Origin of the sequence: Streptomyces sp. NPDC096136 (assembly GCF_044763325.1) — a bacterium.
Lineage (GTDB): Bacteria > Actinomycetota > Actinomycetes > Streptomycetales > Streptomycetaceae > Streptomyces.
In genome coordinates, this window is the sequence record NZ_JBIWFZ010000034.1 from 1 (window position 1) to 54,169 (window position 54,169).

The window sequence follows — 54,169 nt, forward strand, 5'->3', positions numbered from 1 at the left end:
GCTGGGCTTGGTGTGCCTCGGCGAGCTCGCGGCGGGCTTCGGCGAGCTGGCCGCGCAGTTCGCCTGCGGTGTGCCGTGCCTCCTCGGCGGTGTGCCGTGCCTCCTCGGCGAGCTGCACCGCGACGGCACGGCCCCCCTCGGCCTGCCCCCGCGCCAGGGCCTCGGCCTGGTGTGCCGCCTGCTCGTTGGTGAGCTGCTGGCGAAGGGCCGTCACCTCCTCGATGGCGACCGTGACTCGCTCGCGCGCGTGGTCGGCCTCAACCTGCGCCGCCTCCGCAGCGGCCTCGGCCCGCTGTGCTTCGGAACGGGCCTCCATCGCGTCTCGGCGTGCCGCTGCCGCGTCCTGCTGTGCCATCTGGATGGCGGCGCTGGTGTCCAGCGCGAGCCGTACGCGGTCGCCAGCCGAGGCGAGGCGTTCGGTCAACTCCTCTTCGCGCGGGGCCGGCACGCTCGCGAGTGTCGGCGGGACGGATCCGCGGCCACCTTCAGCTCCTGGTGTGGTGGTCCTGGTGCTCATCGCTCCCCCTGGGTCTGGGACGGCACAGCGGGGTGTGCCGCTGGGGCCGGCGTGCGGCTCTGGTGTGCCGCACGCCGGGTGGTCTTGTGCGTCACGCGTCGACCAGTTCGCGGCTGTCGGCCTCGGCCTGGTCGTCGTCCTGCTGGGTGGGCCGCAGCGGGCCGATGTACCGGTTGGCCGGTGCTCGGTCCAAGCTGATGCCGTGCTCGGCGAGCTCGGCCCGCAGCACCTCGGCGATTGCGTTCGTCGTCCGAGGGTCGTTGGGCTTGATCCGGTGGTGATACAGAGCCTCAAGGGCGGCGCGCTTCGTCGGGTAGCTCAGCAGGTCCCTCAGCGGTGACGCCGGCTCCTCCTCCTGTGCCTTGCCCTCCTGCGGCACCCGGGCCGTGATGACCCCGGGTGTGCCACCGTGTGCCGCTGCTGCCTTGGGCTGCTGAACGGGCTTCGCGTCGCTGTCGTCGACGCAATCCGCCGGCTCCTCGTCTGCCTCTGGCTCGGTTTCCGGTGCGACCTCGGCACGCGGTCCCGGCACGGGTGTGCCGCCCTGTGCCGCCGGGGGTGTGCCGAGCATGCCGATCTGTGCCCGTAGGGCCGCCTCGGCATCGGTGGCCACGTCTTCCATGTGCCGAGCCTCGCCCTCCAGCGTGTCCAGGGCACGCGCCTGAACCTGTGCCGCGCTCGGTCGGTGCCACGGCGACTCGGCGTCGCTGATGTTCAGCTGCGTGGCGCACTGACGCTGTGCCACGCGGGACCGGTACAGGTCGCACTGTGCCTCGTCCGTGGCGAGCCCGGCACGGTCCTGCCAGACGGCCAGGCGCCTGGCGATCCGCCTTCCCGTGCGCCCGGTCTTCTTGTCGTCCGCCAGGCGCCTGTACCGGTCGTCAAGGTCGACGGCCTTGTCGAGCGCGCGATCTCGGGTGATCTCCGCAGCGGAGCGGCTCCGGTGGGCCAGGCCGAGACGGGCCATCAGCCGCTCGCGCAGGTCTCGCATGATCTGGGCCATGGCAGTCTGCGACTCTTCGCCAGTCCGGTGCCTCAGCTCAAGGCCGAGGGCCGAGTGTGCGGCCAGGGCAGAACCGAATGAGCCGATGATGATTCGGACCATCGTGGCCGGCGTGAAGCCCGAGCCCTCGACGTAGGCGGGCACGGCCGACAGAGCCGCAAAGATCCACACGGCGGAGCCGTACCAACCACCGCTCCGGCTGTCGGTGTCGGCCATGCGCTCGCGGGCGCCGAGTACGCACATGGCCATGAGCGACTCGAACGCGGCGCAGGCTAGCAGCCGCTCCGGGTCGCTGGACATCGCCAGCCCCTTGGGGTCGCCCGTGAACCGGTACGAGGTGTTCAGGCTGACGCTGGTGCAGATGATGAAGGCGCCGACGGCCGCAAGCGTGCCGGCGCTGAACTTCCGTCGGCTCGCCTTGTCCTCGGGGGCCAGGCCGCGGGCCTTCATCGCCCGCCGCTTCAGCCCTACGGCGATCACGACTGCCGCCAGGGTCGACGCGGAGACAACGACTGCGAGCTGAGACTCTGCCCATGCCGTGAGCTGCGTAAAGGCGGTCATCGGGTTACCCCCCGCCCGCTTCCGGCCATGCTGGTTGGTGTGGTCGTCAGCTGGCGTCGACTGGCCTTAACGTGGTGGTGGTGCATGGGGACCTTGCTCCTCATTCCCTATTGACCCTGGGGACGCGCTTCGTGGTAGTCGGGCGTCTCCAGGGCTCTTCTTCCCCTGGTTGCTAGCTAGCTAGCTCGCTCCCGAGCGTTCTAGCTCCCTCGCGCGCTCGCTTCCTTGCGCGCTTTGGAGCGTGCTAGCTACCTCGCTCGCTCGCTTCCTTGCGCGCTTTCAGTTCCTTGAACTCGGCCGCGTAGGCCTTCTTCAGCGCGTGCTCGACGGTCTCGCGCTTGCTCCACCCCTGCTTGTCTCCGACGAAGGCCACCAGCTCGTCCACGTCCGGATCAACGCGGGTGTTGAGCTGCACCGTCGCGGCAGGGCCCCTCCGCCTCCGAATCGCTACGGCCGGCGGGGGCGCCCCCGTGTCCTCGCCCCGGGGCACTGCGGGGTCCGGCTCGTCGGCGGCCGCCCTCGGCCGGGCGGGGGGGCGCTCACGTTCGCTCATCAAAGAATCCTGTTCAGCAACAGTTCGCGATACGCCGCGAACACCTTGTCTCCGCCTGCCTTGCCGCCGTACTCGGCGTAGAACTCCCCCGCAGCGCGGCACTCCTTCACGATCACTCGCTGCTCTACATACGGCGTCAGCAGCATCCCGGGGGAAGTCCTCTTGAACTCCTCCTCAGCCCTCCTCGCGTCCCGAGTCCAGACAGCGCCGTTCCACGCGGCGCCGAGAATGATCCCCACCTCTTGAGGGGCCTTGGGTAGCCCTGCTTCCTCGCGGTACGTGTGGAATTTGCGGACCGTCAGCTTGGCTCCGTCCACACCGTCCAACCCGTCTTCATCGGGCTTGGCCGCATAGACGATCTTCGTGCATGCGGTCAGTCCGTTCTGAGTGAGGACACCGCCCTGCCGATTCGGAAAGTCGATCACCACGAACCCGGCCTTGGTCCCGGTCAGGCTCCGCCTGAGCCGGCGCTCGGCGTGATCGTCCGGAGTCTTCTCTTGCGCAGCCAACCGGCGCGAGCTCGGGATGACTCGGAGATTCGGCGGCCAGCCCTTTGCCGTGTCGAGCGGGACGGCGATTGCGTCCGCCCACCCCTCGACGTCATCAGCGGCCAGGATGGCGCTCATTTCGAGTGGGCGCCCATTGTCGTCCGCCGCGGCGACCGCGCCGGTCCACTTGGTCGCCCCGGCCCGGGGGTCAAGGTCGCCAAGGATCACGTCCTGGTCGGGAAACTCCCGTGCGTATGCGACGGCCAGGGACACAGCAGTGGCTGTTTTGGTGATGCCCCCGGTCTCCGAGTAGCTGCCGACTACTTGAGGTCCAGTCATGTCCGGCATGCTAGCTCCAAAGCTCGCGCTCTCGCTTTCTAACACGCTCCCTAGCGTGCTAGCTAGCAAGCAAGAAAGCAAGTACAGTCGGGACCAAGAGAGGGGCCGGGCTTCCGACGGCCCGGCCCCTCAGTTCGGCGTGGCCGCAGTTCGGAGTTGCTGGCCATGCCCTGATCCTGCAAGGAGGATCTCCCGTGACTGTAGTACCTGACTTGGGTGAACGGTTGGTGGGCCGCACCACGCTTCTGGCAGCTGCGAAAGCGGCCTCGCGACGCCGGCTGATGGAGCTGTCTCCGGAGACGATCTCAGATCTCGCGGCCCCCTTGGTGGTGGGTGATCCGCTGGTGCAGCTGGCGGCCGCGATGCTGGGGGACCGGTACGTGGACCGGTACGCGGCGGCTCGGATGCTGGGGGAGGACCTCGGAGCGTGAAGCAGCGGAGCGGCGGTCCCCACTGGGTGGGGGCCGCCGCTCTGCTGTTGGGCTGTCAGGAGCGGGCTGCCTGGGCGGCTACGAGCCTCTCCATGTACCGCGCGGCCTGGCGGTAGGCGCGGGCGTCCTCGCCGGGGATCTGGGTGCGCATGCGGATGACGGCCTGTCCGGCGGTGATCGCCTGGTCGGGGTCGGCGATCCTGAGCCAGAGGGAATGGGCGCGGCACGCCGCCTGCTCGGCCTCGTGGTGGAGGCCCTTGTGCCACCAGCGTTCGGCCACGTCGCGGTAGAGGTGGATGGCGCCTGCGGTGTCCCCGCCTTCCGCGGCGATGTGGGCCAGGACCTCGCGGGCCTTGAGCGCTTCGTGGTGGCTGGGGCCGTGTGCGCGGCTCATAGCGTCATCGAGGGCGGCGGCGAGTGAGCGGGCGTCATCGAGGCGTCCGGCCTCGGCCAGGTGTCTGATCCGGGTGTAGGTGGCGGCTGCGGAGTCGTCCGGTTGCTGGCTCGCGGCGGCGGGGGCGGCCGGTGGTGCCGGCGGGGGCGTCTGCGATGCCTCCGGGCCGGGGGAGTGGGCATCGTTGGCGGACGGGTGGGGCTGCGGCGTCTCGGCGTGCTGGCGGGGGTCGGGCACGAGACGCTGTGGCGTGCGGGGCTCCAGGGCGGGGACGTTCATGGCCGCCGGTGGGTCGTCGTGCGCCGGGCCCTGTGGCGGGGGCTGGTGTGCGGAGACTGCGGCGGTCTTCTTCTTGCGGCGGCGGCCGGCGTTGGGCTGACGCGCGGGTCCGGCCTCGATGGCCTCGCCGTCGGGGTCGATGATGAGCGGCCATACGGTGCCGTCGGGGTCGATGGCCTCGGCCCGGACGGCGCGCGGGGGCTTCAGGTGAGTGCTGGCGATCCGGGCGACGGCCTCGATGGCTTCCCTCCGCCCGGGGTGGGTGCCGTCACGGATCACGGGGCCGGTGAGGGTGACGGTGCCATCGTCGGCGGCCCGGAGCTCGTACAGGGGCCAGGCAGGTACCTGGTCGGGGCTGGCCATGTCCTGCTCTCTTTCAGACGATGCGGATGGAGTTGAGCCGCCAGGGCTGGGCGGGGGTGGCCCGGGTGAGCTCGGCGTAGACGGTGCGGACCTCGGGCGGGCCGCTCCATCCGTCGCGGCCGGTGGGGGTGACGGTGACGGTCCACTGGCGGTAGGCGGTGGTCAGGCTGTCCAGGGGGCGGCCGGCGTCCTCGGTCTGCTGCAACGTGACTTTGGTGTAGGCCTTGTGCTGTGCCCATTCGGCCCAGACGGCGCCGGGCACTGCGTGGCTGGCGGCCTCGTTGAGCTGGGAGGCGTAGGCCTCCGTGCACCATCCGGCGGCGGCTGTGCGGCGGCCGGCGTCGTTGCGGCTCGTATCGAGGGTGGTGTCATAGGTGTGCAGTGCGGTCAGGGCACCGCGGCTCACCGCGCTCGCGTCGCTCTGGTCCACGTTGGCGGGGGACGGGATGCCCCCTTGAGGCTGGCCCTGGGCGCCGGGGGACAGTACCGGCGCTGGCATGGGCCAGGACGGTGGGGGATAGGCGCCGGTGCCGGAGGGAACCGGCCTGGTCGGTGCGGGCGGTGCCGCATCGTCCGAGCCCTTGCCGTCATCGAGGAGGCCGCAGCCGGACAGCAATGCCGCCAGGGCGGCGGCCACGGCCAGGGACTCAAGCTGACGCCTGCGAATCATCACCCGAACCTCCGGATCTTCATCGGCCTGCTGCTGTAGTAGCTGTCGCCGAGCGAGGAGATCTTGACCACGTCGCCGGTTTTGGGGGCGTGGACAAACTGCCCGTCGCCCACGTAGATGCCGATGTGGTCGAAATCGTCACCCCCATGCAGGGCGAATCCGATGACGTCTCCGGGTCGGATGCTCGCGCGGTCGACGCCCTCACCCGCGGTCACCTGGATCTGGCTGGTACGCGGTATGAGTAGCTTGCCGTCTGAGGCATGGTAAACCGCGTATTGGACCAAGGATGAGCAGTCGAAACCGCGGGTATCCGCTCCCTGGGCAAAGCCGTATCCGGGGCCGTCGGGGCCGCCCCCGCCCCAGCTGTAGGGGGTGCCGAGCCACTTTTTCGCGTTGGCCACCACTCGCTGCCCGAACTCGGTTGCAGGACCACCGTCCTCCATGGCCGCGCTGTATTTCGGGATCAGGCTCATGATGGCGGCCACGTAGCTTTGGGTCTCGGAGATGGCGGGGACGGCGCGCGCACGGCGGACGGTATCGGGGCCCGCGTTGTACGCGGCCAGCATGAGCCGCGTCATGTCGCCCTCTATCCCATAGCCCTTGATCTCGCCGACCAGCCAACAGTCATACCGGGCCTGCGTCATGATCGCGTCCGCCGGGGTGAACACGTTCGCCCTGCCGTCTCCGTCGGCGTCGACACCCCAGGTTGCCCAGGTCTCCGGGATGAACTGGCTGATTCCCTGGGCGATGACGGCCCCAGTCCGCGGATCGTGTGACTCCGCGTCCGGCCGCCAATTCGACTCACTCTCGATCTGAGCGGCGATCAGGGGTGCGGACACCTCGGGGCACTGCTGACCGGCAGCGATCACCCACCGGCGATACGCCTCTGGTACCGCCCTATTGTTGAGGGAGTAGCGGCCCAGACCCCTCCCCGACTTCTCGTCGTCCTCGGTGCCGCCTATCACGGCCAGGCCGAGCACGAGCGAGCCGCAGATCACGCCGATGCCGGCGACCACGGCCAGGCCTCCGCCGCGCACACCGCTCATTCGGGCCTCACGAGGCGGGCGGCCCGTCCTCCGCCGCGGGCACCCCGCGCGCCTCCATCAGCTGGGCGAGCTTCTGCCGCGGAAAGCGCCAGGGGGCAACGGTTCCCGATCCGACCTTGAAGGCGGGCAGGTCGCCGTCCTTGGCCATGGTCGCGGTTCGGCCGGAACTGATCCGCAACAGTGCAGCCACTTCTGCCGTTGTCAGTACCTCCGGATACCGCGCCAGCACCGTGGAGGCACTCGGGGGCTCGGCGTCCCCTGACATCAACGCAACTATCCGCGCCTTCAGGAAGCGCCACTGCGCCCGCTCGCCTGACCCCACCTTGAAGGCTCCGGGGATCTCCCCCCGGTTGGCCATGGCGGCCATGGCCTCGGGCGCCATGCGCAGGATCCGGGCCGCTTCGCCAGTGGTCAGAACGTCGGGGTACTGGGCAAGCGGCTCGGGCTCGTGATCGGTCATGGTGGCGCATCCTAGCCACAGATCCCCCCTGTGCCTCAACAGTCCGCAACATCTCTCAGCATCCGTCAGATTAGCTACAGGTGTGCTGAGTTACTACAAGATAACGTCTTGCAGCGACACATAGTGTGAGGTCTAGACTGCTGGGGCTACTCAAGCGGTGTGAGGGGGGTCGGTGGTGGCAGTGGTGAATCCGTGGGTTGCCCGGGAAGAGCCTGCGGGCGGTGAATCCGAGGTGCCGGATGCGCCTGTTGTGCGGCATGAGTTCGCGCGGGTGCATCCGCAGCCCAAGTCTGTGCCGCGGCCGTCGGGAGGCCTGCCCTACTCGCCCGGTCCGATCGACGGCCGGGGCGGCTGGTGGTGGCTGGGCTGCCACGGCGGCGCCGGGGTGACCTCCCTCGGCCAGGCCGTGCCGGGCGGCCACGATGCCGGACGTGTGTGGCCTGTGCCCCGCGCCGGTCACAGTCACCCGGTCGTGCTGGTGGCCCGTTGCGACTACGGCGGCCTGACGGCCGTCCAGACGGCGGCTTCCCAGTGGGCATCGGGCGCGGTGCCCGGTGTCGACCTGCTCGGCGTGGTCCTCACGCCCTACTCTGCCGAGCGCCGCTTGCCCCGCCCCCTGCGCGATCTGCGCCGGCTGGTGTCCGGCGGGGTGCCCCGCACCTGGGTCCTGCCCTGGGTGGAGGGCTGGCGCCTGGGTGAGCCGCCCGCCGCCCGTCCGTCCCGCGAACTCGTCGCACTCGGCGGCGAGCTGTCCCGCCTCACGTCCTCAACGGGGAGTCAACATGTCTGAGCTTCTTACCTGGGCAAGCGCCGCGCACCCCTTCGCGGTGCTCGCGGACGTCCCCGCGCCCTCCTCCGTGGCCCCACCCGGAGTCGTCCAGAGCAAGTTCACCCTGATTCTCGGCTGGGTGATGTGGGTCGTCAGCGGCCTGGCCGTCATCGGAATTTTCGTAGTCGCGGGAAAGATGTTCACGTCTTTCCGCACGGGTGAGGGCTCCGAGCACATGAATATGCTCGGAAAAGTCCTGGCGGGCTGCATTCTCGCTGCCAGTGCGGCACCGATCGTCAACGCCATTCTTTAGGGCACGTCGGCGCACCTGACCACACTTCTCCAAGGGGGCATGAAATGGCGGATTCCCAGCGGGATTCGCGGTCCGGGACCGAGAACCCGGGTCCTTTCTCAAGTAAGGCATTCATCGCATCGGCCGCGTTTGTGGCGGGTATCGCCCTGCTGGGCGCGGTCATCGCGGTGACGGGAGGACCCGACGAGAGCAAGCGGGCCACGGCGGCGCCGTCTGCCAGCGCACCCCCTCCCGCTGCCCCCGCCCCGGGGCAGGGGCTGCCCGCAGGGAGCCCCTGCCCGGCCACGGGCGAAACCAACGACCGCATCCCCCTCGATCCTCCACCCGCCGTTACCTGGTCGATTACGGACGGGTTCGCCCTTCCTGCGTCACGCACGGCCGGCCCTGTGCAGATTAATGGGGATGTCGCTCGCTGCTACGCGCACAACCCGGTCGGCGCCTTGCTCGCAGCCGTGAACATCACGGCGCGTGCGATGTCGGCGAAGGATTGGCGGGCCATCGCCGATCAGCAGATGGTGGGTGACGGAAAAATGAACTACATCACCACGAGGGAGAACTACGAGAAAAGCCAGGGGACTTCGGCAGCTCTCCGCGCAGGAGAACACGGCCAGCTCGCCGGGTTCAAATACATCACCTACGGCACCGATACAGCCGTGGTCGATCTGGTGTGGCGGTCGCCGTCCGGAACTCTCGCTGCCGGACCGGCCACGCTGCGATGGAGCGGCGGCGACTGGAAAAATGAGGTCACCATTTCCGCACCCCCTGGCAAAGCACTCGACAATCTCGCCGGCTACATCGAATGGAGCGGGATCTAATGGCTTGCACTATCGCAGGGATCATCAGCCCTGCCGCTGGCGCCATGTGCGTCGCGGCCGACTGGACTGCGAAAAAGGCAGGCGAGTCCGCATTCGACTCCATTGCAAAGAGTTTTGCAGATGGGGCCGGCTGGATGCTGAAGGAAATGACTGCGGGGTGGCTCCAATTGCCGAGCCCTCAAATGGACCAGACCGGGCAGAGCGGACCCATCTGGTTCCTCCGTGAAAGCACCGAATGGGTAACCGCGTGGGTGGCCGTTCTGGCCTTGCTCATCGCTTCCGGACGCATGATCTGGGAGCGGAGATCCGAACCGGCCAAGACTGCTGCCGCAGGCATCCTGCGCCTGGTGCTGGTCTCGGGCGCCAGTATCGCGGGCTTCAATCTGCTGATGGCCGGGGGCGATTCATTCTCCGTCTGGATCGTCAACCGCTCCACCGGATGTTCTGAGGCCGATCAGGCGGCACAGCACTGCGTCGACATGTTCGGGCAAAGAGTCCTCGCATTCACCGCATTCAACGCCACCAACACGGCCGGCAGCGGCGTCATCATAATTCTCGCGCTCCTCATCCTCATCGCATCAATCATTCAGATCGCATTCATTCTGGCCAGAAACGCAATGCTGATCATCCTCGTCGGAACACTGCCTTTGACGGCCGCCGCCAGCACCACAGAGGCAGGAAAAGAAGGATTCCGTAAGGCATTCGCCTGGAGTCTGGGCCTTTGGCTGTACAAGCCTGCCGCGGCGATCGTCTATGCGGCCGCTTTCTCCGCGATCGGCCAGTCCAAGACATCCGATATTTTCACGCAGATCAGCGGCGCCGTCCTGCTGTTCCTCGCAGCTTTCACACTCCCCGCAATGATGAAATTCACGACTTCGCTGGTGCAGGTGACAGCAGGGGGCAACTCCCGCGGCGCCGGATCCGTCATCGGGGGCGCGGGCTCAGCCGTGGCCTCCGGAGCAATCGCCCTCAAGACAGGCGGCGCGAGCAAGGCGGCGGGAGCTGCGGGCAAGGGCGCTCAGGCCACCGGCGCCGGCCAGGGATTCGGCCGGGGCGTCCCGGGTCCTGTCGGCGGACAAAACCGCCCGCCGGCTCCGTCGGGCGACGCAAAGCCCCTAGGCAGCGATCCGCAGAAGTCACGCACTACCACGCCGAGCACCGGTTCGGGAGCCCCCAACTCGGCACCCGGCACGCCGCCGCGTCCGCGCCGCCCGGAAGAGGAGGACCCCAGTGGTAGCAAGTAGCGCCCCCCGTCAGCAGCGTACCTACGGCAACTGGCGGCGGCCCCAGACTGCGGGCATCGGCGCCCTCGGCCTGGTCGGCACCGTGGCAATGATGGCCGGGCTGGTCCTAGTGGTGCTGGCCATGCTGTCGTCACTGTGGGTGGGTCTGGCGCTGGCTGCCCTGCTGGGGGTGGTGCTGGCGCCCATGGCGATCCGGGACCGTGACGGCCGGTCGCTCCTGGTCCGCATCGGCGGCGCGCTGGGCTGGCGGATGACGGTCAACGCGGGAGCCCACCTCTACCGGGCCGGCCCGCTGGGCCGCACGGGATACGGCACCTGCACCCTGCCGGGCCTGGCGGCCGCCTCCACGGTGACAGAGGCTCAGGACGCCTACGGCCGGCCTTTCGCCATGATCAGCTACCCGACCAATCACCATGCGGTCGTCCTCAGCTGCGACGCCGACGGCGCGGGGCTGGTCGACCAGGACCAGGTGGACATCTGGGTGGCCCACTGGGGGCAGTGGCTGACCAGTCTCGCCACCGAGCCGGGCCTGATCGGCGCGAGCGTGACCGTGGAGACGGCTCCGGACACCGGCATCCGTCTGGCTGAGGAAGTGCACGGCAACCTCTCGCCCAATGCGCCCGCCCTGGCCAAGGCCATGCTGGCCGATGTACTGGCCACCTATCCGGCAGGCTCGGCGCAGATCAGTACGCGCATCACCCTGACGTACTCGGGTGCCGCACGGCCCGGTCACGAGCGGCGCGACGCCGAGGACATGGCCGTCCTGATCGGGAACCGGCTGCCGGGGCTGACGTCCACGCTCGGCATGACCGGCGCCGGCCCGTCCCGGCCGATGACCGCCCGTCAGCTGGCCGAGGCGGTCCGCGTCGCCTACGACCCCTCGGTAGCGGCCCTGATCGAGGAAGCGCAGGCCACCGGCGGCACCGACCTGACCTGGGACGATGCAGGCCCGATCAGTGCGGATGAGGAAGTCGGGGCCTACCACCACGACGGTGCGTGCTCTGTCACCTGGTCCATGTCCGAGGCTCCCCGCGGGGCGGTCCTGTCCTCTGTCCTCACTGGGCTTCTCCAGCCGAGCGAGGACATCGCCCGCAAGCGGGTGTCGCTCCTCTACCGGCCTCACGACCCTGCCTCGGCTACGCGCATCGTGCAGCGGGACAAGCGGGACGCGGAGTTCAGGGCGGGCTCTGCAAAGGCGGCACGGGCCCGTGACGACGTCGCGGTGCGGGCCGCCCGCCAGTCTGAGCAGGAGGAGGCGACCGGCGCCGGGGTCACGCGGTTCGCTCTGCTGGCCACGGCCACCGTTGCCAGCCGAGCCGACCTCCCGCGAGCTGAGGCGGCCATGGACAACTTGGCGGCCCCGGCCCGTATCCGGCTTCGCCGCATGGACAGGACGCAGGCCGCCTCGTTCGCGGCCGCCCTGCCCATCGGCCTGGTACTGCCCGAACACGTCCTCGTGCCGTCCGCCGTACGCGACAACTTGTAACCGGGGGGGATAGTTCATGGCACGCACCAAGAAGATCGCCAACCCGCGCCCGGGGCCCGGCCTGCGGGGCTGGGCAGGGCCCGGGGGCGGCGCCCAGCTCTACCTTGACCCGCCCACGGAGTGGCGCGGCACCTCCGTACAGGTCTGCGGGCTGTGGCCGTTCGGCGCCGGCTCCGGCACCCCGATGCAGGGGGTGCCGCTCGGTCGTGACCTCCACTCGGGGGCCACCGTGTGCTGCGACCCCATCTCGTGGTTCATGCGCGCCGGGTTGATCCTCAACCCCTCCATGTTCGTCCTCGGACAACCCGGGCTCGGCAAATCGACGGTGGTCCGCAGGATGGTCCTGGGACTGTCCGGCTACGGCGTCCAACCGCTGGTCTTCGGGGACCTCAAGCCGGACTACGTGGACCTCATCCGGGCCCTGGGCGGGCAGGTAATCACCCTCGGGCGCGGACGCGGATTCCTCAACGTCCTCGACCCGGGCGAGTCCTCCGCGGCGGCGGCCCGGCTGACCGGCGATGCCCGGCGTGCCCTGCTCGCCGAAGCACACGGCCGGCGCCTGAACTCCGTCTCGGCACTGATCACGATCCTGCGTTCGGCGCCGCCGACCGACCGCGAAGAGACCATCCTCAATGCGGCACTGAAGGTGCTCGATGACCGTCACACAGGAGGTGTCCCGGTCCTCGGTGACCTCGTCCAAGTCGTCAAGGAGGGTCCCGAAGCGGTCCGCGCGGTCGCCCTGGACCGCGGCGACCTCAACCGCTACCGCGACATCACGGAGGAACTCGAATCGTCCCTGACCGCCCTCCTGGGAGAGGGCCGCCTGGGCGACACCTTCGCCCAGCAGACGACCGAACCCATGCGAATGGACCGGCCGGTGGTCTTCGACATCAGCTCGATCGACGACAGTGAAGAGCTCCTTCAGGCAGCCGCGCTGATCACCTGCTGGGGATACGGGTTCGGCGCGGTGGCCGCGGCCCAAGCACTCGCGGATGCGGGCCTGGAGCCACAACGGCATTACTTCCTGGTCCTGGATGAGCTGTGGAGGGTCCTGCGCGCCGGAAGAGGTCTCGTCAACCGGGTGGACGCGCTGACCCGCCTCAACCGGCAACGGGGCGTCGGCATGGCCATGATCACGCACACCATGAAAGACCTCCTGTCCCTGCCGGAAGAGGACCGCCTCAAGGCCTCCGGCTTTGTGGAGCGGTCCGGGATGGTGATCTGCGGCGGCCTGCCGATGGAGGAGATGCCCCGCCTTACGCAGGTGGTGGACCTCTCCAGCGTGGAACAGCGCATGCTCACCGAATGGTCGACGCCTCCGGCCTGGGCCTCCTCGGACACCCGCGACATCGACCCGCCAGGCCTCGGCAACTTCCTCATCAAGGTGGGCGGCCGGCCGGGCATCCCCCTGCACGTCGACCTCACACCCGCCGAGCTGGACGTGAACAACACCAACCGCCGGTGGCAGAAGGGGGCGTCCGCATGAGCGCGACCAACAAGCCGCGCGGGCCCGGCGGCGACTCCTCCCCGTACCTGCTCATCGGCGCCTGCGCCGTGGTCCTGGCGGCTGCTGCGGTCGCGTGGACTTCAGCGGCCGCGGGCGCGGCCCTCTCCGACCGGCCCCGCCCGCCCAAGAACCCGTTCGCTCTGCTGATCGAAGTAGCCACCGGCGACTACACCTGGCCCGGCACGTGGGCGACCGTGGTCCTGGTGCTGGAGCTCCTCGCGGTGGCCACCATCGGCGTGTTCGCGGTGAGGGCCGTACGCGGCTACCGGGCACGCCTTCAGCCCATCGACGCGGCCGCCCGCCACATGGGCAAGGGCAAGGACCTGGCCCGCATCTCGAAGACGGGTGCGCAGGCCACCGCCGACCGGCTCGGCTCGCAAGCGGGCATCGGTGTCTTCATCGGGCGGACGGTCCTGGGCCGCCAGCCGCTCTATGGGACGGTCGAGGACACCCACGTGGACATCTGGGGTCCCCGGACCGGCAAGACCACCCGGAAGGCCATTCCGGCGATCATGGACCACGGGGCCGCGCCGGCCTTCGTGACGTCCAACAAGCGTGATGTGGTCGACGCGACCCGCAGGCCGCGAGCGGGCCTCGGTAGGGTCTGGGTCTTCGACCCCCAACAGATCATCGGCGAGGCTCCCGACAGCTGGTGGTGGAACCCCCTCAGCTACGTGACGAGCGTCGCGAAGGCCGAAGAGCTCGCCGGCCACTTCGCCATGGACTCGCGCGGCGAGAACGCCAGCACCGATGCACACTTCGAACCTGCGGGCATGGAGCTGCTGGCCAACCTGCTCCTGGCTGCCGCCCTCGACCACCGGCCCATCACCCAGGTATACAGCTGGCTGTCCGACCAGCGTGACTACGAACCGGAAGGCATCCTGCGCCAGGCCGGCGCGGACTACGCGCTCTCCGCAGACAGTGTGCGGGGAACCCTCGACGCGGCCGACAAAGAACGAAGCGGCGTCTTCTCCACCGCCCGGCGCATGGCGGCGATCCTCCGCAATCCGGAGGTGACCCGCTGGGTCACCCCCAACGGGGACGACCGCGACGAATTCGACCCCGTGAAGTTCGCCTCCAGCAGCGACACCATGTACCTCATCTCACGGGAGGGCGCCGGATCCGCGGGGGCCCTCGTCACGGCCCTGTCGGTCGCCCTGTGCGACGCAGCCGAGCGCACCGCGATGCACTCGCCGGGCGGCCGTCTCAGCCGGCCCATGCTCGGTGTCCTGGATGAGGCGGCCAACGTGTGCAAGTGGGCGAACCTGCCAGCTCTCTACAGCCACTACGGATCGCGCGGCATCGAGCTGATGACCATCCTCCAGTCCTGGGACCAAGGCGTAGAAGTCTGGGGGGAACGCGGCATGGGCAAGTTGTGGAGCTCGGCCAACGTCGCCACCTACGGCGGCGGCGTAAAGGACCCGAAGTTCCTCGGCGACCTCTCCAGCTTCATCAAGAAGCATGAGGCGACAAGACGGAGCGTCACCCGCCAGCCCGGGCCGAACGGCGGAGGGCTGTTCTCCTCAGGCCGCTCCACCACCATCTCCACGCAGCAGGAGGAGACCCTCGACGTCGCGGACCTCCTAGCCGTGGGATCCGGGCGCGCCATCGTGCTGGCCTCCCAGACACCGGCCGTGCTGGTCGAGACCGTGCCGTGGTGGGAACGCGAGTGGGCCGCCGAAGTTCAAGCCTCACTCGACATGCACGACCCGGGAGGCAAGAAATGATCATGGAAGACGAGTGGGCCGACCTCCCGCCAGCCTCCACGGCTGAGACGGCCGCAGAACCATCCGCCACGGGCTCCGAGAAGAAGAAGCGAAAGAAACGGAAGAAGCCTCCGCCGCTGGTCTACCCGAACCTGCACGAATTCGTGACCGACTACTTCGCGCAGATCATCCGGCGCAGGCTCTCGGGCAACACGCAGGTGTGGTGTGCCGAATGGTGGCGGCACCCTGAAGCCTTGTCCCGGCTGACAGCCGTCTGGCGGGCCTGGGAGCACCTCCAGCACGAACCGGCACTCGGCATGTCCACCTGGTGGCTCCAGCACTGCGACCCACACATGCGGGCACTCATGGCGCCGGACACCGGCCCCTTCAGCATGTGCCGACCGGAGCGGCATTCCACTGACCTCAAACCCCTGCCCCTGGTCCCGGCCCACCCGAGTCTCTGGCTGAACCCGGCATACTCCAGCGCTCCTGACCAGGGCGACGAAGCTTCGGCGTCCTAGGGGCGCATTCGGATGTACGGGTGGGGTGCAGCCGGTGACGCCGGTTGCACCCCACCCTCATGCCCACGCCCCCGGCTACAGGCCCTGGCGCTCGATCTGGCGGCCGTGCTCGCGGCCTTCGGCGACCCGTCCGGTGTCCTTCGCCGGCGTGCGCTCGGTAGCGGCCTCGGCCCCCCGCGGGTAGCCGAGCGCCCCGAGTCGGGCGGCCTCGGCCGCCTCGGCGTCTCCCATCCCGCTCAGCGCCTCCGCGGCCGCCGCCCGGCGCTCGTCCTCCTGCCCGTCTGCGGCCTCCTCCAGGTCCTCCGCCACGGCTGCGGCGGCCTGCACCGGAATGGCCACGAGTCCGGCCGGGTTCGTGCTGGCTCCGTGCTGAACCTCGACCGACGACACGGCCGGGCTCGCCCCGGCCTCACGGGGTGCGGACACCTGCGTCGGCACGGCAAACGGATTGCCGTAGATCTGCTCTACGGCTTCGGTCAGCTGCCCCCGTGCATCAGGGGCCAGTGGACGCCCCCAGCGGGCTTCGAACTCGGCCGCGAGCGTCTCGGCCGCCTGTCCGCTGTTATCGGCGTACATCCTCACTACGGCCGGGTCGGCCTCGCGGTCGAGCCACTTCCCCTGATCCTGCAACTGGAGACCCCTCTCGCCGGTCCGCGTGGCCTCCTCCACAAGACGGGCGGCCTCAACACGAAGTTCATCGGCGTACGGACCGCTTTGGGCTGCTGCCTCCTTCTCCAGGCGGGTCGCACGGGTAAAAGCGTCAAAGCTCTGCTCGAAAGCCCTTTGCGCCTCGGCTCGCAGGGCCTCACCGCGCGCCGAGAGCGTCGCTGCGGGCCCCGGCCGGTCCTGTCCGCCAAAGAGGCCGGCCACCATGTCCGGTGATGCCCTGGGCGGCAGGACCACACCATGTTGCCGCTCCACGCCGGCGACCAAAACGGCCTGCATGCTCTCGCGCGCCTGGCCCGCCTCCCACTGCTGTACGTGCTCCCAGACGCCAGCGATCTCCTGGGCACTCGCGGTGGCCCACCATCCGTCGTCCAGCGTGTCCGTGAGGCGGGCAGCCTCGTAGACGCGCGCCGGGTTCTCCCCCCGGATCTCCGCGGCCGTCGCCGCCATCCTCAAGGCCGTATCCGCCCGCTCCTGGCGCAGCTTGGAGATGCCCTCGCTGGTGTCGGCCACGTTGCGCTCCAAGCGCTGCAACCGCCGCTCATCCGCTGATGTGGCACTCTCCATCTCCATCCGCTTCAGGTAGTCCTCACGCCGCCCGATGCGCCGCCATTCCTCCGCCTCCAGCGCCTCCAGCTCAACCGACAGCGCGTACAGCAACTCCGAGGGCGTGGCGTTGGTGTGGGTACCGGCCACGATCGCGTGAAGCCGCTCGGTCTCCTCGGCGAGAATCTCGGCTGTTTGGTCTCCCAGCACCACGGCGGCCGGCACATGGCCAGCGTTCACGTCACCGGTGTTCTCCACGATCTCGGTGACGAACCGGCCTTCGCGGCCCTTCGTCGGCTCCGCCCCAGCGCCTGACGCCCAGGACTGGAACTCGGCGGCGGCGACGGCCCCGGGAGCCCGCCCCCGTGGCGCTGACACACTGCCCTGGAACGCGACGGCGTAGGGGTTGTCCGCGTCGCGGATGACGACCGCGTACGACACTCCTTCCAGGGCCTCGGCGGCCGCCCGGCCCTGCTCCAGAACCTGCCGGTACGCGGGGTCGGAGAGGGCCAGCAGCCGGGCGAGGTCTTCGCCGTTCACATCCCACTGGGGGACCTCGATCCCGAACCGGTTCTTGAGCTCCCCCCGCATGTGCTCCAGGGTCAGTACCGCGTACGGGTCGCCGTGCGCCGCCCATTCGGCGGCGGCCTGCCAGCTCCGGGCGATGCGCTGCGGATCCGGCTCTTCCCAGAACCGTTCCTGATGCGCAACCCTCAGCAACGGCTCTGCTGACGCGCGCTCCGCCTGCATCCGCTCCCATGCCGCGCGGGCGCGCTCGTCCTCGGCTTCCCGTGCCAGCCTCAGGCGTTCCTCCCGAGCCTCCACGGCCATCTCCGCGGCCAGCGCGGCTACGAGAATCAGCAGCCGGATGGTCTCGGCCATCGCCTCGGTAGTCGCGTCATAGACATCACGCGTGGAATCGTCGTACTGGGACATCTATCTCCTTCGCTGACGGTCTCACCCGGTGGCTATCGGCCGCGCCCGGGTCCCTGCCTCTCCGGTCCTGCCTCCGGTCCCCCGGGCTCCAGCCCCGGCCTCGGCCGGCGGATGGATCCAGAGCCGGAACCAAGCTGTTCCCTGATCTGTTGCAGCCGCGCGAGATCCCCTTGTGCGCTGCGCGCGACTTCGGCCGCCTGATTCAGTTCCTGGCGGGCCTGGTGGAGATCGTGGACGGCGCGCATCGTGTTGCGCAGTGCCTGCACCATCAGGGCCTGCCCCAGCGCGCTTGCTGCGGTTGAGCGTGAATACCGAGCCACCCGCGCGGCTCCTCTCAGTTGTCCGGCAGGAGCGGCCAATCCCTTGCGCCGCTCCTCGTGTGTACGTTGCGCGGACCGCGCCAATACGTCGGCCGCGTGCGCTAGGGGGCCGGGACGCTGCTCCAGCCGTGCGCTGAGCACGGCCATGACCCCTGCGGCATCCGCGGCCGCCTGTGCCCACCGTGCGGTGTCCTCGACCGGCACATCGGCCAGCCGACTGCGTACCTCGGCGATCTGCTGCGCGGCCATCTCCCACGCACTCTCGTCCTGCATGAGCACGTTGGTGACGCGCGGTTCGGAAACCCGGCCTGTCTCACCCCACACCGCGACTGCCGTCTCCGGGCTCGCGCCTGGCCACTGCTGACGCAGCTGCGAGAGGGTCAGATCGCGTGCCAGTTTCCCGCCAGCGAACCACACCGGCGCGCTCCGGTCAGTGTGGAGGGCCACCGAGTAGCCGACCACTGCGGTGCGTCCTCCTGCGGCGTAGCGGGGGCGTGCGATGACGCCGGATGACCTCAGGAGGCGTACGAAATCGGTTTCGTTCTCTGCTGTGGCTGCGGCGGCTCGGACACGCCGAGCCAGGGTCAGACGGTCCGGCTCGTCCTGGCCCCGGCGCCGTGCGGACTGGAGCTCACCCGGCTTGAGCCCGGGTGTGCTCCGGCCCTGCCGGCCTTCGACGCGGCGGAGGCCCATTTCGCTCTCCAGGACCGCACACACCTGTTGGCTACGGGGAAAGTCCCGATAGACGTTCGCCTCGTTCCCGTCCTCGCGTACGAGGTTCACCACGAGGTGGATGTGGTCGTTCCCGCCGGTGCTCTGACCGTGGTGCACGGCGATCCACCGGCACGGGGGTTTGCCGCCCGGGGCGTCCAGCCCCATGTCATTGACCATGCGCCTGGCGACCTTGGCCCACTGCTCGTCGGTCAGCTTGCCGTCCCCGGGCGGAAGACTGATGGAGCAGTGCCAGACGTGCCCGTCCTTGACGGACGTACCGAAGAGGTCCTGGGGGCTGTCGAGGTCGGCGGCGACGGCCGCAAGCTGCTTCACACCGCCGGCGAACCGGGGCTCGCCCTCAGCGGTGAATCCGTCGTAAGCCGCCACGATCCGCGCGTCCGTGTGCTCGTTCGCCCGGCCTGGCCCGAAGAGGTAGCGGACCAGACCGGCAGTGTCCCTGCCGCGCGTGATGTTGGGCATCACGGCGCGTACTTCCTCGCCATGTCCTCGGTCCGCTCAACGGCAACCGCGAGGCGCCGCAGGATGGCAGAGATCTGCGCATCCGTGGCCTCCCCGTCTGAGTTCAAGGCCTTGGCTACCTGGTTGAGATTGTTGGTGGCGTTCCCGAGGAGACGGCGGACCGCCATGACCTCCTCGTAAAGACGATGGCGCTCGGTCTTCGTGAGTGGCGGGACTCCCGTCGCGGCCTCCACCAGGGTGCGCGGGACGCTGACCTGAAGGGCGATCGCCCTTCCCTGCACCTTGGCGAACTCCTCGTCGTTCATGAGCACCTTGGTGACGTGATCGCGCTTCCCCTCGCCTCGCTTCAGCTTGCCGCCCTGCGGCGTCGCCCGACGGGGTGTCACTCGCTCGGCCATCGGCCCCACTTTCTCCCAGCGAAGCGACCCCGGTCCGCCGGGGATCACACGCCAGTGTGCCACCCCTCGCCGACGTCAGGCGAGGGGAATCCGAGTTTGGGTAACCCAAACTCCTAGCTTGCTCCCGCTGACTAAGGTGGGCACTGCTACCTCAGTCGCTCGATTCGTGTTGTCCTGCGTCGCTGCACTCTTCGTTTTGCAGCTCCACCTTTCGTCTGGGCCTTCGCCGTGCAGCAGCACCGTGCATCTGTGCAGGACAGTTGGCCCGAACGCCGGGAGGAGTGTGCACGGCGGGCCCGGAAACGAAGGATGAGTCTGCACACTCTGGCCGCACGTCGTGTAGGCACATCGTTCGTCCCGCCGGTCAGCCACGCGAGGCAACGAACCATTCAATGGCGATGGACACGTGTCCTGTACCGGCTGACTCTGCATATGTCAGCCTGACTCTGCATCTGGGTCTGCATCGGTCAGTTCGACCTTGCATCGAGCTGCGGCTTCGCAGGTCGACAGACGGAACGGACGGAGCACGGCGGCCGAAGATGCAGGGTCGGCCTGACCTTCCGCGGTACCGGTCGCCCAACCCATTCCTTCACCTCCCTGGTCATGGCCACCGAGCGATGCAGCCTCCCGCGCGAACGGACAATTCGTGACGTGCCTTGTCTCGCTGAACATTGCATCGTGCAGGTCTACTTTGCATCTGCCTCTGTGTGCTCCTTCCTTGCGCCGCGGTCTTGGGTCGCTACAGTGGCGGGATGGCGAACTCATTGGATCTGGAAGCGACACTTCGGCAGGCTCGTGAGCTGATGGAGCGGCGTATCGCGTCGGTGGAAGCGCACAAGCGCAACGTTGACGCCGAGTCTGCGGCGCGGGCCGAACTGACCGAGCGCGAGCAGAACACCGCTCGTACCTGGTCTGACCTCTTGAGGGCCGGCTGGTCCGTCGAGGAACTCCGGTCGATGGGTTTCCGTGAGCCCACGGCTAAGGCGCCCAAGAGGATCAACCGTGCGCGCAAGGGTGAGGATCCGGCGCCCGCTCCTGAGGCACATGTGCCGGCTCAGCCCGTCGGCACCTCCGGGTCGGTTCCCACTCCGCAGTAGCGCCGCAGAAGGGTGAGGGGCCAGACCGAAATCTTTCGGTCTGGCCCCTTGTGGTCTGCTCGGGCTGTGGCATTTTTCGGGTGCGGATTTCGTGGGTGGGGCGGCATCCGTCACATGGAATGCGCGGCCGGCGCCGTCGCCGTCTGCGGCGGCTCGGGGCGTCCAAAAAGATGGCTGGCGGCGGAGAGGGGGTGCCCGGAGGGGCGCTCGGTTCACCGTCTGTCAGGCGTGTGCGGGGTCGGGCGCCGTACCCCCGCCGTCAGTGCTGCGGGTGCGTGAGGCGACCGCACCGCCGGGCTGTGGCTGGGGGGGAGCTATCAGCTGCCGCGATGTGGCCGGGAGCGGTGTTGTCGCTCCGCGTCGGTGCCGGTCTCGTGGTGGCTCGGGAGCGCGTCGATTGGTGTCTCCCGGACGCCCGTGGACACCCACCGCCCAAGGCCCGTAGGTGGGACCGCACAGGCCTGCTCGCAAGTGCAGCCGATGAAGTGGACACCGTTCGCTAGCCTCCGTCGCGATGTGGCCGCATGCTCGCGCTCACCTGTGTGGCGATGGGGTCTACCGATCCAGGCCGGTACTCTGATCGTGCTCCAGTACGTGTTCCGCAATGGGTGTGGATGGCTGCTGTGCCCAGCCTTGTTGAGTTTCGGCAGACCGGGGACGGAACCCTAGTCCGCCCAGCCTCATGATCTCGTTGAGGTCGTCCATTTCAGGATCTGCATCGTTGCCTTGAGCCGACTCCAACACCGTGTCGGCCATCGATGTCGGTGTGGATCGACTCGCTGTCACAGATGGTGCGTCCGGGACATGCGCGGGGTTGCGCTCGTGGTGCCTGTGTCGTGCGCTCGCGAACTGTTCCCGTGTCCGGCTCTCGTGTGCGCGGGCTGTCGGGGGTAGGGCGGCTCTGCGCTGTATCTCGGTCCGATCAGTGGTGGGGTCGAGCTGGCTGTCTGGGCGAAGGAGGGCGGGGAGCACTGCCTCTGTGAGGCTGTGGGAACGCATCGTCTGAAGCAGGGGTTTGGTTGCTTCGTGTGCAGTCCGGTCGGGGCTAGTGGGGTCGCCTCCCGTCATAAGGGCCACAGCGTCGGCGTTCTCTGCGAGACGTTCCAGCACCGGGCGGCTTGCGTCGTTCACCTCCAGGCGCGCGGCCATCTGCACGGTCACCGTGCGGTACATGGGTAGCCACTCGGCTGCTTCTTCGGGCGGAAACGGCCGGGCGCGTTCGTCGGTGAGTGCTCGCACCGCAGCCGGGGGATACATCCACTCGCGGGTCTGCTCGTGGCGCTCGTTGGTGTAGAGGTCGGTGCCGCTCCGGTTGGTGATGGTGATGCGGCGGAATGCGGGATCGGCCTCGGCGGCGGCCACGGTCTCCGGGACCTTGCCGTAGGCCAGGTCTTGGAGTGCCGGGGGTGTCCAGCGGCCTCCGTCTAGGAAGCGGTCGACGGCATCGAGCCGGCTGCGTTCCTCGCGGACGGCGAGGGCGACTATTTCGACTCGGTAGCCCGCCTCAGCGAACGTCTGGCCCGTCCGCAGGGTCATGGTCGGGTCACGGAAGACACCTTCGAGGATGAGGCTGTATCGCTCGCGCATGGCGTATTCGATGCTCATGCGGACCCATGCGCCGGACGCCTGAGCGGTCGCGGTCTCACGGGTCTGGGCGTCGACGTGACGAAGCTCGGCATAACGGGGGTGCAGTGACCGCAATTCGTCGCCGGTGAGCGGAACAAGGGAGGCGCTTGAGTGACGCTGCTGGGTGGCTGCCATGGCCATGGACTTGCCGGCGGCCGGCTGGCCGCCCAGGAGAACCAGCACGGGCCGCTTCTGCGGCTCAAAGCCCGCGAACACCCGCTGTCGTACCCGCTGCTCGAACCGGGCCCGCAGTGCGTCTTCGCCGAGGTAGTAGTCACTGGGCTCCGTCATTCGCCGGCCTCCAGCCTCTCCGCCTCGGCTGTCCACCTGCCGATGTACTCGATCAGCTGAGCCCGGTCGCGGGCGGGCACGGCCAGCTTGGTGTTGCGGACCTCCATCGCGAGCTGCCACCAGTGGTCACTGTCTTCGTCGGTCACCGCCTGGTCGGACCGGTGGGTGTACGCGCCGATCAGCCGGTTGGAGGCCTCGGCGAAAATGTCGTAGATCACGGCGGTGGGCCGGTGCTCGTAGGGGTCCTCGGTGCTCATGGCGATTCGCCTTCCTTGTCGCTGTCAATGAGTTGGGCCGGCGCGGCGGCACCTGGTGCCTGTGGTGCCGCCATGCGGCGGGTTGAGGCGTGGTGCACAAGCGGAGAGTTCTGGTTCAGCGGCGGGGGCTGGCCCGCATTGCTGACTAGCGGCGCAAGATGTTGACCAGCTTCGACGGATCGGTGAGGGGGGCTCCGTCGGGCCCCTTCAGGTGCGGGCTGATCCAGATCCGTCGGCGCAGTGCCTGACCGGTTCCGTACGCGTGGTTACGCCAGTGCCCGCGCACGATCCACCGGTGGCGGTAGGAAAGGCTGAGTACGTCGCCGTCGGAGCGCTCGGAGGGAGCGGTGGACTGGTGCCGCAGCGTGCAGTACCGGGTGGACGTGAGAAGGGACGGATCCATCCGGGCAATCCGCTTCGCCGCTGACTTCGGCGTCGTGACAGGCTCGTCGCGGGTGAGCGTCTGTCCCATCAAGAGCCAGGTTGCGACGAGGGTGCGTTCTACCTGATCGAGAAAGGTCCGGGACTCGATCTCGCGTGACAGTTCCCCCGGCGTGAGGCCAGTCGGGAGTGGCGCGTCGGGCAGCCACTGAGGCGCCTCGGTGAAGGGCATGTTCGTGAAGCCGGCCAGGACAAGGTCTGTCGGCGGATCGAGCCGCCGGAGGACGGCCTTCTCCGCGGTCGTCAGCTCCCGGTGACCCTGCACCGGATCGGCGGCGGCCAGGAAGCGCATGTGCGCGTCCCGCTCCGCGAGGATGGACACCCCGACGCCTCCACGTCCCGTGGTCCACATAGCCCCCCAGCACGGGACGTCGATGGGGAAGGGCGGATCGGTGATCGGCTGCTCCCACACCACCAGACCGTGTGGGGACGGCAGCTCCTCGCGGGTGAGCCGGAAGGACGGGAGTTGCGTGGAGGCGGCGACGGCGAACCTGGCCATGTCCGCGTTGACGTAGTACAGCTCGGCCGCCCTGAGCGAGGTGTGCAGCGTGTCAACAAAGCCGTGACCCCACTGTGCTTGCCCCAACTTCATGAGGGGGCGGCCACGGGCCCCCCTGGGGGAGGGATCACCGAGCCAGGCAACGAGGTCGGCACGCAGCTCGGGAACCTCGCGCGCCGTGATCGCGGCGGCCGCTGACGATCCGGGCATCAGATCGTGCCCCTGTCCTGAAGGAGGCCTACGGCACGGGCGCCGTCCAGCACCGTTTCACCGGGGCCGGCGGTGCGGTTGTGGAAGCGCACGCACGCGTCGACCACAGCCAGCGCCTTGCCCCGGGACCACTGGGTACGGATCTTCTGTGCGAGCGACGTAGCCGCTTCACCGGGCTCGCCGGTCTCGTCGTCCACGTCGGCCTCCTCGACCTCCGCAGACAACAGGGCGTTGGGCGCCCCACCCCAGAACGAATCCAGGATCATCCCCTGCGTCGCCTGGAGAAGAAGCACCGCCTCGTCCTCGCTCAGAGCCGCGCCCCTCAGTTCCGACGGAAACAGGTTGAAGATCATCGACAGCCACATGCGGGCCGTCTCGGACATGGCCCGTTCTCTGACGGCGTCGTCGGGGAACTCCTCGAAGCCACGGGTGCGGGAGGCCAGGTGCTCGTCAAGCGGGCTCATGGCCCGGAACTGGATACGCGGTGAAGCCATCGTGATCATCTCCTCATGAACGGGTCTGGGGGTGGCTGAGCGCCCAGCACCGGGGGCGCGGCGCTTTAGCGCGCCGTGCCCCCGACACAAGCCGCTCGCCGGCCTAGTCGGCGTTCGTGAACGCTCCCGAGCGCCCCATCTGGTAGGCCCGCTGCACGACGAACCGCGCGGGGAAGGCCACCCGCACCGGCCGGTGCTTGCGGCCGTCCTGGGGGCGGTGTACGAGCGTCCGGGTCTGGGGCCGCCACTCGTGTGCCGGGGGGAGGTCCTGTGCCCCCTTGCCGTCGTGGGCCCGCGCCGTCTCGACCGCGTACACGTCGCCCTGGCGGCGCACGCGCTTCCCGGCGGCCTTGGCGCGGGTGACCTCGGACGGCTCCAGCCACGCCAGGGCGTTGGCCACGGTGGTGACGGTGCCCGGCACCCGCACGGCGAACGTTCCCGAGTCGTCGCGCCCGCACAGGTAGGACAGCGACGCCCGGCGCGCCCCGAACGCCTTGCTGTACTGCCGCCATCCCTCGGCGTGCAGCAGATACAGGCGCTCGGCGGAGCTGCGGTCCACGAGTTCGACCACCGCCGTCTCGTAGGTGCCCTCAATGGCCGTCTCACCGCCTCGGCGCCCAATCTCCGCCCGCATCTGCCGCTCGATCCTCGCCCTCAGCCGCTGCGCGGACCCGCGGAACACCGGGGCGACGGGGCGGTTGGCGGCGCGGCCGGCGCGCAGTTCACGGATGGCCCGCTCGGTCCGGTAGCCGGGAAGGCCGTTCTCCCGCAGGTAGCGGGCCAGCTCCCGGGCGCTGAGATCACGCGGCTTGATGTAGGGGCTCAGGGTCATCGCCATCTGTCCACTCCCGTACTCCGGTGCGCCGTCTTGCGCGGTGGAATCCACTCTACGGCGCCTGTATACAGACAGCTACAACTGCATACAGATTCCTGAAACTGGCATATGCCAGGGCGCCTGCAAGGTCGCGGGAGCGCGCCGCTTGGCGCGGGGCTGGAGGTGCCAGCCCCGCCGGTGGGGCTGTTCAGGGCCCCTTGCGGGGCGGTACCTCAGGGCCGCGCGGTTTCGCATGGTTGGTCTGCGCGGCCAAGTACCGATGCCTGAGGGTGTGCGTCCGGGTTGCCGCAGGTCCGTGGCGGGTCGGCGTGGTTTGGGCCTGCGGCGGCCCTCATCGGGCGTAGTGGAGGCGGCGCCTAGCGCGCGGTTTCACGCGGTTGGTCTGCGTCGGTGGCCGCCGCCGTCGGGAGAGGGCAAGGCCTCCCCCGACGCCCAGAACCCGGAGACAGGGTCTACGGAGCAGTGGCGGGAATCGCGCCGGGCATACCGTCCGCCCAGTTCACTTCCCCATTGTCGTGCTCGTCGCCGTCGTGGCCCGGCTCGTCGGTGCACTGCTGCCACTGGGCGAACACGTGGCGGTCAAACTCCTCGTGATCGGTGGGGAGGTAGAGGGCCGTGCAGGTGTCGGGGTTGGGGTGGGGAGCGGGAGCAAAAACGCCAATGGCGGCGAGGGTTTCATCGAGGACCTCGTAAGCCGCGCGCCCCAGACGATTCCCGCTTCGGCTGGCCGAGCCGGTCATTCGTTCATACGCCTGCTGGTACTCGGCCTTGGTGAGGATTCGCACCGCTGGAACGGGCGGGGTGCCGATGTTTACCCGGCCGGAGCGGGCGACCTGATCGAGTAGCTGGGCAGGGGTCAGGCCGCGTCGGACCGCGCCATCTTGGATGACGGCGCCGATGTCATCCAGGGTCGTGGCAGTGTCGAGGGCGTCGTGGAGATCGGTGTAGTTCTCGGACATCGGGGGGGCCTCCTGGGGCAGGCGTCGGGGAAGGTGGGGCTGGGCGTCATCGCGGTAGGCGGGTGCCTTCAGGGACGTTACTGGGGGCTTCCCTCTGGGGGGTACGTGAGGTCCTGGCCGTCCTCGCTGATGACGAGGAAGGGGGGCCGCTCGCGGCGGGCGGGGATGAAGCGGTCGAGCCACGTGCGGGGTTCGACGTCGGCGGGTCGCAGGTCGGCCGCGTCCAGGACCAGGAGCTGCTCGCGCGACAGGATGTCGTTAAAGCGGAACGGGGGGTAGGCGGCGACCCACAGTTGGAGGCGTCCCTGTTCGATGACCACCGTGAAGGTGTGGTTTCCCCGCCAGACCCGGTAGGGCTCCTGGAGGGGGGCAGCGGCGGCCCGGTCGAGGTAGACGCGGGCGCGCCGGGGGCCGGCGGCCCAGGGGTATTTGGCGGGCTCGGCCATGACCTCGGCGGTCCAGTCGGCGACGGCGCGGGGCATGTCTTCGCGGACGCGGACGACGAAGTGGCCGCCGTCGGGGGAGAGGGCAAGGCCTCCGCCGACGCGGTGGAGGCTCTCCTCGCTGGCGCGGATGACGCCGGATCGGGTGAGCTCGATGTAGCGGTGGGGATAGACCTCGCGTCGGATGTCCTCCGGGAAGTCGAGTTCCTTCAGCAGCCGGACGGTGTTGGACGGGCCGGTGCCGCCGTAGCCGGACAGGCATTCCTCCACGCCGATCACGGCGCCGTCGGCGCCGTGGATGAGCATGTTGGGCGCGTCGTGGTCGCCCAGGTCCGGGAAGACGGAGGGGTCGAGGCCGGATTCCAGGACGATGTCGGCCGGGTTGAAGGCGACCTGGACGCGGGTGAGGTCGCCGAGGGCGCCGGACTCGACGTAGGCGCGGGCCTCCTCGGCGCCGAGGACCGGGATCAGGGGCGCGTCGGCGGAGGGGTGGGGGGTGCGGGTGCGGGCCCGCTCCACCATGCCGGTCACGGCCCGGTGGGTGACGCCCAGTTCGCGGCCGATGGCCCGTACGCCAGTCTCGTGCCGGGCGCCGGCGTGCTCCTCTCCGAGGGCCACGAACCGCGCCACGGCGCGGTCCCGGTCGGCCTCGGCCTCGCGCAGTTGTCGGGCGATCAGGGCGATGCGCCGATGGCGGGCGTGCATCTCCGCCCGGTGCTGCTGCACAGCAGCCTTGAGCTTGAAGTGATCCATATCGTGGGACCCTAAATCCCCGAAGGGTGGATATCAAGGTATCCAGTCTTAGAACTCACCTGTGAGGCCATCGGATTGGCCGTATCCGGCGAGTGGACGCGTACCGGTCGGGTTCGCGGATCTCGCGCACGCCGACCCCCTGTTTACCGATACGCTGCACAAATCGGTAAACACACAACGTGAGGGCCAGCCACAGGATGTGACGGTCCGGGAGATGGTGTTTCGGTATGTCTGAAGTACTAACAGCGACTCTGTGCCAGTTCGCCCCGGGGGGCGAGTGGAGCTTGTGGATCAGACAGGGTGACGTCGACGTCTCCGCGAAGCTGGCTCCGACTGCATCCGGGGGGCTGCCTCCGCTGGCGGCCCGGACGGAGGCTCTCGCCGCACTCGGGTACCGGCCGATCTCCCCCAGCGCCCGCGCCGGGGGCTGGACCTGGTGGGAGACCACAGCCGAGCCTCAGATCTACGGCGAAATCATCGTGGAGCCCGCGGAGGTGGGGGAATGAGGACCGAGGCTCCGGCACGGCGGCGGCGTCACGCCCGGCTCGTCCTGGCCCTGACGGAACTGGTGGGGGCCTGCGCAGAGGCGGCGGCCGCCGTGTACCGGCCGATCGCCGAAGCGCCCTCGACGGCGGAGGGGGTGGCGGTGAACCGTTGGCCAATCATCTCCCTGGCGATGACGGCGGCCCAACGGCTCGACGCGGCCGACGCCGAGGATGCCGCCCGCTGGCCCCGTGCGGTCGAGCGGGAACTGGCGGGCAGTCAGGCTTCTTTCCAGGCCCGGTGTGCGGCGGCAGAGGCTGATCTGGTCGTCTCCGGCCTCGATCCGGCGACACCCGACGGTGCACCGGGCACCGTGCCGCTGCCCAGCGCACCGCAGCTGGCGGCCATGGGACTGGCGGGGGCCGGCGCCGACCTCCTCGAAGCCCTGGACGCCGACCCGCACGAGGGCCTGACCCTGTTGCGCGAGCTCACCGCGTCCGGGGAGTACACCGCGGGTGAAATCCTGGATGACGCCACGCACACGGCCTCCGTCGCAGGATGCCTGATCCTCCAGAGCGCCCAGCGCAACGAGGACCCGAGCGGCGCGGCCGAGCAAGCCCTGGCCGCCGCCCGGCAGTTCGCGTACGCCGTCAGCATCGCATCGCTGGACATGGACAACGAGCTTCCCGCGCAGGTGAAGGGATGAGCCGGCGGCCGCTGCTCGCGCATCTGCTCCAGCAGAGCGACGGGAGTTGGCGGCTGTGGGTGGACGTGCCCGGCGTGACCGCCGCACGCCAGCCCTCGACCGTCCTCCCGGCGGGCCCGGGCCCGTCGGTCGCGGCGAGGGCGGCCGCGCTCGCCCGGCTCGGCTTCGAGCCGGCCCGGCCGGGCCAGACCTGGACCTGGACCGAGGTGGCGCCCTCGCGCTGCGTGGACCTCGTCGGCACCATGCCGGTGGGGGCGGTCTCGGTCGCCTCGCCCCCGGCCCCGCGCCGGGGCGGCGCCGGCGCCCAGGTCCGCGACAAGGCCGCGGCACCGAAGCGGGCGGCGGCCGCTGCCCGCCCGGCACCCGAGCCGGCCGCGCGCCGGGCCGGGGCCGAACAGCCCGCGCCCCGGCGCCGTCCGGCCGCGCCGTCCGGCCGCGCGGCCGCCGTCACCCCGCCGCCGACCGCCCTCGCCCTGCCCGCGGGGCCCGCCGCGCGGGCGGCCGTGAGCGCGGGCCGTGCGCGTCCCGCCGCCCTGCCCGCGGGGGTGGACCGGCATCCCGACGACCGGCCGCCGGCCGCGCCCCCGGAGGTGGAGCGGCGTCAGGCGCTCGCGCTGCCCCCGACCGCCCCGCGGGTCCCCACGGTGCTGGACCAACTCCTGTCCCCGCGCCACGTACAAGAAGAGCGCCGACGGTGACGGACGACCCGATGAGCGTCCCGGACACCGCGCCGCTGTGCGGCATCCCCTGGGGGATCTGCCCCGAGCACGGGCCCACCCTCGCGGCCAGCGCGGGCCGGTCGCGGTGCACCTTCCCCGGCTGCGGGCGGCGCTGGCCCTATGACCGGCTCGACGCCCCGTGCGCAGAGCTGGCCACCCGCCGCATCACGGACCGGGCCGGCGCCTCCATCACCGCCTGCGCCGTGCACGCGGCGGAAGCGGGGCAGATGATCGACGGGGCCGCCGTCGAACCGCTGGAGCGTCCGTGAGCGACGCCTACAGGCCCGGCCGCCGGGGGCAACGGGAGGCGCTCGCGCCGCCCCGTCCCGCCCGCCGTGCTGGACGGACTCCTACACTTACCCCCACGGAAGGGCCCGGCTGCGATGACCGATAGGACGATGGCGGAACGGGAGGCGGCCGGTATCGCGCTGATGGACGCCGCCTACCGGCGGTGGGCGAACCAGCCGCCGGCCACCGTGACCCTGGACCGGCGAAACGCCTGGACGGTCCTCCTCGCGCTCCAGGCGGTCATGACCAACCCCGCGTTCGCCGGCACGGCGATGGGCTCCGCGGTGGAGGGCTGGGGGCGTCAGCTGCAAGAAGGGGTCCGTGATGACGCGGAACTGTACGCGGTGGCCGAACGGGGCTGGGCCCGCCACGATTCCGGCCGCCCTCCGGCGGCCGACTCCGCGCCGGACCCGGCCACGGTGCGGCTCATGACGGACGCCTACACCCGGTAGGGGGACGCCCCCACCGTGTCGGCGACGGCGGAGCGCCAAGATACCTGGGTCGTCATGATGGCCCTCCAGCTGGCCGTCATGCAGCCCGAGGTGGGCGAGACATCCATGGGCGCGGTGGTCGAGGCGGTCGGCCGCGCGCTGCAACAGGGGTTGTGTGACGACCCCGAGTTGTACGCGCTGGCTGAGGCGGGCTGGAACCGGGCAGCGGACATCGACCGGGATGCAGACTTTTAACACACAGGTAGCACTAGGGGGCTAAGCAGATGACGGACTCGGGGGCACCCGGCCTTCCGGCAGGAAGCGGATACGGCCTACCGCTGGACCGGTACGGGCTGAGGGAGTCGGCCGAGCCTGACGAGTCTGCGTCTCGCGCGACTGCCAGAGGTCTCCTCCATAACCAACTGCGTCTCCTGCGTGGGCGTGCCTGGGAGGCGCGCCGTCAACAGGGCAAGAGCGCGTCGGTGTCCGCGCTTATCCTCGCGGCGCGGACGATGCGGATTCCTCACGGTCACCAACTCGCGGAATCCACCGTGCAGCGGTGGTTCGGCCCCTACGACACTTTCGTGCCGCCCGCGCCAGAGCGACACGAGCAGGTATTGGCCGCAATCCACGTCATGCTGTCCTGGGCTGGCGAACCCGTGGACCTCGGCAACTGGCTTTCATACCTGGAACTCGCCTACTCCGAGCACCGATCGGGAGTCGGCACGCTGCACGCGCAACCGGCATCACTGACGCACGATCCGGACGTCGAGGTTTGGCTAATCCGACGTCGGGTTGAGCTCGCGACCCCCGAGGAACTCGGCAGCGCCAACCGGTACAAGACCTTCTGCCTGCGTGCCGGCGTACCGATCGTCAAGGACGGCTACGGCTTGCTGCTCCTGGAGGACGCCCGTGGCCAATTCCGCCGGACCTTGATGACCAGAAACGTCGCCTACGTCCGCCAGTTGGCCAAAGCAGAAAACGCGCGTCCCGGCTGGTTGCAAAATGCAAGCCTCCCGCGTCCAATATTTACGATCAAACGGGACGGATGGCCCGATGACTGGTCCTCCAACCCAAAGCCCGCAGTAGATATTCCTGACGATGAACCCGTCAGCCAGTGGCTCGCACGAATGATGAGGGATGCAGGAGTCACCACAAGCGAGCTTGCGCAGGCCCTCGGGGGAATAAATCGCGCCGTTGTCTCCACCTGGCTTTCCGGCAGAGCAGTACCGGCCGACGGGAAGCAGGAAGAAATCAAGGAATATCTCCTGGCTGCCGGGGAAGTTGCAGCATTCCTCGACGATCATCACCGCCAAACACCTTCCCCCCTTCGCTGCTGGCAGAATGGCGCGGCGGTTATCATCGGCGTATCAGCCTACACAAAGATGGAAGCAGTCCCCTCCATTTCCAACAATATCGCTTCACTCAAGGATCTCATGACAAGTGGGCTCGGGATCCCCGAAAGAAGCGTCTTCTTGGTGAGCAATCCGACATCAGGCACAGAAATTCACCAAGCAATCGAGGAGGCGGCGGAGACCGCCGACCCTGCAAGCGGTGCCCTGCTCGTCTACTTCTCCGGGCATGGCTGGACCGACCGGGGACGGTTGATGCTAGGGCTGACGGACTCCTCCCGGTCCCGCCAGTGGTCCGCGCTCGACTTCAACAATTTGCGCATCCAGATCGCGGACAGCCAGATCAGCAGCCGTGTAGTCATCCTGGACAGCTGCTACAGCGGGGCCGCGCTGGACATTCTTGGACCCGAGGACTTGGCAGATGCCGCAGCCATCGACGGCACGTGCGTCCTGACGGCTTCCAACGCCACGACCGCGGCCCTTGCACCGTCCGGTGAGCGATTTACCACTTTCACCGGACACCTCATCGCAGCCCTCACGGAAGGAATCCCGCAGGGACCTTCGGTGATTAACACGGATTCGTTGTACCGCTATATTGAGCGGGCTGCCAGGGAGCGCGGATTTCCCCTTCCTGGACGGCAAATCGGTGGCGACGGAGACCGGGTTGAAATCATGCCAAACAGATGGAGAGGAAGACCGTGACTGAATCAATCAAGATCACCCACTCGAACGGAATCGAGAGCCTTCAGGAGCTGAAAACATTCCTCGTCCGCGACCCGGAAACCCGCCGACTGGGGCGGATCCGGTGGGAGAATTCCGCCCCGGCAACCGGAGTTCTCGGCGACGGTCTCGATATACTAACCCTTGTCGTCACAAGCGCGATGGCGCTTCCGAGTTTTATTCAAGGTGTCTCCAACTGGGTAAAGTCCCACGGAACCGGTGAAAGTGGGGTCGAAATCAAACTTGGTGTCACCCGTATCACGGTGTCGGGAACTGAAGATCCTGCGCAGATCCGACGACTTGCAGATGTACTCAAATCTGCCTACCCGGAGGAAACCCCGCCAGCTGGTTTGTGAGATCAAGTTGGGCACCGGGCATCCAAGGAACCACGGAGCACCACGCAGTTAGGGAGAAATCTTCGGTGGATTCAGTATGGATCGGCGGGAATCCGTCGAACTTGGACCCGGGGACAAGGTTGGCGTTGGTCGCCCTCGTGGCCAGCATGCTCGGCGTGATCGAGGCGGACCGCATCCGGGCGGTGGCCGCCTGATGACCACATGCGCCGCCAGCTCGACGGATCCAGTCACCCGGCCCGTGCCTGCCAGGCAGGAGCGGGAGGACGGGAGATGACCGCCGAACTCGTCAGCTCCGGCGGCCTTCCGGCTCCGCGCCCGGGTGAGCTGCCGCCGGGGCGGGTCCTGCATCCGGACGGCTACGCAGTCGACGCGGCCACGCTCGCCCTTGCCGCGTCGGCCACCCCGGGCAACACCACCCGCGGCCGGGAGTCGCGGATGGGCCGCTACGTGGCCTGGTGCCGCGAGCGGGGGCGGCTCCACGACGATCCGGGCACCCTCGCCGACTGGGCGGCCTGGCTTGCCGGCCAGCAGCACCCGGCCGAGACGATCCACGTCTACACCAGCACGATCGCCGAACGGCTCGCGGACCGCGGAGCCATCGTGCTGCCCTCCGAGCGTGCCTTGATCGACGGAATCGTCAAGGCCCGTGGCCGGGAGGAGGCACGGGAACCCAACGGGCAGGGGGACGCCCTCCAGGCGACGGAGTGCACCCGCGAGGACCTGCGGGCCATGCTCGCCACCCTCGAGCGGACCACGGTGGAGGGTAAGCGGGACGCGCTGATCCTGACCCTGGCCTGGTACATGGCAGGCCGCGCATCCGAGCCGGCCTCACTCAATATCCGCGACGTCTCCGAAACCGCGGTACGACTGACCGACCCCGTGGCCGGGGAGGCGGTGGAACTCTGCGGCCTGGTCGTCCTGTTGCGGCTGTCGAAGACGAACCCGCACGGGAAGACAACGGACGTCATCCGGATCGTGGCCCAGGACGACGAGACGTGCCCGCTCGCGGCCTGGCGGGCCTGGTCAGCCGTCCTCGCCGACCAGGGCAAGACGTCCGGGCCCCTGCTGCGGCGGGTCAAGAACGGCCGGCTGACGGAAGCGGGCCGCCCGCCGGCCGACGACACCCGAAGGGGCGGGATCGGGGACCGCACCATCCGCAACACGATCGCCCGGGCCGCGGCCGCCGCGAACCTCGTCCGCCCTCTGGAACCGGAAGAGCGCGTCCTGTTGTCGACGGCGGCCGCGCGCGAAGAGCTCGGCGCCCTGGTCCTCACCCCCGAGGGGCGCGACGCGCTCAGGGCCCGGCGCCGGCTCGCCAGCCGGGCTCTGCGCCGGAGCCTGCCCCGCTACTCCGGGCACTCGATGCGGCGGGGCAAAGTGCGCGACGACCAACGCCGGCGGATCCCGCGGCACATCATCGAGCGGCAGAACCGCTACACCGCCGGAAGCCGGGCCCTGGCTCGGTACCTGGACGATCTCGTGGCCTGGGACGACGTCCCCACCCTGCCCGAGCGGCTCCGCCGCCGCCCCTGACCGGCACGAATCCCCCGTTTCGGGCTTTCGCCTGTCTGGTCGGCCACCGCCGGGTTCCCTCCCGTCGGCACCGGGCCGCCGGAAGGGAACCCGGCGGTGGGTCCTCAGGTACCCACGGCCTTGTCGTCCACGGCCATCTGCCCGGGAATCTGCTGCGCATCGGCAGCGGCGCGCCGTGCCTCGGCCAGAGCCACCGAAAGCTCCTCGATCACACGGGCCCTGTCCGTGAGTTCTTCGGCGAGGGTTTCGGCGCGCTCTTCGGCCGCGCTGGCTTTCTCCTCGGCCTGGGTGCGGGCGGCGTCGGCCTCGTCGCGGCGGGTCTCGGCGCGCTCGGCGTCGGCCCGGGCATCGGCAATGAGCCGGTCGGCGCGCGCCTCGGCGCGCGTGGTCCGGTTCTCGGCGGCTTCCGCCCGCGCCTCCGCGCGGTCGGCGCGCTTGTCCGCCTCTGCCCTGTGGTAGGCCTCAGTGCTCACCCTTTCCCCGGCGAGCTCGGCCTCACCTCGTGCACGCTTTGTCTCCTCCATGGCCTGGGCGTAGCCGGCCGCCAGCTCGCGCCTCTCCTCCTCGGCACGCTCCTGGGCTGCCGTCGCGGCATCGCGGGCCGCACCGGCCTCCGTCGCGGCCTGCTCGGCGGTCCGCTGGGCCTGGCGGGCGGCATCTGCCGCGCGTACGGCATCATCGCGGGCCGTCTCAGCGTCCCCCTGGAGCCGGGCGGCGGCCTCCGCCGCGCGCACTGCGGTTTCGGCGGCGTCCTCGGCGGCCTCACGGGCCAGCCGGTCCCGCGCGGCGGCCGCCGTGGCGGCGTCCCGTTCGTCCAGCGCCTTCCGGGTCTCCGCCCGAGCGGCGGAGGCCTCCGCCTGGGCGCGAGCCGCCGTCGAATTCGCCTCGGCCACATCCCCGGCGCTCGCCGCTCGAGCGGCGGCCACCTGGGCCTCGATGCCCTCCGGCGAGGAGACCCGCCCCAGCTCGGCCCGCAGGCCGGCCGCCACCTGCTCGATCCGGTCCGTGAGCTCCTCAGCACGGAGAATCTGGCCGGGCAGGCCCGGCGAGCGGCGCTGACGCGCCCGCTCCGCCTTCGCGGAATTGGTGCAGGCGGGGCCGCAGTACGAGGGGGTGCGGCCGCCGTTGGACTCCGGTGTTTCCCGCTCGATCCGCTCGCCGCACACAACACATGGATTGGGCCAATAGCCGTACTGGCCGCCGGCTTCCGGCACCTCGGGGCCCGCGTCGTCGTCGGGGACTAGTTCCGGTTGGACAGACACGCTGACTCCTCGCCTTGCGGTGGTTGGTCGCAGAGTACTGATTAGGCGTCACCCACACTCCCACACAACAGGGTTTCCGACATACCGGAAACGATAAGTCGAAAACTCCGGGCCCAAGAAGAGGACCCGTCACCGGAACTTCCGGCGCGGGAAACGTAACGCGTTGGGGCAACGCGTTACGTTTGTAGGTAACGCGTTGCCCCAACGCGTTACTTCTAGGTCGGCGCGAGAGGTGAGGGGTCCGGATGGTGGCAGAGCGGCGGGAGTGCGGGCAGTGCACGCGGCGGGTCACGGGCAGGTCGGTGTACTGCTCGCCGGCCTGCAAGCAGCGCGCCTACAGGACGCGCAAGGGCCTGGAAAGCATCGATGCGGGGACGCCGGAGTTCGACTACTGCGTGCACTGCATGCAGGGCTTCCATTGGACCCGGTCCCGGGCGGGGCAGACGCGGTATTGGTGCTCCAACCGGTGCTCGCAGGCGGCCCGCCGGGCCCGCCAGGCCGAGGAGCGATGGCGGGAGGAGCAGCGGCGGCAGGAGGAGGAGCGGCGCCGGTGGGAGGAGCATCAGGCGCGCGAGCGGGAGCGGGCGCGCGAGCGGGCCAGGCGGCAACGGACGTCGTCTTCCTCCGGGTCGGGTTCGGACTCGGGGGCCTACCGGCGGACGTCCAACATGGGCACGGCTGAGGCCCGCCGGATCCTGTTCCGGCTCGCTGGCCTGGCCGATGACGGCACGGTAACGCTGAAGACCGCCCACCGGCGGGCGGCCAAGTCGTGCCATCCCGACGCGCACCCGGGTCGCGAGGAAGATTTCAAGCTGCTGGAGCGCGCGGCATCCATCCTGCGGGATGCTGGGCTGCTCTGACCGGCGCCTCACCTGCCGGCCTGCACGTCGTCGGCCTGGGCCTGGGCCCTGCGGCGGCGGGCGGCGTGCCACCGGGCGGCCGGGCGGTCGCCGGCGGCGCTGGGGATGACGCACCGGTCACCGGGGCGGGCGTGGCAGTGAGGACAGCTGTAGCGGGAGGCGATGGCCGCGCGTCGCCCCAGGGGGCCCGCCGTCGAGCGGGTCGCTTCGGCGGTGGGTGTGAGGTGGGCGGGGTCGATCAGCGCCCCGGTGCGGGCCAGTTCCCGGGCCCGGGCAAGGAGTCCGGTGGCGTTGATCCGCTGGGCTTCGATCTGGCGGGCACGGGCGTGGTCGGCGCGGCCGTCTTCGTCACGGGGGTAGGCGCGGCCTCGCGGGTCCATGCCGGGGATGACGGTCTGGTCCGGAGCGACGCGGGCGGGCCGCTCGTCGTGTGGCAGTGAGCAGAACTCCTCTTCAGCGGCCCACCACTCGTGTTGGGCCTGGTCGATGCGGGCGGTGGTGGCCAGGTGGGCCGTGCGGTCCGCGCTGCCGGTCTCCTGGCCTGCCTCGTACAGGCTGCGGCTGGTGGCGGCGTACACGGTCTCTCCGCGGCGCCGGGAACGGGCTGTCACCAGCTGAAGGCTCTGGAGCCGGGACATGTGCTTCAGGACCGTGAGGGGGCGGTAGCCGGTGGCCTCGACAAGCCGGGGCAGGGTGGCAGTGCGCAGAGCCTTCAAAGTCCACAGAGTGCGGGCCGCATGGTGGCCCAGGTCGTGCCAGAGACCTGCCTGGTAGTGGGTCAGAGCGTCCCAGACGGCCGCAGGAGACGGGGGCGCAGAGAAGCCGGGGCGCGCGGGGGGCGGGGGCGTTCCTGTTCTGTCAGACCCCGTATGAACAGGAGAAACGGCGTAGACGGCGCAGCGGTGGAGGTCGTGTTCAGGGCACTCGTGGCTGGTCGCCAAAGTGACCCTGCGGGCCTTACCGGCGCGGCGCTGGGCTTCCTCGGTGAAGAGGATCCAGCCGTCACGGTGGAGCCTCCACAGGGCCTGGGCGGCGGTCTGGCCGGAGTAGCCGGCGAGCACGCCCACGCGGCGGATGTTGGCCGAGATGTCCACGCTGCCAGAGGTGAGCATGAGCCACGCCAGAGCCAGGAGGACGGCGCAGTCCGCAGGACCGGACTGGCGCAGCCAACGGGCGGCCCCCGCTGCCTGCATGCGGGCGAACAGGTCGGCGACGGCGGTGCGTACCTCGTCGGACTCCGTCACCTGGCGGCCGTCGTCCTCAGGTCGGCGGGGCATCCGGGAGGCGTCCTCAACGGCCAGCCACCAGACCCGCTCCCACAGCGTTTCGGTTTCCTGCGCGCTGCGCGGGCGGCGGCTGCCGTCGCTCTGCCGCTCGCTGCGCAGCCACTCCAGGGCCGGTGTCGCCTGCTGATCGCGCACGGCCATCAGGCCCTCGGCCTGCGTCCATCCGGACATGGCCATGCCGCGCGCGGCGGCGTGCTTCAGCGCTGAGTGGTCTTCTCGGCGGCGCGGGCTGCGGTGCAGTGACCGAAGGGTGCGCGCGCTGAGCGGCCGCCAGGGCATGTCGAGTCGGGGGCACCCGGCGGCGTCCCGGACGACCGGGCGCACGCGCGGGCCCCGGGCCGCGATCGAGGGGGGCACCCGGCGGCCGTCGTGGCCGTAGGGGTCCGCGCCGGTCTGCGGGGGTGCCCCGGGGGGCAACTGGGGGGGCGTCTGGTCCGGGCCGGGCTCCGGAGTCGGGAGGGCTGCGGCCAGGGTCTCCAGCCGGACGGCGAGGCGCTCGAACGCCTCGGCCGGCGCGGATCCGGCCCCAAGAAGGTGCGCGGCTTCGGCGGGGGTGTGGCGGGTCAGGGTGCTGTACCCGCCGCTGCGGTGGGCCGCTCCGGGAGGACGTACGAGCCCGTCCTTGACGTTGCCGAGAGGCGAGGGGTCCAGGGAGGGACACAGCCGCTTCGCGGCCGCGTTGATGCGGTAGACGGTGTTGGGGTCGACGGTCTCGGCGCACCCGGTCCACAGGTGGACACCGCCGGTCGGGCCGGAGTCTGCCGGCACCGGCTCGATTCCCTCGGCGCGCAAAGCCGCGGTCAACAGCTCGGCGTCCGCAGCCACCTGAGCCGCGCTGACGGTCTTGGCGTCCAGGTCGAACGCCATGAACCGGAAGCGGCGGTAGGTCCGGCCACGACGGCCGTAGCGGAGGATGCCCAGGTGCGCGGCCATCGGCCGGTCCAGGTCCACGCCCGAGAGGGGCGTGTACCCGCCACATGCCTCCGCGTCCTCCGTCCTGGGCGGATAGACGTTGAGCCACTCGCCCGGCTCCGCCCCCGGGGCGGCCGTACGGATCCGGCGCTCGTGGTAAATGCCCAGGAACGCCCTCAGGGTGTCGTGGGCCAGCCCCCGCAGATCCTGGGGGGCATTCCGATCTTCTGCGGGCAAAACGCCCGAATTTTCTGCGGTGGCGCCGTCAACATTGTCGACAAGTCGAGCGCGCGACACACCCATTAGAGGCATGCCGGTGCCACCACCGCGGCTCACTGCTACGATGGCAGAGCTCCTCGGTGCTATGAGGACGCACGAAAGCCCCCGCGCGTTGGCCTAGGAAACCGGCGCACACGGCGGCTGGAGTGCTTTTTCTAGGGCCCGGAGTCTCAGTGTTGGGATGGGGATCCTTTAAGGGCTGAGACCCGGGCGGCTCACGTAGAGGTCATCGGGTAGGAGTGCCGAGACCCGTTACGCGGCCGGTGCGATCACCCGGCCTCCTTCAACTTCTTGCGAGCGGGGTGTGCCTGACGGTGCCTCTCGTGCATCTCCATCAGGGCCTGTCGGATCACCTCGGCACCGCTGATGCCCTTCTCGGTCACCAGGTCCTCGTACGCCCTGCGTACGGGCTCGCCGGGGTGCAGCATGAGGCCAGCGCGAATGGACTTGTCCGCCGGGAATGCGTCGGACTTGCCTCGGTGCGGAACGCCTCTGGGTGCTGCCATGATCGAGAGCATACGCGGTCGGGACGTTAATGTCCGTTACCTTTGGCGTGTCCGCGGGTTTTTCTTTGAGAAGTCGACCCGATTCCACACTTAAGACTGGCCAGTTGGCGCGATGTTGACGCCTAGTGCGCTTGTCATACGGCCTGTTGGGCCCGCTCCGGCGATCGGTGCGGGCCCGGGCGGTCAGCGGGTGATGGGCCACTCGGTGGGCGGGATGGGGGCCTGCTGAGCGTGGTCCCGTGCGGCCTCGTCAGTGCCGCAGGGCGTGCAGATGGCCAGGGTGCGGTGTGTGGTGATGCGGGAGCAGGCGGGGCGGTTGCCAAGAGGGCCGGCGCATCGCGGGCAGGTGTTCACTGGGGCTCCGATTCGTCTCGGGCTGCTTTGAGGATCTTGGTCCAGGTGCTGGCGGATGATCCGGGCATGAGGGCGTGCAGACGCTCGATGTGGCGCGCGGGTCGTTCGTCGGGGTGTTCGGCGAGGACCTGGCGGGCGAGGTCTAGGCGGGGGTCGCCGACGTAGGCGGTGCCGTGGCGCGCCCCGCTGGGGCGTCCTGCTCCGGCGGGCGGTTTGGGCAGGGTGCGGGTCTCGGCGTAGTGCTCGATGTCCTGCTGGCGCCATCGCGGGCCCCGGCGGGCAACCGGGTCACTCCACTCGATGGGGGCGGGGAATCCCTCGGGGGGTGCGACCGCCGCTTTGCTGGCCCAGGTGTGGTCGGCGTGGCCCAGGATCGCGGAGACTTCCACCACTCCAATCAGTGCCTGGCGGTTGCGGTCCCACTGCTCCCATTCCTCGGCGTCCCACGTGAGGGTACGGCCGGCCTTCTTGGCAGGCGGGTGACCGTTGCTGTCGCGGTCTGCCCAGAGCCGCTTAAGTTTCATGGGGCTGTAGCCGTAGGCCGCGCTGATCTCGTCGCGGGTGAGGCGGCGGCGGTCGCCGGGTCCCTGGGGCATGGTGGAGGCTCCTGGCGGGCGGGGCCCGCGGGGGTCAGGGGGAGAGGGTCCAGGTATGGGCGTCTCCCCGGGCGGTGATGCGGGTGAGGTTGGCGATGTCGTCGCGGGTGATGGCGGCGGCCCAGTCCTGGCGGTCGGGGTGGTCGTCCAGGTGCCACACCTCGTACATGCCGGGCTGGCCCTCCACGATGTCCACGATGACCAGGACAGTGCCGGGGGTGGTGCCGTTGGCGCGGGCGGCGTGGGGGTGGAGTCGTACCTGATCGCAGGGCTGGGGGTCTACGGGGTCTACCATGGGTGGTGTCCTTTCTGTGGGCCGTGAGGCCTTGCAGTGCGAAGGGGATATTTCGCCCGGCGGCCTTTTGCCCATTGCGCCGCCGGGCATCTTCATTTTTCCAGCGTGGCCCCGGGGGTTTGCCCGTCCCTCCGGGGCTTCGCTGTGTCTGCTGCGGGGCCGCGCGCGGGCGCGTCCGCCGGTCAGGTGTTGTCGGTCTCGTCGGGGTGGGGCTGGCGGGGGATGCGGGCGGCCCGGGCGGTGTTCCAGTCGTCGGTGGGCTGGGGGGCTCGCTGGTGCGGGATGGTCGGGATGGCCCGCTCGTTCCAGTCGTCGTGGGCGTGGTCGTGCTGCATGGGGGCTCCTGGGGTGCGAAGGGGCGGGCGCGCGGGGCGCGCCCGGTCCGGCCGGGGTTGCCCTCCCCGGCACGGCGGTTGTGGTGGTGCGGCGGTCAGCGTGGCGGCCTCCCGCAGGGTCACGCGGGCGCAAGCTGCGGTCCGGCAGGGTCCTTCCCGGCCGCCGGGCGGCGGCCGGGAAGTGGGGGCGGTCAGGAAAGGGCGGCGGCCGCGCGGGCGAGGTCGAGCCGGTAGCGGGTCACGGCGCCGGGGCTCAGCACGGTGCACAGGGGCTCCCAGCCGGAGCGGGCCCCGGGGTGGTCGAGCCGGTACGCCCAGTGGTTGAGCTCCGCCCGGTCGTCGGCCGTGAGCTCGCGCGGCTCGCCTGCGGCGGTCCAGTACGTACCGGTGGCGGCGACGGTGGCGGCGGTGCCGCTGTAGGCGGTGAGCTCCAGTGCCGCGGCGTCGAAGGGGGCGGCGTGGTCGCAGTCCGTGAGAACGTCGCGGACAACCGAGGCCAGCAGTACGGCCACGGTGCGGCCCATCTCGGGGCCTGCCGTGCCGGTCTCCTGAAGGTCGTAGACGCGCTTGGCAGCGGCGGCCAGATGGGCGCCGTCGGGGACGGTGTAGGCCATTGTTCTCTCCTGTGCGAAGGGTGCAGGGCACAAAAGTGCCCTGGTCGGACGGGGTTTGCCCTCCCCTGCCGACTTATCTATTGAACCACATTTGCGGTCCTTGATCTAGGCGGCGGGGGCATGTGCCGCGGCGCGGGGGTGTACGGCGGCCCGGAGCTGTGGGGGGTCAAGGGGAAGGAGGGTGGCGGGGAGAGTCACGTGGGTCTGTCCGGGAAAGCGGGTGGCGATGGGTGGGCGGCGGGCGCGGCGGGGACGGCGCGGGGGCGTGGTGACGGGCTCGCGGGGCCACAGCTCCAGCTGTTCGTGATGGGAGAGGCGGATTTCCCTGAGGCGCTCGGCGAACCGGCGATCGTGCGCGGCGCGGCGAGCTTCCTCCTGTCCGCCGGGGAGCGGCCGCAAGCACGTCCGCTCGGTGGTGGCGGGCTGGGGGCGGATGCGGCTCCACGCACGGAGTGCAGCGGTGCCGTCCTCGGTGGGGGTGACGTATCGGCCGTCGCAGACGAGGAAACCGGCGTCTGTGAGGCCGGCGATCCTGCGGCGGGAGACGGTCCGGCCACGGGCCCGCGGGTCGGTGGGGTCCATCTGGTAAAAGACGGTGCCGTCGTAGTGCAGGTGGCCCCGGGCGGCCGCACACACGGCGTCGGCCTGGGCGGTGCTCCAGCCGAGCGCCCGGGCCTGCCGTTCCCAGGTGGGGGTGTTGAGCGCGGTCTCGATCTGGCGGGCGTGTTCCTGTGCGTGCGCCTGGGCGGCGGCGTAGGCGCTGTTGCGGGACCAGTTGCCGTCACGGATGGTCTGGACGGTGGTGTACGCGCCTCCACCGCCGCAGGGCATGCACTGGACGGCGTAGGCGTCGTCCCGCAGGGTGAGAGGGGTGATCGACACGGACGGGGGGAGCCCCTCGATGGCGCCCATGGGCCGCTGGGCAAAGGTGTCCGGCGCGGGTGCGGGGGCGGGTTTCGCCGGCGTCGGCGCGGCCGGGAGCTCAGGCCCGTTCAGCCCTGCGGGCGGCTCCTCCTGGGCCTGCTCCTGGCGCTCGGGCTGCTGCGGCTGGTCCTGCTGTCCGGGCTGGTCGTGGTGCTCGGGTTCGGGCCGGTAGGGGGCGGGGTGGGCGGCGGTGCGGCAGATGCCGCACCGGGCGTCAACGGTCCAGGTATCGGGGCATTCGCCACAGCCGAACATGGCATGGGCCACAGCACGTTCACGCTCGGCGTGGCGGCGGTCCCGGTCTGCGGCCTGTTCGGCGGCGTACTCGGCCTCAGCGCGCTGCCGGCGTTCCTCCGCCTCGGCCCGGCTGATGGCGGCCTGCCGTGCGAACTCCCGCCCCCGCTCGCGGGCTCGGGCGGCCCGGGCCTGGGCGTGGTCCCCGTCGGGGAGGCACGGGAAGGTGAGTTGCTGTTTGTAGTCGGCGGTGTCGCCCTGGTGCTTGCGGTAGATGCGGCGGGCGCGGGCGGCCTGGTCTGCGGTGGAGAGCAGGGCGACGGGGTCGGCAGTGTGCAGCAGCAGGGAGGCCTTGCGGCCGTCGGGGGAGGCCTCGATGCGGCCGTGCTCGTCGGGGGCGGTGAGGAATCCGCTTGCGGTGAGCTCGGCGACGAGTGCGGCGGCGATGCGGCGGCCGCCGGGGCGGCGCCGGTATCCGCCCTGGGGGTCGGTGACGATGCCGGTGGTGGCGGCGTGGTCGACGGCCTCCAGGTGGCGGGCGGTCCAGCTGAGCTTGGGGCCGATGGTCTCGGCGGCGTAGGTGGCGCGCCATCGGGTGGGGTCGTAGTCGGCCTCGGTGGCGCCGTGGGTGCCGGTCCAGTAGCAGTGGTGGCACCCGCCCGTGCAGCGCGTGCAGGGCGCCGGCGCATCCGTCGTGCAGGCCTGCGGGAGCGGGTCGGTGATGTGGGTGGGCGCGGTCGGCCGGGTGAGGGTGGCGTGCGGCATGTGGTCCTCCTGTGGTGGGGGCGGGGCCGGTTGGGCTGGCGGGTGGTGGGTGCCGCACGGTCTGCGGGGCTGCGGGCGGGGCCCGGGCGGGGTGCGGCTGGGGCCGGGACGGGGGGAGCGTGAGAGCTCAGCCGGGGGCTGGGCTGCGCGCCGGGGTGCGGGTGCACGGCCGGGTGCCGGCTGCCGGGCCGGGGCCGGGGCGGCGGGCGCGGTCGGGGGAGCGATCACGGCCGGTCGCCGCCCCAGCGCCGGCAAGGCCTCGGGCTTCGCGGCCGGCGGAAAGGGGGCCTGCCGGGTGGCTGCTGGGTGCCCTGTTCAGCGGCCCTGGGGGCCGCTGTGCGGGGCGTTCGCGGGGCCGGGGCGGGTTTCCCGCCCCGGCCTGGTGGTGCGGTCAGCGGGCCGTCTGGGCGGTGCGGGCTTCGCGGAGGTACTCGGCGGCGAGGTCCAGTCGGATCAGGTGCTCGGGTTCCTCGGGCGTGCCGACGGATTCCAGGGCCTGGTAGAGGTGGAAAGCCGCGTGGCCAAGGGGGTGCTGCCGGTCGGGCTGGCGGTGGGCTGCGGCCCTGACGATGCCGTGGATGGGGGCAAGGTCTACAGCGGGGATGGGGCATCCCCGGTGCCTGCGGTTGCGGCGCATGTGCGAGTTGAACATCTCGCCTTCCCATCCGCACCGGATGCACAGCACCGGCCAGTGCACGTCAGAGCCGGGGTAGCCTCCGCGCGGCTGCCAGTCCTGGGCGTGGAGGTGCGCGAAGTAGAGGGCGGCGCTGGTGCGGTTGCGTGCGCTGTCGCGGAGGTTGGCGGCGAGGGTCGGGGGCAGGGGCTCGCTGAGCATGGTCTGTCGGAGGTGTGCGGCGTGATCTGCGAGTTCAATCATGAGCTGGGCGGCGGTGCTGGTCACGTGTGAGTCCTTTGTGCGAAGGGGTTGGTGGGTGGTGCACCACCGGCCGGGGCTGTTTGCCCTCCGCCCCGGCTGGTGGTGCGGTCGGCGGGCCTGCGGGCGGGTTGCCCTCGGCCCGATGGGTCAGGCGTGCTGGGTGGTGCGCTGGACGGGCCGGGTGAGGATGCGGGACATCCGTGCGGCGTAGGCCTCGGCCTCGGCGAGTGTGTCGGCGTGCGGGGCGAGGAGGATGAAGCTGCGCCCGCTGCCCTCGTAGATCCGGCGCCACACGCGTACGAGGTTGGTGGCGTGGGAGTGGGGGGTGCGGCAGGGGGCGACCTGTTCGGGGTCAGGGTTGTAGGAGGTGGGGCGGGGCCCGCACACCTGGCAGGGCTGCCACAGCCGGTAGGCGGTGGATCCCTCGTACTGCCCGGTGGGGGATACGGCGGTGGCGAGGTAGATGCGGCCGCGCTGGCTGCTGTCGAGGGGGGTGAGGTCCATGGGTGGTCTCCTGTGCGAAGGGAGTGGTGGCCGGGGGCGGTTTGCCCTCCGCCCCCGGCCGGGGTGGGGTCTCGGCTACCAGCCGGGGGGTACGTCCTCCTCGTGCGGGGAGGGGGCTTCGGGGGAGTCGTCCCACCAGTGGCTGTCGGGGTGGTTGAGACAGGTCGGGGAGCACTCCTGCCCGTCGTCGGCTCCGCAGTCTTCGCAGTCCCCGACGGTGTTGTACTGGGCGGCCATTACAGGGCGCCCCGGTCGCGGAGGTAGGCGCCGAACAGGAGCGTGACGGTGGTGTCGCTGGTGGCGGGGACTCGGCGGGCGCTGATCACGCCGTCCCGCTGCCGGTTGCGGGAGACTACGAACTGGCGGCTGATGGCGGGGATGTGGAGGGCGTAGAGGCCGTGGCGGGTCTGGACGCGGACCACGGCGGCCTGCGCGGCCTCGTCGTAGGCGGCCGACATGGCCTGGGTGGGGATGTCGAACTGCCGGGCGAGCTCGGCGAGGATGGCGCGGGCCTGCATGAGGTCGGGGCCGTAGTCGGTGGGGGTTGTGGTGTCGGCCTGGGGGGCGCATCCGCACCCGTCCTCGTCGGCGGGGGTGGTGCGGGCCGGGGCGAGTGCCTGGGGGCCGGTGCCGGTGGTGGCGTGGTCGATGTAGGCGGCGACGTCGGCGGCCGTCGTGAGGATGACGGGCTTGCCGATGGTGGGGACGACGATCCAGGACCCGTCGGCGGTGGCGGTCATCGAGGTGATCGCGCCGGACCACATGAGGTCGGTCAGGTCGAGGGCGGCGACGGCTTCGGGGGCGATGGCGCGGCTGTTGCGCTGCATGGTGGTGTTCCTGTTCTGGTGTGTGCGAAGGGGGTGGTGCCGGGCGCCCGGGGAGGAGGTTTGCCCTCCTCCTCCCTGGGGCCCGTGCCGGGCGGGGGTCTCCCGCCCGGCGGCGGCTAGTTCAGGGTCTTGCCGCTGGCTTCGTCGGCCGCGAGGTTGACGGCGGCCGGGTTGTAGGGCTGGTCGTCGATGACTGCCTGTTCGATGGGGGTGGGCGTGTATCCCAGCTGGGTCAGCCATGTGAGGTACTGGCCGGTGGTCGTACGCACGTCGGCTTCGGCGTGGGCGCCGTCAGTGCGCCAGACGGTGCGGGCGGCGTGCTGCTCGTAGGCGGTGGCGACGGACGCAAAGCTCATGGCGGCGGCCTTGGCGGGGGTGACCGCCTCGGCGCACTGCTCCCGTCCGCTGTACTCCTGGATGCCGAACCACTGCTCAAGGCGGTTGGTGGCCTTGGGGTGGAGGGCGTGGCGGCTGATGATGTGGGAGCCGGACATGAGGACGCGGGCGGTGAGGGTGGTCATCAGGTCGGATTCCGCGCGGGAGCGGCGGCCCTTGGCGAAGAACTCGGCCAGCCACTCGCGCCGGATTCCCTCTGCGGTGTCCCAGTCCTGTCCGCCGCTGATGATCGCGCGCCGCTCACTGGCGGTGATCTTGGGCTGGTCCGTGGCGCCGTCGGGCGTCTTGTGCCCGTACAGCTTCGGGTTGGTGCAGTAGGGGACGTATTCGTGGTCCTGAGCGACCCATACCTGGCCCCGGCATGTGGCGTGCTTGGTGGAGGTGAGTCCCAGACTGCTGACGGTGACCGCGCCCTGCCGGAGTTCGTCCCAGGTACGGATGCGGGCGCCGCTGGCCTCCAGCTTGGCCCGGTGCTTGGCGAGTTGCATGCGTACCTGGGAGTTGGTGCGGGCCTGGCGGACGATCCAGCCGTGATCCGACTTCGGGTTGTGCCCGATCCTGGTCATGGCCTCGGTGACGGCCTGGGGGTCAGTCGCCTCCAGCTCGGCCAGGATCGCGTAGTCCTCAAGGCTCATGTCTGCGGCCGTAACGGCGGTGCGGACGGCCGTGGACTTGGCCAGGATCTTGAACTTCTTGGCCTGGGAGACGGTGACGGCTGCGGCCGCCGCCATCTGGCGGGCATCCGCGCCCAGGTCGGCGGCCGCGAAAAGTGCGGCGGTCTCCTCGGACTTGGTGAGGCCCGTGCGGTGGCGGGCTGTGGTGACCATGTCGAGGATCTGCCCGGCCTCTGCCCGCTCCTCGTAGAGGTAGGGGACGTGGGTCAGGTGGGCCTTGATGGCGGCGGCGAGGCGGCGGTGGCCGTCGACCACGCGAAGCTGTCCATCCGGGGTGCGGGTGACCTGGATGGGCGTGCGGATGCCGTGGACCTGGATCGACTTGACGAACTCGGCAGTGATCGCCAGATCGCGGCGGACGTTGCCGGGGTGGGCGGTGAGGGCGGTCACCTGGATGACGGGCCGGTGGGTAACCGGGACGTCGGCCAGGCTGAGCGCGACGGCGGCGGCAAGGCGGCGCATGCCATCCACGACACGCAGGGCACCGGCCGGGGTGGTGGCCACGTAGAGGGGTTCGAGGATGCCGTGGGCGGCGATGTCCTCGGTCAGTACGGCGTCAGCCTCGGGGAGGACGTGGGCGGCGGCGAGGTCGGCCACGGCGAGGGTAGGCCACACGGTGGCGGTGGTCTTGCTGGTCATGATGTGTTCCTCTCGGCGAAGGGGTTCTCTCGGCCGGGTCGGGGGGTTTGCCCGCCCCCCTTCCCAACACATCTATTGAACCACATTTTTGGTCCTTTTGCAAATCGATCTTGGTGCTTGTTTGGGTTAAATCCCCAGGTCAGATGGGGTTTTGGTCTGTGGCCTGCGCCCTCCCGAGTACCCCGTACGGCGCCCGGGGTGCTGGGCACGGGCGGTGACCGACCCGGACGACGCGCTCATCAGCCCCTGTGTGCCCGCGCCGAGCGGAGCGCTGACCGGCCGTCATTTGAGCGCGGCAGCTGCTGCCCCCCGCCAGCCACAGCCGGGGGGTGCGGTCGCCTCGCGCGCGGTCCGGGTTGACGGCGGGGGTACGGTCTGCGCCCCGTGGCGGCGGGGGCGGCCGCCGACGGTGGCGCCGCCCGCCTCCCTTCCCCCTGCTGCCGGCGTCCTTCTCCAGTCCGTCCGGCTCGCAGTCGGCAACGGCGGTGGCCACGGAGGATTACGGAGGGATGCCGCCCACGGCAGGGCCGCACCCGGCGTGGCCGCGGACTCGTTCGCGGGGCGGCGCCGACTCCCGGGGCTCAAGCTGCGGGCGGCCTGCCGGCGGATCTGCGGGGACCGACCCGGGACGTCCTGTGCTGGCGTCGGCCGCCCGGGGCCGGCCTGCCGATGTGGCGCAGGCATACGCGGCGGCCGCGGCGGAGGATCCCTCGGGGGCCTTGGCTGCCGAGCCGGCTCCTTGAATGGATATCCATTAGAATGCGGTTATGGAGAGAACCCCGGTAACGGTGATGATCTACACCTATCAAGCAGGGCGCTTGGACCTACTTAAGAAGCAGCATGCGGCGGAGGAGAAAGCCACTTTGGAGGCTCTCGTCAAGCAGGGGAACAGTCGGAGGAATGCCCGTCTTATTGTGGCGCGTATGCGTCTGGTCGAGTGGCCTAGCCGGTCGGAGATGGTGGCTGGTGCGGTCGGTCGGCGCCTGGCGGAGGAGGATCTCGCCGGCCCGTGGCGGCCGTTGGCTGAAGAGGAGGAGGAAGAGCTCTCGCTGTCGGGCCGCTGGCCGGGTCCCAGTGACCGAACCGTTATGTCTCAGCGGAACTACCGTCTCCCATCCGACCTGGTCAAGCGGCTCAGGACTGCGTCTTGGCGCATGTCGGAGGGACCGATGCGTGAACTTCGCGAACGCGGCCTGGTCGGTTCTGGCCTCAGCCTGAGCCGGGAGGAACGCAGAGTGAGGGATGAGCTTGCGGCGCGGCTGTATCCGGTGCCGCGGATCGTGAGGGAGGCTCTGGACCGGTACGGTCCCGCTGCGCCGAACGGGTGACTTCGATCCCGGGAAATTAATGGAGATCCATTTAAGTTCACATGTTCGTGTGCCCGGATTTAATCGCCGAACCTCGCCGGTCACCCGTTTGGTTTCAAATGTTTGGACGGGGGCGGAATGGGGTTTACTGCTGCTACGGTTTCAATTGCTTCGACGTCTTCGGGAGGCATTGAGTGAGTGACGTTATTGCGGTGGCGGCGGGTCGGGTCCCGTCTGGCCGGGTGGAGGCTGATCCGGGTCTGGTGGCCAGGGGTACGCCGCGAGATCACATCGAGGGTGTGCCGGTCTACGGCTGGGGTCAGGCTCCGTCGGCTCTGCGGACGCAGACTCAGTTGGGTGAGGTGCGGCTGAAGCTGGCGGAGGGTCAGCCGGCCCTGGCGTACATCCGGACCAGGAAGTACGGCGACGTCCCGCTGTACGATCCGGCGGCCGCGGTGCGGATGCGGCCGCTGGCGTCGGTGGTGAAGGGGCGGATGGAGGCGCGGCGGACGTGTCCGGTGTGTGGGGAGGTCCGTGCGTCGATCGTGCGGGGGCGGCAGTGCGCGGTGTGCTGGGTGGCGGAGCGGCGGGCGGAGGAGCGGCGGCAGGCGCGGACGTGCCGGGGTTGCCAGGTGGTGCGGGCGCGTCCGTTGCCGGCGGCGCACGGCCGGTGTGGGGAGTGTCGGCGGGCTCAGCTGGCGAAGTGGCGGGAGCGGGCGGCGGCGTGGGTCGAGAAGGTGACGGTGTGCGCGGGTGAGGGCTGCACGGTGCGGATGGTGACGAAGAAGGAGGCGAGGGCCGTCCAGGCGTCGCAGGGGCGGGTGGAGTGGGGCTCGTGGTGGCGGCCGGCTCACTGGCCGGAGCGGTGTGCGCCGTGCGCGGCGGCGGCGGAGCGGCGTCACGCGGAGCGGCGGGCTGAGTGGGAGCGGCAGGAGGCAGAGCAGCGGGCGGAGCAGCGACGGCGGGCGGAGGAGCGGAAACGGTGGGCCGCAGCCGCGCTCGCGGACCCGACGGTGTGCGTCCTGGACACGGAAACGTCCGGGCTTCACCCTGAGGCGCGCATCATCGAGATCGCGGTGGTGTCCTCCAGCGGGGAAGTCCTCCTGGACACGCTCGTGAACCCGGGGGTGCCGATCCCGGAGGACGCCTCGGCGGTTCACGGGATCGTGGACGCGGATGTGGTCGGCCGGCCCACGTTCTCGGCCGTGCTGCCGCAGCTGTCGGCGGTCCTCGACGGCCGGCGCTGCCTGATCTACAACGCGCCGTTTGACGTGGCCCGGCTGCGGTATGAGCTGACGTGCCATCACCTGGAGAACGGGGTGTGGGGGCCTGCGGAGGTGGCGGAGGGGCGGGCGTTGGACTGGGCCCGGGAGCGGGCTGAGGAGTGGCTCGCCGGCCACCGGTTCGAGGATGTGATGATCCCCTATTCGGATTGGGTGGGGGACTGGTCCGAGTATCACGGGGCGAACCGCTGGCAGGCGCTGGGCGGGGGACACCGGGCGGCCGGGGACTGCCTCGCAGTCCTTGAGCGCCTTGGGGAGATGGGGCGCGAGTACGCGGATGAGTACGCGCCGGCGGCCGCCGGTGCCGGCGTCGGGGAGGCGTGATGGTCCAGCTGCGCGTGATGACCGACAACAGGGAGCTGGGTGAGGAGGTACTGGCGGTGCTGTTGCCGCTGCTGCGGGCGTGCACGGCTCTCCAGACGGGTGAGCCGACACGGTTGTCTCATCGGGGTGGGGGGCTGCGGGTGGTCCTGGACGTGCAGCCCGCGGGGGCGCCGGCTGTGCGGGTGGAGCGGGCGGACGGGCCTGCGGGGCGGAGCCGGAACGGGTCGGCCGGTGGGCGGGGCAGGCGGGTGTTGCCGCGTGGGGGCTCTCTGGCCTGATCGGGCCGTCCCCCATAGCTGGAGGAGACCGGGGGCGGGAGCCCTTCCGCGGGCTGGGCTGGGTGTCTCCGACGGGTTGGTCCGGCCCACCCCAACGGGTTCCGCTGACCCCACTTGTAGGCCGCATGGGTGACAAGCCGGAGCACTCGGAGAAAGCAACGGCTTCGAGTGGCCCCACCCCCTCGGTGCAGCACGTAGAGCCGTCACCGGGCGGCCGGGAACGCGGTTGGGTGACGGCTCTACGTGGAGGCGGAATGGGCTGCCCGGGCCCGCCAGGCGCGGCTTCGGCACCGGTTCGAACAGAACCGGGTGTCCCGACGGTGACCCGCGCCGGCGAAGGTGATCAATCCGCAGACAGGGCAGGTCAGCGCCCGAATCGTGGCACGGTCCCCAGTCTCCACAGCTTCGCCCAGGAGCACTGCCAGGCCGAACATTCGCTCCGCCGCCCTGCGCTCCCGGTACGCCTGGGCCCGACAGGCAGCGTCGCAGTACCGGCGTCCGGCCACCGCATTCTTCGGCAGCCGGGCCCCACACAGCGCGCAGAACCGGATCCGGCCCATAGCTCCAGCATCACGCGAGGACGGCCGAAACGGGCGGGTGGGGCCATATGCCGGCTCGCTCGACGGTCGCCACCGACGGGTAGGGCAAGGGCTAAAGCCGGGTGAGCACCTCGGCGGCCCCGCAGTGCTGGCAGGCGCGGGCACCTGGCCGGGCGTAGGCGGTCAGAGCCTCTTCGAGGGTGAGCTCCGGCCCATTGCGCGGGGCATCCGCGCAGCTGTATTCGTGGATGAGTGTTCCGGTGGGGCGGCTGCCGGGGCCGGCGGCCCGGGTCTGCTCGATGGTCCACGCCCAGCGCATGTCTGCGCCGGGCGGGGGCGGGGCGAGGTAGGGATGGGTGGGTGGCCCCTCGGTGGGTACGGTGGTGTAGTCGGCTCCGTCCTCCGGGCGGAGGTAGGCGCCGCCCTCGGCAGGGACCCAGATGATGTAGTCGGCCGGCTCGACGCCCATGGCGGCGGTTGCCGACCACAGGACCACGGAGACCTGATAGCGCCACCCGGCGGGAGTCCACCGGCGGGCCAGGAGACGCCCGCGCAGCTCCTGGCCGTCGGGCAGGGTGAGCCGGACACTCGGCGGGAGCGACGGTGCAGACTCCACGGTCAGGGGCGGTTCAGCTGCTCCTGGCGGGCCTGGCGGCAGGTCTGGCACAGGGGGTTGGCAGGCGCCCCGTACCGCGCACACGTTCGATGGCAGCGTGCGCAAGGGCCGGCCTGGCTGGGCGCCCAGGTGGCGGGCTGCGGTCTGGACGGCGTGGGGGTGGTCATGGGGACTCCTGAGGCGGGCGGATCCCTTCATTCCATCATGTGTTCGATTTCTTCGCCTAGCGGCGCGCCGTCGTGTCCGCACGGCTGCGCGGCAGGGGGCGCGTGTGACTTCGCGGCGGGGTTGGCGTTGGACCGTCCATGATGCGACGTATGAGCCTGCCGGGGGGCCTTGGCAGCGGTGCTGGTGCTGCTGGCGGGGACTCCTGCCGGTGCGGCCCCGGTCCACTCGGCGTGTGAGCTGCGTGACGGGGCGCGGCTCTGCCTCCGGGCGGAGGCGGAGGGCGGTAGCGGCCCGATCGTGGAGCTGTGGATCAAGAAGATCAAGGGGGTGGACCATGCCCGTGCGGTTGGCTGGGTGCCGCAGGCCGGTCACCTGTGACTGGAGGTCCGGAAGAACGGCGGGGCGGCCCGGCGGGCGCGGGTGGTGACGGCGCCGGTGGTCGATGGCTGGAACGGCGCCCAGCTGATGGATACCGCGTGGGAGTACGACGGGTCGGGGGTGCGTATCCGGGCGTGTACGGCGGCTAGGGATGGCCGCTGGCTGACCTGCACCAAAGAGCACTGAGGGGCGTGCCTGACCGGGTACCGGTCAGGCAGACGCGGGAGTCGGGCTGCGGTCACGGACCGGAAAGGATGAAGATCACTTCTACGCGTCCGCCGAGACGGTCGGCTGTGGGGGTGTGCACCCGGTACAGGAGGGTGATGCGGTCGCCGGTGTCCTGCACGGGGGGCGTGTCGATGCGGCGTAGCTCGGCGCCGGTGATCGGCTCGGTGGTGCTGGCGGGGTCGCGCGGGTCAGCGGCGAGACTGTCGAGCGTGTCGTGGAGGGCGCGGCGGCTGCCGGGGCTGAGGTGTGCGATTTCCTCGTAGAGCCGTGGGGGTACCTCGACGGTCCAGAGGGTCACTCGGCGGCGCCCCGGCTCTCCAGGTGGGCAAAGAGTTCCTCGACCGGCGCCGTCTCAGATGTGCCGGCGAGCGAGGCGGCGATGGCGGCCAGGACCTCGGGGCGGGTCCGCAGGGCGATCAGCCGGCGCGCGTCGGAAATGACGGACTCCTGTTCGGCGCCGAACCGCGCCGTGTCCAGCCGCGCGTTGAACGCCACCAGTTCGGCGGGGTCGACTACGGCGAGCTCGGCGCGGAGCGCGGCGAGCGTCTGCGGCCCCTCGTGCGCCTCGACCCGGTAGGGGCTGGCGTACGCCCGCGGCGGTGTCTCGTGCGGCAGTGCGCTCATGGTGTGTGCCCTCCTCATGCGGCCTCTCCACCGTACGGGGTAACGGCCGGGGCCGGGAGCCTCTTTCGTCAGGGACGGTCCGCAGCGGGTATGGGCCGCCCCGGACCCGCGGAGGGGTGGGGTCCGGGGCGGCCGACGGAGCGGCGGAGCCCCCTGGAGGGGCGTTTCGCGCGCTCGCCCGGCGGTCCTGCCGGGGGGCAGGCTGCCGGGGTCTGGCGGTGCGGCGGTCAGGCGCTACCCGGTGTATCACCCGGCGGTGCGGGTGGGGTTGGGTTCCCGCCGTACTGGAAGCGCCAGGTACGTGCGCGGCGTGCCCCGTGCCCGGTGTGAGTCTTTTCTTCCCACACGCGGACCACCAGTGTGCGGCCGCGGGCTGCGGAGTCGGGGTGAAGCTGCATCACGCGGACGCTGGTCAGGTCGGCGAGACTGCGGGCGGTGATCTCGGTGAGGGCGCCGTGCGGCAGGGGCTTGTAGCGCCATTCCCGGCGTAGCCACGGGGGGTCGAGCCATTGGGAGGCGACGTGCCAGGTTCGTCCGTCGGGGTCGGCCCCCTCGCGCTCGGGCAGCGCGGCGAACTTGTGGTGGAGGGTGAGCACGGGGCGGCGGGGGTGCACGGGCTACCTCGGTGTGGTGAGCCGGTCGGCGTCGGTTCGGGAGAGGGTATGGAGCCTCGGGGCAGGGGCGTCACGGTCTCTTGCTTTCCGCGCCGGGGATCGCCGGCCTTGCGGCGCCGGTGGGTCGGAGGGCGGGGGGGGTCAGTGGCCGCGCTTGTAGCTGGGCCAGTCGCGGGGGGCCACTTGGCGCAGGGCAAGGGCGCCGGTCATGATCCGGCCTTCCGGGGCACTGGGCTCGTGCTCAAGGCAGACCGCCACCAGAGCGCCCCTGCGGCCGTGGACGGCGTAGGGCCACAGCCAGTTCGCCACCGGGAAGCGGAGGAGGTCCCGGGGGTGCCCGTAGTCCAGGTACCAGTCGCCGCCGAAGTCGTAGACGTATTCGTGGCTGGGGCGGAAGTGGCGGCCGTAGCGGAGTCCGAGAAGTGCGCCGATGGCGGTCATCGCCTGTTCCACACCGGTGTTTTGCGGGTGGGCGTGCGGGTGGTACAGCGTGACGATCGGCACTCCGTGGATCGTCACCGTCGTGTCCACCTTGATTCCGGGGAGAAATTCGGGCTCGGGCGGGATAAAGGTCATCGGTCACTCGCATACATGGTGGGGTTCGGGCGGGGGAGGCCCGGGCTCGGCAGCGTCCGCCTTTCTTGGGCCGGCTG

58 protein-coding genes and 1 pseudogene are annotated in these 54,169 nt (G+C 70.3%); 23 read left to right on the forward strand and 36 right to left on the reverse strand.

All coding sequences use genetic code 11. The annotated features are described in order from the left end of the window. From ACIRBY_RS37020 to ACIRBY_RS37035, 4 genes and pseudogenes are all read right to left on the reverse strand, one after another. A pseudogene (locus ACIRBY_RS37020) lies at positions 1-448 on the reverse strand (hypothetical protein); the annotation flags it as partial. 160 nt (positions 449-608) lie between these two features. Next, entirely contained in the window at positions 609-2,081 is a 1,473-nt protein-coding gene (locus ACIRBY_RS37025) for a hypothetical protein (RefSeq protein ID WP_403909263.1), read from the reverse strand. Between the two features lie 244 nt (positions 2,082-2,325). Then, positions 2,326-2,496, reverse strand: coding sequence for a hypothetical protein (locus tag ACIRBY_RS37030; protein ID WP_403909265.1), 171 nt, complete (start codon positions 2,494-2,496; stop codon positions 2,326-2,328). A gap of 137 nt (positions 2,497-2,633) precedes the next feature. Then, positions 2,634-3,461 (reverse strand): ParA family protein, encoded by an 828-nt coding sequence (locus ACIRBY_RS37035; RefSeq protein WP_403909268.1) that lies wholly within the window; start codon positions 3,459-3,461, stop codon positions 2,634-2,636. 194 nt (positions 3,462-3,655) lie between these two features. Here ACIRBY_RS37035 and ACIRBY_RS37040 point away from each other — a divergent pair, with 194 nt between their 5' ends. Next, entirely contained in the window at positions 3,656-3,892 is a 237-nt protein-coding gene (locus tag ACIRBY_RS37040; RefSeq protein WP_403909271.1) for a hypothetical protein, read from the forward strand. Positions 3,893-3,947: 55 nt separating this feature from the next. On the opposite strand, the gene ACIRBY_RS37045 is transcribed toward ACIRBY_RS37040, so the two are convergent. The 4 genes from ACIRBY_RS37045 to ACIRBY_RS37060 all read right to left on the reverse strand — a co-directional run bounded on the left by ACIRBY_RS37045 (position 3,948) and on the right by ACIRBY_RS37060 (position 7,104). After that, positions 3,948-4,928, reverse strand: coding sequence for a hypothetical protein (locus ACIRBY_RS37045; protein ID WP_403909274.1), 981 nt, complete (start codon positions 4,926-4,928; stop codon positions 3,948-3,950). Between the two features lie 13 nt (positions 4,929-4,941). Continuing rightward, entirely contained in the window at positions 4,942-5,427 is a 486-nt protein-coding gene (locus ACIRBY_RS37050) for a hypothetical protein (protein WP_403909277.1), read from the reverse strand. Positions 5,428-5,597: 170 nt separating this feature from the next. Beyond that, a complete protein-coding gene (locus tag ACIRBY_RS37055) occupies positions 5,598-6,644 on the reverse strand; it encodes an NlpC/P60 family protein (protein ID WP_403909280.1) in 1,047 nt (348 codons plus the stop codon). Between the two features lie 7 nt (positions 6,645-6,651). Further along, positions 6,652-7,104, reverse strand: a complete 453-nt coding sequence (locus ACIRBY_RS37060; RefSeq protein ID WP_403909283.1) for a helix-turn-helix domain-containing protein — start codon at positions 7,102-7,104, stop codon at positions 6,652-6,654. Positions 7,105-7,276: 172 nt separating this feature from the next. Between ACIRBY_RS37060 and ACIRBY_RS37065 the strand changes: the two genes are divergently transcribed. Genes ACIRBY_RS37065 through ACIRBY_RS37100 form a run of 8 tightly spaced genes read left to right on the forward strand, consistent with a single transcriptional unit; the run spans position 7,277 to position 15,465 of the window. Further along, positions 7,277-7,894 carry a DUF6668 family protein gene (locus ACIRBY_RS37065; RefSeq protein ID WP_403909286.1) on the forward strand — a complete coding sequence of 206 codons (618 nt, stop codon included), beginning with the start codon at positions 7,277-7,279 and terminating at the stop codon, positions 7,892-7,894. Further along, entirely contained in the window at positions 7,887-8,186 is a 300-nt protein-coding gene (locus tag ACIRBY_RS37070; RefSeq protein ID WP_403909289.1) for a hypothetical protein, read from the forward strand. The genes ACIRBY_RS37065 and ACIRBY_RS37070 overlap by 8 nt, the downstream gene beginning before the upstream one ends. 44 nt (positions 8,187-8,230) lie before the next feature. Then, the gene (locus ACIRBY_RS37075) at positions 8,231-9,001 is read left to right on the forward strand and encodes a hypothetical protein (protein WP_403909292.1); all 771 of its coding nucleotides are present in this window, start codon (positions 8,231-8,233) and stop codon (positions 8,999-9,001) included. Next, entirely contained in the window at positions 9,001-10,245 is a 1,245-nt protein-coding gene (locus tag ACIRBY_RS37080; RefSeq protein WP_403909295.1) for a hypothetical protein, read from the forward strand. Before ACIRBY_RS37075 ends, ACIRBY_RS37080 begins: the two co-directional genes overlap by 1 nt. Then, positions 10,232-11,731 (forward strand): SCO6880 family protein, encoded by a 1,500-nt coding sequence (locus ACIRBY_RS37085; protein ID WP_403909298.1) that lies wholly within the window; start codon positions 10,232-10,234, stop codon positions 11,729-11,731. The genes ACIRBY_RS37080 and ACIRBY_RS37085 overlap by 14 nt, the downstream gene beginning before the upstream one ends. A 16-nt stretch (positions 11,732-11,747) precedes the next feature. Further along, positions 11,748-13,217, forward strand: a complete 1,470-nt coding sequence (locus ACIRBY_RS37090; protein ID WP_403909301.1) for an ATP/GTP-binding protein — start codon at positions 11,748-11,750, stop codon at positions 13,215-13,217. Next, complete coding sequence (locus ACIRBY_RS37095; RefSeq protein ID WP_403909304.1) at positions 13,214-14,965, forward strand: type IV secretory system conjugative DNA transfer family protein; 1,752 nt, start codon at positions 13,214-13,216, stop codon at positions 14,963-14,965. The genes ACIRBY_RS37090 and ACIRBY_RS37095 overlap by 4 nt, the downstream gene beginning before the upstream one ends. Beyond that, positions 14,962-15,465 carry a DUF4913 domain-containing protein gene (locus ACIRBY_RS37100; protein WP_403909307.1) on the forward strand — a complete coding sequence of 168 codons (504 nt, stop codon included), beginning with the start codon at positions 14,962-14,964 and terminating at the stop codon, positions 15,463-15,465. The genes ACIRBY_RS37095 and ACIRBY_RS37100 overlap by 4 nt, the downstream gene beginning before the upstream one ends. A 75-nt stretch (positions 15,466-15,540) precedes the next feature. On the opposite strand, the gene ACIRBY_RS37105 is transcribed toward ACIRBY_RS37100, so the two are convergent. From ACIRBY_RS37105 to ACIRBY_RS37115, 3 genes are read right to left on the reverse strand one after another with little or no spacing between them, the layout of a single operon-like run. Beyond that, positions 15,541-17,613, reverse strand: a complete 2,073-nt coding sequence (locus tag ACIRBY_RS37105; protein WP_403909310.1) for a hypothetical protein — start codon at positions 17,611-17,613, stop codon at positions 15,541-15,543. A gap of 32 nt (positions 17,614-17,645) precedes the next feature. Beyond that, positions 17,646-19,127 (reverse strand): relaxase/mobilization nuclease domain-containing protein, encoded by a 1,482-nt coding sequence (locus tag ACIRBY_RS37110; protein ID WP_403909450.1) that lies wholly within the window; start codon positions 19,125-19,127, stop codon positions 17,646-17,648. Next, a complete protein-coding gene (locus ACIRBY_RS37115) occupies positions 19,127-19,525 on the reverse strand; it encodes a hypothetical protein (RefSeq protein WP_403909314.1) in 399 nt (132 codons plus the stop codon). Before ACIRBY_RS37115 ends, ACIRBY_RS37110 begins: the two co-directional genes overlap by 1 nt. 752 nt (positions 19,526-20,277) lie before the next feature. Here ACIRBY_RS37115 and ACIRBY_RS37120 point away from each other — a divergent pair. Continuing rightward, positions 20,278-20,622 carry a hypothetical protein gene (locus ACIRBY_RS37120; protein WP_403909317.1) on the forward strand — a complete coding sequence of 115 codons (345 nt, stop codon included), beginning with the start codon at positions 20,278-20,280 and terminating at the stop codon, positions 20,620-20,622. A gap of 555 nt (positions 20,623-21,177) precedes the next feature. Here ACIRBY_RS37120 and ACIRBY_RS37125 read toward each other — a convergent pair. The 7 genes from ACIRBY_RS37125 to ACIRBY_RS37155 all read right to left on the reverse strand — a co-directional run bounded on the left by ACIRBY_RS37125 (position 21,178) and on the right by ACIRBY_RS37155 (position 27,430). Further along, positions 21,178-22,539 (reverse strand): zeta toxin family protein, encoded by a 1,362-nt coding sequence (locus tag ACIRBY_RS37125; protein ID WP_403909320.1) that lies wholly within the window; start codon positions 22,537-22,539, stop codon positions 21,178-21,180. Beyond that, positions 22,536-22,796 (reverse strand): hypothetical protein, encoded by a 261-nt coding sequence (locus ACIRBY_RS37130; protein ID WP_403909323.1) that lies wholly within the window; start codon positions 22,794-22,796, stop codon positions 22,536-22,538. Before ACIRBY_RS37130 ends, ACIRBY_RS37125 begins: the two co-directional genes overlap by 4 nt. A 145-nt stretch (positions 22,797-22,941) precedes the next feature. Continuing rightward, positions 22,942-23,946 carry a hypothetical protein gene (locus ACIRBY_RS37135; RefSeq protein WP_403909325.1) on the reverse strand — a complete coding sequence of 335 codons (1,005 nt, stop codon included), beginning with the start codon at positions 23,944-23,946 and terminating at the stop codon, positions 22,942-22,944. Next, positions 23,946-24,449, reverse strand: a complete 504-nt coding sequence (locus tag ACIRBY_RS37140) for a hypothetical protein (protein ID WP_403909328.1) — start codon at positions 24,447-24,449, stop codon at positions 23,946-23,948. Before ACIRBY_RS37140 ends, ACIRBY_RS37135 begins: the two co-directional genes overlap by 1 nt. A 94-nt stretch (positions 24,450-24,543) precedes the next feature. Further along, positions 24,544-25,278: a hypothetical protein gene (locus ACIRBY_RS37145; RefSeq protein ID WP_403909331.1), complete on the reverse strand. Its 735-nt coding sequence runs from the start codon at positions 25,276-25,278 to the stop codon at positions 24,544-24,546. 449 nt (positions 25,279-25,727) lie between these two features. Further along, positions 25,728-26,234 (reverse strand): hypothetical protein, encoded by a 507-nt coding sequence (locus ACIRBY_RS37150; protein WP_403909334.1) that lies wholly within the window; start codon positions 26,232-26,234, stop codon positions 25,728-25,730. 77 nt (positions 26,235-26,311) lie between these two features. Next, on the reverse strand, positions 26,312-27,430 hold the full coding sequence (locus tag ACIRBY_RS37155) for a hypothetical protein (protein ID WP_403909337.1): 1,119 nt from the start codon (positions 27,428-27,430) through the stop codon (positions 26,312-26,314). Positions 27,431-27,657: 227 nt separating this feature from the next. On the opposite strand from ACIRBY_RS37155, the gene ACIRBY_RS37160 reads away from it, so the two are divergent. The 9 genes from ACIRBY_RS37160 (at position 27,658) to ACIRBY_RS37200 (ending at position 34,018) form a co-directional block, all read left to right on the forward strand. After that, positions 27,658-27,936 carry a DUF6303 family protein gene (locus ACIRBY_RS37160; RefSeq protein WP_403909340.1) on the forward strand — a complete coding sequence of 93 codons (279 nt, stop codon included), beginning with the start codon at positions 27,658-27,660 and terminating at the stop codon, positions 27,934-27,936. Further along, positions 27,933-28,619 (forward strand): hypothetical protein, encoded by a 687-nt coding sequence (locus ACIRBY_RS37165; protein ID WP_403909343.1) that lies wholly within the window; start codon positions 27,933-27,935, stop codon positions 28,617-28,619. Before ACIRBY_RS37160 ends, ACIRBY_RS37165 begins: the two co-directional genes overlap by 4 nt. After that, a complete protein-coding gene (locus tag ACIRBY_RS37170) occupies positions 28,616-29,317 on the forward strand; it encodes a DUF6303 family protein (RefSeq protein WP_403909346.1) in 702 nt (233 codons plus the stop codon). The genes ACIRBY_RS37165 and ACIRBY_RS37170 overlap by 4 nt, the downstream gene beginning before the upstream one ends. Beyond that, on the forward strand, positions 29,314-29,607 hold the full coding sequence (locus ACIRBY_RS37175) for a hypothetical protein (RefSeq protein WP_403909349.1): 294 nt from the start codon (positions 29,314-29,316) through the stop codon (positions 29,605-29,607). Before ACIRBY_RS37170 ends, ACIRBY_RS37175 begins: the two co-directional genes overlap by 4 nt. Positions 29,608-29,721: 114 nt before the next feature. Further along, positions 29,722-30,078, forward strand: a complete 357-nt coding sequence (locus ACIRBY_RS37180) for a hypothetical protein (protein ID WP_403909352.1) — start codon at positions 29,722-29,724, stop codon at positions 30,076-30,078. Between the two features lie 54 nt (positions 30,079-30,132). Further along, complete coding sequence (locus ACIRBY_RS37185; RefSeq protein WP_403909355.1) at positions 30,133-30,312, forward strand: hypothetical protein; 180 nt, start codon at positions 30,133-30,135, stop codon at positions 30,310-30,312. 227 nt (positions 30,313-30,539) lie between these two features. After that, positions 30,540-32,111, forward strand: a complete 1,572-nt coding sequence (locus ACIRBY_RS37190) for a caspase domain-containing protein (RefSeq protein WP_403909358.1) — start codon at positions 30,540-30,542, stop codon at positions 32,109-32,111. After that, positions 32,108-32,485 carry a hypothetical protein gene (locus tag ACIRBY_RS37195; RefSeq protein ID WP_403909361.1) on the forward strand — a complete coding sequence of 126 codons (378 nt, stop codon included), beginning with the start codon at positions 32,108-32,110 and terminating at the stop codon, positions 32,483-32,485. The genes ACIRBY_RS37190 and ACIRBY_RS37195 overlap by 4 nt, the downstream gene beginning before the upstream one ends. Before the next feature lie 270 nt (positions 32,486-32,755). Continuing rightward, entirely contained in the window at positions 32,756-34,018 is a 1,263-nt protein-coding gene (locus ACIRBY_RS37200) for a hypothetical protein (protein WP_403909364.1), read from the forward strand. 104 nt (positions 34,019-34,122) lie between these two features. On the opposite strand, the gene ACIRBY_RS37205 is transcribed toward ACIRBY_RS37200, so the two are convergent. Then, the gene (locus ACIRBY_RS37205; RefSeq protein WP_403909367.1) at positions 34,123-35,280 is read right to left on the reverse strand and encodes a hypothetical protein; all 1,158 of its coding nucleotides are present in this window, start codon (positions 35,278-35,280) and stop codon (positions 34,123-34,125) included. A gap of 245 nt (positions 35,281-35,525) precedes the next feature. On the opposite strand from ACIRBY_RS37205, the gene ACIRBY_RS37210 reads away from it, so the two are divergent. After that, positions 35,526-36,140 carry a J domain-containing protein gene (locus ACIRBY_RS37210; protein ID WP_403909370.1) on the forward strand — a complete coding sequence of 205 codons (615 nt, stop codon included), beginning with the start codon at positions 35,526-35,528 and terminating at the stop codon, positions 36,138-36,140. An 8-nt stretch (positions 36,141-36,148) separates the two neighbouring features. Here the strand turns inward: ACIRBY_RS37210 and ACIRBY_RS37215 are convergent, their stop codons facing one another. The 12 genes from ACIRBY_RS37215 to ACIRBY_RS37270 form a co-directional block, all read right to left on the reverse strand. Further along, positions 36,149-38,575 carry a hypothetical protein gene (locus tag ACIRBY_RS37215; protein WP_403909372.1) on the reverse strand — a complete coding sequence of 809 codons (2,427 nt, stop codon included), beginning with the start codon at positions 38,573-38,575 and terminating at the stop codon, positions 36,149-36,151. A 311-nt stretch (positions 38,576-38,886) separates the two neighbouring features. Then, positions 38,887-39,123, reverse strand: coding sequence for a hypothetical protein (locus ACIRBY_RS37220; protein ID WP_403909375.1), 237 nt, complete (start codon positions 39,121-39,123; stop codon positions 38,887-38,889). 350 nt (positions 39,124-39,473) lie between these two features. Beyond that, positions 39,474-40,073 (reverse strand): hypothetical protein, encoded by a 600-nt coding sequence (locus ACIRBY_RS37225; protein ID WP_403909378.1) that lies wholly within the window; start codon positions 40,071-40,073, stop codon positions 39,474-39,476. Positions 40,074-40,107: 34 nt separating this feature from the next. Further along, positions 40,108-40,368, reverse strand: a complete 261-nt coding sequence (locus ACIRBY_RS37230) for a DUF6211 family protein (protein ID WP_403909381.1) — start codon at positions 40,366-40,368, stop codon at positions 40,108-40,110. Positions 40,369-40,550: 182 nt separating this feature from the next. Then, positions 40,551-40,703 carry a hypothetical protein gene (locus tag ACIRBY_RS37235; RefSeq protein ID WP_403909384.1) on the reverse strand — a complete coding sequence of 51 codons (153 nt, stop codon included), beginning with the start codon at positions 40,701-40,703 and terminating at the stop codon, positions 40,551-40,553. Between the two features lie 191 nt (positions 40,704-40,894). Next, positions 40,895-41,317: a hypothetical protein gene (locus ACIRBY_RS37240; protein ID WP_403909386.1), complete on the reverse strand. Its 423-nt coding sequence runs from the start codon at positions 41,315-41,317 to the stop codon at positions 40,895-40,897. A 105-nt stretch (positions 41,318-41,422) separates the two neighbouring features. Continuing rightward, a complete protein-coding gene (locus tag ACIRBY_RS37245) occupies positions 41,423-43,240 on the reverse strand; it encodes a hypothetical protein (RefSeq protein WP_403909389.1) in 1,818 nt (605 codons plus the stop codon). A gap of 391 nt (positions 43,241-43,631) precedes the next feature. Next, complete coding sequence (locus ACIRBY_RS37250) at positions 43,632-44,141, reverse strand: hypothetical protein (protein WP_403909392.1); 510 nt, start codon at positions 44,139-44,141, stop codon at positions 43,632-43,634. A gap of 123 nt (positions 44,142-44,264) precedes the next feature. Beyond that, the gene (locus ACIRBY_RS37255) at positions 44,265-44,621 is read right to left on the reverse strand and encodes a hypothetical protein (protein ID WP_403909395.1); all 357 of its coding nucleotides are present in this window, start codon (positions 44,619-44,621) and stop codon (positions 44,265-44,267) included. A 75-nt stretch (positions 44,622-44,696) separates the two neighbouring features. Then, positions 44,697-44,858, reverse strand: coding sequence for a hypothetical protein (locus ACIRBY_RS37260; RefSeq protein WP_403909398.1), 162 nt, complete (start codon positions 44,856-44,858; stop codon positions 44,697-44,699). Then, complete coding sequence (locus ACIRBY_RS37265; protein ID WP_403909401.1) at positions 44,858-45,448, reverse strand: hypothetical protein; 591 nt, start codon at positions 45,446-45,448, stop codon at positions 44,858-44,860. The genes ACIRBY_RS37260 and ACIRBY_RS37265 overlap by 1 nt, the downstream gene beginning before the upstream one ends. A gap of 116 nt (positions 45,449-45,564) precedes the next feature. Beyond that, positions 45,565-47,157: a ParB N-terminal domain-containing protein gene (locus ACIRBY_RS37270; protein ID WP_403909404.1), complete on the reverse strand. Its 1,593-nt coding sequence runs from the start codon at positions 47,155-47,157 to the stop codon at positions 45,565-45,567. 767 nt (positions 47,158-47,924) lie between these two features. On the opposite strand from ACIRBY_RS37270, the gene ACIRBY_RS37275 reads away from it, so the two are divergent. Continuing rightward, on the forward strand, positions 47,925-48,485 hold the full coding sequence (locus ACIRBY_RS37275) for a hypothetical protein (RefSeq protein WP_403909407.1): 561 nt from the start codon (positions 47,925-47,927) through the stop codon (positions 48,483-48,485). 278 nt (positions 48,486-48,763) lie between these two features. Continuing rightward, positions 48,764-50,071: an exonuclease domain-containing protein gene (locus tag ACIRBY_RS37280; protein WP_403909410.1), complete on the forward strand. Its 1,308-nt coding sequence runs from the start codon at positions 48,764-48,766 to the stop codon at positions 50,069-50,071. A gap of 929 nt (positions 50,072-51,000) precedes the next feature. On the opposite strand, the gene ACIRBY_RS37285 is transcribed toward ACIRBY_RS37280, so the two are convergent. After that, complete coding sequence (locus tag ACIRBY_RS37285; protein WP_403909413.1) at positions 51,001-51,504, reverse strand: DUF6233 domain-containing protein; 504 nt, start codon at positions 51,502-51,504, stop codon at positions 51,001-51,003. 345 nt (positions 51,505-51,849) lie between these two features. Here ACIRBY_RS37285 and ACIRBY_RS37290 point away from each other — a divergent pair, with 345 nt between their 5' ends. Beyond that, positions 51,850-52,050, forward strand: coding sequence for a hypothetical protein (locus ACIRBY_RS37290; protein ID WP_403909416.1), 201 nt, complete (start codon positions 51,850-51,852; stop codon positions 52,048-52,050). A 238-nt stretch (positions 52,051-52,288) separates the two neighbouring features. Here the strand turns inward: ACIRBY_RS37290 and ACIRBY_RS37295 are convergent, their stop codons facing one another. The 4 genes from ACIRBY_RS37295 to ACIRBY_RS37310 form a co-directional block, all read right to left on the reverse strand. Then, positions 52,289-52,576 (reverse strand): type II toxin-antitoxin system RelE/ParE family toxin, encoded by a 288-nt coding sequence (locus ACIRBY_RS37295; RefSeq protein ID WP_403909419.1) that lies wholly within the window; start codon positions 52,574-52,576, stop codon positions 52,289-52,291. Beyond that, positions 52,573-52,902 (reverse strand): hypothetical protein, encoded by a 330-nt coding sequence (locus tag ACIRBY_RS37300; protein WP_403909422.1) that lies wholly within the window; start codon positions 52,900-52,902, stop codon positions 52,573-52,575. The genes ACIRBY_RS37295 and ACIRBY_RS37300 overlap by 4 nt, the downstream gene beginning before the upstream one ends. Before the next feature lie 227 nt (positions 52,903-53,129). Next, positions 53,130-53,498, reverse strand: coding sequence for a hypothetical protein (locus tag ACIRBY_RS37305; RefSeq protein WP_403909424.1), 369 nt, complete (start codon positions 53,496-53,498; stop codon positions 53,130-53,132). Between the two features lie 159 nt (positions 53,499-53,657). Next, positions 53,658-54,035, reverse strand: coding sequence for a hypothetical protein (locus ACIRBY_RS37310; RefSeq protein ID WP_403909427.1), 378 nt, complete (start codon positions 54,033-54,035; stop codon positions 53,658-53,660). Positions 54,036-54,169: the final 134 nt, after the last annotated feature.

Coding starts and splice junctions, on each gene's coding strand:
- ACIRBY_RS37025 (WP_403909263.1), bottom strand. CDS start 2,081: ATGACCGCCTTTACGCAGCTCACGGCATGGGCAGAGTCTCAGCTCGCA.
- ACIRBY_RS37035 (WP_403909268.1), bottom strand. CDS start 3,461: ATGACTGGACCTCAAGTAGTCGGCAGCTACTCGGAGACCGGGGGCATC.
- ACIRBY_RS37045 (WP_403909274.1), bottom strand. CDS start 4,928: ATGGCCAGCCCCGACCAGGTACCTGCCTGGCCCCTGTACGAGCTCCGG.
- ACIRBY_RS37050 (WP_403909277.1), bottom strand. CDS start 5,427: ATGCCAGCGCCGGTACTGTCCCCCGGCGCCCAGGGCCAGCCTCAAGGG.
- ACIRBY_RS37055 (WP_403909280.1), bottom strand. CDS start 6,644: ATGAGCGGTGTGCGCGGCGGAGGCCTGGCCGTGGTCGCCGGCATCGGC.
- ACIRBY_RS37060 (WP_403909283.1), bottom strand. CDS start 7,104: ATGACCGATCACGAGCCCGAGCCGCTTGCCCAGTACCCCGACGTTCTG.
- ACIRBY_RS37070 (WP_403909289.1), top strand. CDS start 7,887: ATGTCTGAGCTTCTTACCTGGGCAAGCGCCGCGCACCCCTTCGCGGTG.
- ACIRBY_RS37075 (WP_403909292.1), top strand. CDS start 8,231: ATGGCGGATTCCCAGCGGGATTCGCGGTCCGGGACCGAGAACCCGGGT.
- ACIRBY_RS37080 (WP_403909295.1), top strand. CDS start 9,001: ATGGCTTGCACTATCGCAGGGATCATCAGCCCTGCCGCTGGCGCCATG.
- ACIRBY_RS37090 (WP_403909301.1), top strand. CDS start 11,748: ATGGCACGCACCAAGAAGATCGCCAACCCGCGCCCGGGGCCCGGCCTG.
- ACIRBY_RS37095 (WP_403909304.1), top strand. CDS start 13,214: ATGAGCGCGACCAACAAGCCGCGCGGGCCCGGCGGCGACTCCTCCCCG.
- ACIRBY_RS37100 (WP_403909307.1), top strand. CDS start 14,962: ATGATCATGGAAGACGAGTGGGCCGACCTCCCGCCAGCCTCCACGGCT.
- ACIRBY_RS37105 (WP_403909310.1), bottom strand. CDS start 17,613: ATGTCCCAGTACGACGATTCCACGCGTGATGTCTATGACGCGACTACC.
- ACIRBY_RS37110 (WP_403909450.1), bottom strand. CDS start 19,127: ATGCCCAACATCACGCGCGGCAGGGACACTGCCGGTCTGGTCCGCTAC.
- ACIRBY_RS37115 (WP_403909314.1), bottom strand. CDS start 19,525: ATGGCCGAGCGAGTGACACCCCGTCGGGCGACGCCGCAGGGCGGCAAG.
- ACIRBY_RS37120 (WP_403909317.1), top strand. CDS start 20,278: ATGGCGAACTCATTGGATCTGGAAGCGACACTTCGGCAGGCTCGTGAG.
- ACIRBY_RS37125 (WP_403909320.1), bottom strand. CDS start 22,539: ATGACGGAGCCCAGTGACTACTACCTCGGCGAAGACGCACTGCGGGCC.
- ACIRBY_RS37130 (WP_403909323.1), bottom strand. CDS start 22,796: ATGAGCACCGAGGACCCCTACGAGCACCGGCCCACCGCCGTGATCTAC.
- ACIRBY_RS37135 (WP_403909325.1), bottom strand. CDS start 23,946: ATGCCCGGATCGTCAGCGGCCGCCGCGATCACGGCGCGCGAGGTTCCC.
- ACIRBY_RS37140 (WP_403909328.1), bottom strand. CDS start 24,449: ATGATCACGATGGCTTCACCGCGTATCCAGTTCCGGGCCATGAGCCCG.
- ACIRBY_RS37145 (WP_403909331.1), bottom strand. CDS start 25,278: ATGGCGATGACCCTGAGCCCCTACATCAAGCCGCGTGATCTCAGCGCC.
- ACIRBY_RS37150 (WP_403909334.1), bottom strand. CDS start 26,234: ATGTCCGAGAACTACACCGATCTCCACGACGCCCTCGACACTGCCACG.
- ACIRBY_RS37155 (WP_403909337.1), bottom strand. CDS start 27,430: ATGGATCACTTCAAGCTCAAGGCTGCTGTGCAGCAGCACCGGGCGGAG.
- ACIRBY_RS37160 (WP_403909340.1), top strand. CDS start 27,658: ATGTCTGAAGTACTAACAGCGACTCTGTGCCAGTTCGCCCCGGGGGGC.
- ACIRBY_RS37165 (WP_403909343.1), top strand. CDS start 27,933: ATGAGGACCGAGGCTCCGGCACGGCGGCGGCGTCACGCCCGGCTCGTC.
- ACIRBY_RS37170 (WP_403909346.1), top strand. CDS start 28,616: ATGAGCCGGCGGCCGCTGCTCGCGCATCTGCTCCAGCAGAGCGACGGG.
- ACIRBY_RS37180 (WP_403909352.1), top strand. CDS start 29,722: ATGACCGATAGGACGATGGCGGAACGGGAGGCGGCCGGTATCGCGCTG.
- ACIRBY_RS37185 (WP_403909355.1), top strand. CDS start 30,133: ATGATGGCCCTCCAGCTGGCCGTCATGCAGCCCGAGGTGGGCGAGACA.
- ACIRBY_RS37200 (WP_403909364.1), top strand. CDS start 32,756: ATGACCGCCGAACTCGTCAGCTCCGGCGGCCTTCCGGCTCCGCGCCCG.
- ACIRBY_RS37210 (WP_403909370.1), top strand. CDS start 35,526: ATGGTGGCAGAGCGGCGGGAGTGCGGGCAGTGCACGCGGCGGGTCACG.
- ACIRBY_RS37220 (WP_403909375.1), bottom strand. CDS start 39,123: ATGGCAGCACCCAGAGGCGTTCCGCACCGAGGCAAGTCCGACGCATTC.
- ACIRBY_RS37225 (WP_403909378.1), bottom strand. CDS start 40,073: ATGCCCCAGGGACCCGGCGACCGCCGCCGCCTCACCCGCGACGAGATC.
- ACIRBY_RS37230 (WP_403909381.1), bottom strand. CDS start 40,368: ATGGTAGACCCCGTAGACCCCCAGCCCTGCGATCAGGTACGACTCCAC.
- ACIRBY_RS37235 (WP_403909384.1), bottom strand. CDS start 40,703: ATGCAGCACGACCACGCCCACGACGACTGGAACGAGCGGGCCATCCCG.
- ACIRBY_RS37240 (WP_403909386.1), bottom strand. CDS start 41,317: ATGGCCTACACCGTCCCCGACGGCGCCCATCTGGCCGCCGCTGCCAAG.
- ACIRBY_RS37245 (WP_403909389.1), bottom strand. CDS start 43,240: ATGCCGCACGCCACCCTCACCCGGCCGACCGCGCCCACCCACATCACC.
- ACIRBY_RS37255 (WP_403909395.1), bottom strand. CDS start 44,621: ATGGACCTCACCCCCCTCGACAGCAGCCAGCGCGGCCGCATCTACCTC.
- ACIRBY_RS37260 (WP_403909398.1), bottom strand. CDS start 44,858: ATGGCCGCCCAGTACAACACCGTCGGGGACTGCGAAGACTGCGGAGCC.
- ACIRBY_RS37265 (WP_403909401.1), bottom strand. CDS start 45,448: ATGCAGCGCAACAGCCGCGCCATCGCCCCCGAAGCCGTCGCCGCCCTC.
- ACIRBY_RS37270 (WP_403909404.1), bottom strand. CDS start 47,157: ATGACCAGCAAGACCACCGCCACCGTGTGGCCTACCCTCGCCGTGGCC.
- ACIRBY_RS37275 (WP_403909407.1), top strand. CDS start 47,925: ATGGAGAGAACCCCGGTAACGGTGATGATCTACACCTATCAAGCAGGG.
- ACIRBY_RS37300 (WP_403909422.1), bottom strand. CDS start 52,902: ATGAGCGCACTGCCGCACGAGACACCGCCGCGGGCGTACGCCAGCCCC.